The following is a 57,239-nucleotide window of genomic DNA, read 5'->3' on the forward strand; positions in this document are numbered from 1 at the left end:
CGCTCGGCCACTCAGCACGCTCGGCCACTCAGCACGCTCGGCCACTCAGCACGCTCGGCCACTCAGCACGCTCGGCCACTCAGCACGCTCGGCCACTCAGCACGCTCGGCCACTCAGCACGCTCGGCTGCGCCGGCGCGAAGCCGGCGCAGCCGAGCAGTGGAGTCACCGTCGGTCGGTCGAACTCTGCGCGCACGGCTGCGGCGTGCGGGATGCCGGAAGGCGGCTATGCGATGTAACCACCGGTCGGCGGGTTTCCACCCGGTTGGACCCGGCCGTCGGGCTCCGGCCCGGACCGCCGGCAACTCGGCCACGCTCTATCTCGCCGCTGTCGGCTTCTGCCCCGGCAATGTCGAGGGCAGGCGTACGCGGACTCTCGACCGCCGGGCTCGGCCTAGAGTTCGGCGAAGCAGACCACGAAACGGCGCTGGTCGTAGACGAACCCGCTATCGGCGGACGGGCAGGCGTTCACGCTGTTGGTGTCCGGCAGGATGCTGATCACCTGGACTCCGCCGGGCCCGCAGTCGGCGGGCTGCGGGTGATCGCCCGATACGTCCATACAGCTGCCGACGACCCAGTCGATATCGAGGCACAGGGTGGTGTCGGCGATTGTATGGCTGGTGTCGCCGTCGGCGGGGCAGGCCGTTCCCACCGGGCCCACCGCGGAGACTTTGTACCGGGATTCCGGGCTGCCGCAGGGCGCTTCGGTGACTTCCTTCTCGCCGAATCCGCTGAGGCATTCCCCGGCGGCCACCTCGATCTTCGGTGGCGCCTGTTTCGCTTCCTTGTTGACCTGTCCCGCGGTGCCCAGGGCGGGTGGCGTGGTGGTCGGGGGCGCACTCGGCGATGCGGACGCGGGAGGCGATACCACCGGCGGCACAGGGGTCGTGAGCGGCGTGGTCGCCCCGGCGGTAGCCGACGAATCCCCGGCGGTCGGTGCGGCGCGTTCCTCGGTCGTTGCCTCGCCGCCGCCGGCCGTGGCCAGCAGGGCGGCGATTCCGATGCCCAGCACGATCGAGGTCACCACGGCCGCGATGGCGATGGCTGCCGCGGTGGCTCCGACCCGTGCACGTTTGTCCTGCGGCGAGAGCGGCGGCTGCCCGCCGTTCTCGTCCGATGCCGGTTCGGTCACGGCTCGCCGCGCAGGACCGCCGCCACGGCGTCACCGAACGACTGCCCACCCATCACGTAACCGCCGGCCACACCGCCCACGAGCATGCCGATCGGGCCGGTGATGATGCTCAGGAAGCCGAGCCCGACGAGCGCGCCGAGCAGCCCGCCCAGCACCGCACCGGCCGCGACACCGGCGACGTTCTTCTCCAGTTCGGAGGTGAGCCGGGCCATCGAGCTCACCGGCCGCATTTCACCGATGTCCTCGGCGGTCACGGTCGGGGTGAGTTCGAGCCTGGTGCCGTCGCCGCTGATCTCGTGTGCTACAGCCATTTCGCTGCCGGAGATCTCGTAGGTGAGCGGCACCTCGGCCACGACGGCGCCGCTGACGGCTTTCAGCACGGCCGCGGCGCCGTCGGGGGTGAGCTCGAATCGGCCGTTCTCGACCTCGGTGATGATCGCCTGGGTTTCCTGGTCGACGCTGGTCTCGTAGGCGATTCCCTGGTCGACGCCCTCGCTCTTCAGCTGCGGAGCCGGCGCCGCCGGTTCGGCGTGCACGGTCGCAGCGGAAATACCGACGGCGGCGACGGACAGAAGTGCGGTTGCGGCGAAAGTGCCGAACTTCATTACGTTCAATTCCTTCTCACGTAGACCGTCCGGGAACCGGGCGGCTGCGATTTCAGTTCGCGCACAGGACCATACCGATATTCGGACATGAGGTGCATACCCATAATTCAAAGGAAATTTCATCCTTTAAATTGCCGGGGAATAACGGGGATTCGGGGTGGAATTCCCCGGAACTCGCCCGGTGCAACGGTTATACCGCTCTGCAATATCCGCTATGGGCAACGGTACGGGCTGTCAGCATTCACCCGGCAATCCCGCCGCGCCGATAACGTTTACGCACCGTTAGTCACTCGAAGACCCCCGGCTGTTACATATCCGCCGGAATCCGGCGAGCGGCTCCGTGCGCTTTACTCGATTTGTGACCCCCGCGCATACTTCGTGATCATCCGGAACTGTGCGCTGTGATCCACCGGTGTTCCACTTGTTTACAGGATGTCCGATACCCGCCGATACCACCGGAGCCGGCCATGAACTCATCGGGAAATCTGCGTGCCGGGATCGCCGCCTGCACGCTCGCCGCGGCGGCCGTTCTCGTCCAGCCCGTCACCGCCTCGGCCTACATCACCGATATCGGCGTATCCGGCGGGTTCGGCCTGGGTTTCATCCAATACGGCGTCGGCTGCACGTACACCGTGACCGCTGTCGGCGCCCCCGGAGATCGGGTGTTCTTCCAAGACTCGGTGAACGGGCAGCCGGGCGGCGGCACTTTCGGGCCGGTCGCAGAGGAGGAACCCGGGGTTTTCACCGCAGACTGGAGCCCGACCGTGATCGGGCAGCACACCGTCTCGGCGGGCGGCGCGACCACGGAGGTCGATGTCCACGTCGGCTACGATTTCGGCATCATCTGCTTCACCCTGCCCGATTGGGTTCATCTGCCGTTCTGAGCCCGCCGGCCGGTGAACCGCGCTCGCACTGCTGTTTCCAGAGCACTTGACAGGCTCCGCAATTTTGACAGACTCCGACGAAATCGCCCGGCGTGCACACGCCGGGTCGTACGGAAGGATTTCGGATGGGTGTCTATGCGGTCACCGGAGCAGCCTCGGGTATGGGCCGGGCTGTCGCCGAGAAGCTGGAAGCCGAGGGTCATCGGGTGATCGGCGTGGATATCCAGGAAACCGATATCGTCGCCGACCTCGCCACCGCGGCGGGGCGCCGACAGGCGATCGACAGTGTGCTCGAAGCGGCGGACGGACGGCTCGACGGCGCGGTCCTGGCGGCCGGGCTGGGCCCGGTACGCGATCGGTCGCGACTGCCGGTGATCGCCGCGGTGAACTATCTCGGCGTGGTCGATCTGCTCGAAGGTTGGCGACCGGCTCTGGCCGCGACCGGGGAGGCGCGTGTGGTGGCCTTCGGCAGCAATTCGTCCACCACGGTCCCCGTGGTGCAGAACCGGACGGTCAGGGCGTTCCTGGCCGGCGATATCGAACGCGCGGTCCGCAGCGTGCGGATCTTCGGCACCCAGGCCGCGCCTTTCGTCTATGCCGCGTCCAAGATCGCGGTGAGCCGTTGGGTCCGCCGGCATGCCGTGCGGCCCGAGTGGGCGGGTGCCGGTATCCGGGTCAATGTCATCGCACCGGGCGCCATCCTGACCCCGCTGCTGGAGCAACAGCTCGCCACTCCCACCGAGGCCAAGGCGATCGAGGCTTTCCCGGTCCCCACGGGCGGTTTCGGTAAACCGGAGCACATCGCCGACTGGGTGTCCATGATGTTGTCACCATCTGCTGAATTCCTCTGCGGCAGTGTGTTGTTCGTGGACGGCGGCACCGACGCCTATTTTCGCCCGGACGACTGGCCGCGGGCCGTGCCGCTGCGCGGTGTGGTGGGCTATCTCCGTAAGTTCCTCCGGTTTCGCCGCGACTCGGCCCGCGCAACGACACCGAATGGCACCTGATCTGCGCACGCCGGGTAGTGCCATCGAGGCGGCCGCGGCAGCCCGGCCTCGCGGTGAGCCGAGTGGCTCCGCCCACGGTCGCCGATCGCCCACTGTGTGACGGTTGCCCACCACCGCGCAATCGCACCGTACCCGTGCGCGCGGTAGCCGGTTGTCGTTCAGGGCAGCTCGGGCAGTTGCAAGGCGTTGAACCAGATCCAGTTCAGGGTGTCGAGCAGGGTTTCGAAATCGACCTCCTCGCCCTCGACGAACACCAGCGAGGCCATCCGGCTCACCATGCTCGACAGCGCCAGCGCCGCCACCCGCGCATCCAGCCGCGGCGTCACCAGACCGCGCTGTTGCAGATCACCGATCAACGCCGCATTGCGATCGATGAACGCCGACGCCCGCTCCGCACGCAGGGCGGCGAACTGCTGGTCGACCCGCGAAACCTGTTCCAGCGCCGCCATCAGCCGGGCATTGCGCCGGTAGGAGCGCAGGTACTCCCGGTTGGCAGCGGCGATCCAGTCCCGCGGATCGGAACTACCGCCCCGGGCCCGGACGTGCGGGTGCAACATCTCGTCGCGGACCTGCGCGACGACTTCGGAGAAGATCTCTTCCTTGCTGTCGAAATGGGTGTAGAACGAACCCGATGCCACGCCCGCAGTGCGGGTTATATCGCTGATCCGGGCATCGACGAATCCGTCGGTTTCGAAAACCCGGCGCGCCGCGTCGACCAGGGCTGCCCGGGTCCGGATACCGCGCCGGCTCTTCGGCGCCGGGCGGCCGGTGGCCGGTGCCTGCGCGGGGCCGGGATCGATCGCGGTATCCACCGGTGCGCCGCCCTCCGGTGCTGTCACCGGCCACTCGCCGGGAACAGGCGACCCGTCGCCAAGGTGGTGATCCGGTCTTCGTTACCGGCGTCGCGCAGCGTCGCCCGGCCCACCTCGGCCCGCAGCGTCGCCTCGGCGACCACCGGGCCCACCCGCGCGGCCTGCAGATAGCGCAGCCCCAGCGTGCTCAGGGTCGCCCCCGGGGCGAGCGAGAGCATCGCCTCCTCGGCGGCGAGGGCGATCAGGCCCCCGTTCACGGTGCGCGAAGCATTCAGGCCGTCGTCGGTTCGCGGCAGTACCGCGATCCCCGGCGCACGCCGCACACAGCCCGCCCGCTCGGCCAGCGGCACCGCCAGCAATTGCCCGGTGACCGGCATATCGATACTCATCCGCGCTGGTAACCGCAACTCCTCGTTCGGCGAAACCACGAACGAACCGCCGCCGAACGCGAACGGCTCGCCGTCGACGGTCCACTCGACCTCCGCGACGAAGACCGAACGCCCCGCCTTGATCGTGCGGCCCACCGCCCGCACCTCGCCGGAACTCGGCGCGGGCCGGTAGAGGTGCACATCGAGTTCGAGGGTCACCGGAACCCGGGGCCCGAGTGTGCGCGCCGCGAGCAGACCGGTCACCGTATCGGTCCAGGTGGCGAGCACCGAGGTACGCAGCAGGCCGGTACCCGGCGTATGCATCTGCGGGGTGATCGTCGCCGATCCGTGCAATTCCTCCCCCACCGTCGTGGTCGCGAACCCCAGTTCCAGCAGAATATGCCGCCGCCGCTGCGGTTGCGTCCCGGTCTCCACGGTCATGTGTAGCCTCCTCGTGCTCGCCCACGACAGCGCCCGATGATCGCCGGACACCGGCCGGACCTGTCCAACGTATCCGGCGCCGGGCCGTTACACAGCTACCGCATCGGCGGATTACCAGGGCGGCAGCGAAGGCAGGTATTCCCGGCGAACGGCCGCCGCCCACGGAACAGCGGCAGCTACTTGCACGCTCGGCTCCTCCTGCCCGGGCAGCGGCATCGTAAATACCTCCGCGGGCCACCGAAGCCCTGGCGCGACGGGAGTAGTCCGCCGGAATTCAGCCGGCGGCTTCGGCAGCGGCGCGGGCTTTGCCGAGTTCGGCGCGGGCGATGGTCAGTTTGTGCACCTCGTCGGGACCGTCGGCGATACGCAAGGTCCGCAGGTGGGCGTACATACTGGCCAGCGGGAAATCCTCGGTTACGCCGGCCGCCCCGTACACCTGGATCGCGCGGTCCACGATGCGCAGCGCCATCACCGGCGCGGCGATCTTGATAGCGGCGATTTCCGTGCGCGCTTCCTTGTTGCCGACCGTATCCATCATCCAGGCCGTTTTCAGGGTGAGCAGCCGTGCCTGTTCGATATCGATACGGGCCTCGGCGATCCAGTCCCGGATATTCGCGCGTTCGCTGACCTTGCGCCCGAACGTGGTCCGCGATTCGGCCCGGGCGCACATGAGTTCCAGGGCGCGCTCGGCCATTCCGATGGCCCGCATCGCATGGTGGATCCGGCCGGGGCCGAGCCGCGCCTGGCTGATCGCGAATCCCTCGCCCTCGCCTTTGAGCACATCGGCGAGCGGCACCCGCACATCGGTGAAGTCGATTTCGGCGTGACCCTCACGGTCGACATACCCGAACACCGGCAGGTTGCGCACTACCCGGACACCGGGCGCGTCGATCGGCACCACCATCATCGACTGCTGCCGGTGCTTGGGCGCCTCGGGATCGGTTTTGCCCATGACGATCAGCACCTTGCAATTGCGGTGCATGGCGTTGGAGGCGAACCATTTCCGGCCGTTGAGCACGTAGTGGTCGCCGTCGCGTTCCATCCGCATCTCGACATTCGTCGCATCGGAGCTGGCGACCCCGGGCTCGGTCATCGCGAAGGCCGAGCGGATGGTGCCGTCGAGCAGTGGTTCGAGCCAGCGTTGCTTGTGTTCCTGGGTACCGAAGAGGGTGAACACCTCCATGTTCCCGGTATCGGGCGCCGAACAGTTGCACGCCTCCGGCGCGAGCGCCGGGCTACGGCCCATGATCTCGGCCAGCGGCGCGTACTCCAGGTTGGTCAGTCCCGGACCCCATTCCTCGTGCGGGTGGAAAAGATTCCACAGTCCGCGCTTCTTGGCCTCTGCCTTCAAATCCTCGAGGATCTGCGGATGATGATGCGGATCACCGGCGGCGGCCATCTGCTCGGCATAGACCGGTTCGGCCGGGTACACGCATTCGTCCATGAAACCGAGGAGTTTCTGCCGATACTCGCGGGCGCGGTCGGTCGAGGTGAACAGTTCCACGGGAGAACTCCGATCTTCGGGGCGCGGCTCGATCCGCCGCAGGCGGGCATTCGATGCTCTCCCGCACGGTAAACCAACTTGAATCCGGATTCAAGTGCATGGCGCCTCCGGGCGCGCGTGGTTTCAGGACCTCGCGGGCCAGGAGGCTACGGGTTGCGGATTTCGTCAGGTGTATGTGGCGGGACGGGCCGCCGGGCTTTCGACGCCCAGCAGGGGCGCGCCCGGTGGGAAGGTCACCGGGAGTTCCACCAGTGACCGGTGGAACGGGCCCGGCCGCCACGCGGGTTCGCCGTCGGGGAAATCGGCGCGCATCTCCGGTAGCGCGTCCAGCAACTGGTCGATCGCCCCTTCGGCGATGATGTAGGCCAGCGATTGCGCGGGGCAGGCGTGCGGCCCCAGGCCCCACGCGAGATGAGCACGATTACCGGTGAGGTCCGAGGTCCGGATCTTGGGGTCGTTGTTGCAGGCGGCCATGCTGATCACCACCGGCTGATGCGCCGGCAACCAGATATCGTCGAGCAGTATCGGCATGCGCGGGTATGTCACCAGCAGATTGGCCAGGGGTGGATCGTTGAACAGCACCTCGTCCAGGGCGTCGCGGGAGGTGAGGTTTCCACCGAGCACACTGCCGCCGAACCGGTCGTCGGTGAGGATCAGCAGCAAGGTGTTGACGATCAGATTGAGTTCGAACTCGATCCCGGTGCCGTACACCTGGGAAACATGGTGGGACACCTCCTCGTCGGATAGCTCGGCGGAATGCCGCAGTAGCACCGAGGTGATATCGGCGGCGGGGTCCTTCCGCTTCATCACCACCAGATTCGCGAGGGCCTCGCCCAGCATCCGGCTCCCGGCCTCGGCGTCGACCCCCTCCAGCATGGCGGCGATACCGGCCGCGACCTGCTGACCGACCTCCGGCGGACTGCCGAGCAGATAGTTGATCACCTGGAACGACAGCGGGAAAACATACTGCTGGATGAGTTCGGCGTGGCCGTCCGCGCAGAACGAGTTGATCAGCGGACCCGCGATGTTCTCCACCACGGCGTGGATGGCATACATATCCACTTCGTCGATACTGGCCGTGATCGCCTGCCGGTACCGTAGGAATTCCTGGCCGGCACAACGGCTGGCCATCGGCCGCCATTCGAGCATGGGCAATACCGGGCACCCCGCCGGAACATCCTTCTGCCATATCCGCGGATCGGCAGGGAAACGGTCCGGGTCGTTGAGTACCCGCAGCGCGGTCGAGTACCCGATAACCAAAGTGGCGGGCACCCCCGGGGCCAGTTCCACGGGCGCGAGCGAACCGTAGCGCCGGCGCATTTCGCTGTAGGCACGATGTGGGTCGGCGGCGAATTCCGGGAGATACAGCGCATACCGGGGATCGTCGTGCGAACCGGGGCCGACCGGGGCCGGAGCAAGGCTTCGATATTCCGAGCTGGTCAAGAAGGAACTCCATACGTCTGGTGGCGGGACCGATGGTTTTCCACCGGCCGGGCACCGGTTCGAGCCTCCTCCTGCACATACTGACTCGAGCCGGAACGACGCGATGTTACGACACTGCCGGACTATCTGTTTGTTTTCGAAATAGGTTGCCCAATCGGGTATTTGGGCAAATTCATTGGACTGGTCCGCATATCTGCACCCGGCCCCGGCAGGCAAAAATGCGGCTGACCGGGACCGAGCCGCCGGTCCCGGTCGCCGCCCGCCGTTCAGACCCCCAGCGCGTCGAGCGAACCGTTGTCGTGCACCGCCGTGGTGATCCGGCGCATAAGAGTCAGGCAGGTTTCCCGTGACTGCATCTCGGGCTGATAGGACGCGCGGCCGATGGTGAACGCCCACGCCGCATATGCGAACATCGACTGCTGCCGATAGATCGACCAGGCCTCGTCGAAAGCCGGCGCACGGCCACCGGCGCGGCCGAGTTCGTCGAGATAGGCCCTCAGCAGATCCTCGGCCCAGGCCCGCCGGTCGTCCGGTTCGCATCCCGAGTTCACCGTGTACGCGAAATCGTGGCCCCAGCCGCCGCGCATAACGACCTGCCAGTCGACATATCCCATCCGGCCGTCGGCGGTGCGGTAGGTCTGGCCGATATGGGGGTCCCCGTGCAGGAGGGTGTGCGGAAGCTCCCGGGTCGCCAGGTCCACCGCCCGCTCCACACCCGCCCACAGCCTGTCCGCCTGACCGTGCAACTCTTCGGGCACGACCTCCGCCGCCCGCTCCAGCCCCACGCTGCAGCGGGTTTTCATATCGATCGCGGCAAGGTAGGCGGCCAGCGCCTCGTTCGTCGTCTTCAACGGTTCGATCGCCGGGCTCTCCCAGAACGTGCCGTGCAACCGGGCGAGGTTACGGACCAGATCCTCCATCTCCGCGCGACCGATCGGCTCGGTCGGCTCGCTGAACACCGCGCCCCTGGTGACAGCGATATCCTCCATCAGCGCGATCGAACGCCAGGACGCCGGATCGGAGGCGCCCCAATAGCCGAGCGGTGCCTGGATATCGAGTTCCGGGCGGAAATCCCGGAAGAACCGGGTCTCACCGTCGATCATCTTGCCGCCGCCCAGCAGGATGCGCTGACTGAGCGAGGTGGTGGTCTTGGCGAACAACGCCCGCGGCAATTCCGCCGCTTGTCCGGCCTCGTTGTATTCCACCCGGATCGCGGCCCGGGTGGAGGTGCCGCTACTGCCCCCGTCGATTTCGAACGAGAGCACTTCCGCACCGGGAGTGTCCCGGCACAGCACGGCGGTGAGCCATTCGATGGTCAGCGCCGCCCCCGACGCGGGTACATCGTCGATTGTGCGCGCCCGGTGCCGGGTGATCTTCTCCCCGAGAATATGCCCGCCCACCGCGGCGAGCCGCCCGAGCAACCAGAGTTTGTGATTCATTTCCGCCTCGCTTTCCGGATGCGCGCGTGAACAGCCGCGCACCGCACCGAACCAACCGGTCCGGGTTTCCTATCGCATCGTCGAACCTGGATCTTGCTTCATATTTATAGTGCCGGAATAGGTTTCGGCCGATTATGTGGTTCGCGGCCGCATCCCGGCAGGCGACCCGATCGCGCGGCCGATACGGGAAAGAAACACCGGGGAGCCCGGTCCGGGGCGGGCTGCGGCGGGACGGGAAATATACTCGGGGCACCGACGACTGTCGACGAAAGACGGCTCCATGGTGACGCTATCTGTTCGGCATGTACCGGACGCGGTGTACCGCGCCCTGCGGATACGCGCGGTCGACAACGGCCGCAGCACCGAGGACGAGATCCTGGCAATCCTGCGGGAAGCGGTGATGCCGCCCAGAGCCCGGTTGGGCGCAATCCTCGCCGGGGATTGTCCCGATATAGCGCCCGGGGAAGACGAGGACGGCCGACCCGATCCGGACGATTCTCGCTGAGTCGTGCGCGCGATGGTTCGACCCGGTCAGTCCCCGAGTCCGCGCAGCACGATATCGAGACCGCGCCGGAACTCCTCGGCCGGCGGTAGCGTGCGCGCGTCGGTCGCGGTGCTCGCGAGATGCGGGTACCGCTCGGGAGCCAGTTCGGACATGGTGACGGTGCCCGCCCCGGACAGTGCCGCATAGTGCTCGTTCTGCAGGAACCCGAGCAGATGACCGATCAGCGTGCGCTGCGCGACGACCCGGTCGAGTCCGGTGTGCCCGCCGTCGGTGAGCGCGGCGAGCATGGTCTCGATCAGTTGCAGCGAGCCGGGCGCGGCCTGCCGGTGGCGCAGCACCAGCGGCACCACGGCCGGATGTGCGGCCACCGCGACCCGTAGACGTTCCATCAGGATCCGGATCCGGTCCGCCCAGCCCACCGCGGGTAGCGCGAGGTCGACGGTGTGGAAGATGTGGTCGACGACGAGCACCTCCAGCGCCTGCCGGTCGGCGACGTACCGGTAGAGCCCCATGGTGGCGATCCCCAGTTGCCCGGCGACCGCGCGCATTGTCAGGCCGGGCAGACCGTCCCGGTCGATCACCGACAACGCGGCCGCGACCAGTTGCTCATCGGTGAGGGAACGCGGTCTGGGCACGGGTTGACAGCGTACTGGATACGCGCATACTCGATTATGAGCGTACGTTGTACACCTAAGGAGCTTCGATGTCGCCACCCGACCGCGTATCCGCCCGGACCTTGACCGCACTCACCGGCGCATCGATACCACTGCCCGACCCCGCACAACTCACCCACCTGCAATTCCGCCGTTTCGCCGGCTGCCCGGTCTGCAACCTGCACCTGCGGTCAGTAGTCACCCGGCTCCCCGAAATACGGGCCGCCGGTATCCGGGAGGTGGTGATCTTCCACTCGAGCGCCACCGAACTCCGCAAATACACCGCCGATCTGCCACTGGACGTCATCGCCGATCCGGATCGCGCGCTGTATCGCGAATTCGGCGTCGAAACCGGCGCCCGTGCACTCCTGGACCCGCGCGGCTGGGCGGCCATCGCCCGCGCGATCGGAACCGAACTACCCGCCCGGCGCGGCGAACGCCCGGCTCCACCGGCCCGGCCCGAAGGAGGTCGCCTGGGATTACCCGCCGATTTCCTGATCCACCCCGACGGCACCGTCCTCGCCACGAAATACGGCGAATACGCCGACGACCAATGGTCGGTCGACGACCTGCTCGCCGTCGCCGGCCGCCACAGCGGCACCCCCACCCCGATTCCCACCACCGCACCGGAGGAATGAACCACCATGATGACCCTCGAAATATCGGTTACCGGCCGCGATCTCGACGCCCGCGCCGAACAGGAACTCGCCGACCGGGTGCTGGCGGCGCTCACCGGCTACGACGACGCCCCGGACGCCACCCTGGCCAAGGCCCGGGAATTCACCCATGTGCTGATCCAGCAGCCGCGAACCTGGGTCACCGGCGGACCGGCCACCGAGACCGCAGCCCGGTACCTGGTCCGGTTGACCGTGCCCGGATCCTGGAGCGGCGACCCGGATTTCGGCAAGAACATCATTCCGATGATCACCGCCGCGATCGCGGGTACCGAACCCGACCCGCAGCGCCTGGATCGCGAACCACACTGTGTCGTACAGATAGTGGGTCTGCGCGAACACTGCGCCGGCACGCTCGGCCGGTCCACCACCAGCACCGAACTGACCCGGCTGATGACCCAGGACTTCCGCGATTCCGGCCGGGTTCCCACCGCACCCGAGGGATTCACCATCGATCCGACCTGCGGAATGCAAGTCGAATGGGCGACCGCGCGGATCACCTACAACCATGACGGAGTCGATTACGCGTTCTGCGCGCCGTCGTGCCGCAAGGTATTCGTCGAGGACCACGTCCGGAGCTGAGCCACGGCAGGGGTACGCCGCGCCGGGCGAAACGGAAACGGGTGCGGCGGCGACATCCAGGTAGATATTCTCTGCACGCGCTACACCGACAGTCCCCTACCGGATCAGGGAGCCCAGATGCCTCGCGCACGTCAGCTCGTCACCGCAGCACTCGCCCCGGCCACCGCCGTCGCGGCGGCCACCGCCCTGCTCACGGCCGGTGCCGGCACCGCCGCCGCCCAGCCACCTTCGTCGACTGTTATGACCTGTGGCAGCGCGAATCCGCTGGCATGGGCACCACCGTTCACCTGGCATATCCAGGCCAGTTCGGGAGCCAGCCGCCCGCCCGGCGGGGAACTGGAACCGGCGCTGCTGCTCAGCGGCGGCAACGATCTGCCCAACCCGCCCGCGAGCCTGTTCCCGATTCCCACCACCACGCCGTACGGCACCCAGGTGCAGGTCGACTGGCACAACGAGACCACCGGCGCGTCCGGCACCAGCGTCAGCGATGAGGAAATGCTGAAGGGGAAACCGGGTATTCCGGTGAATCGGACCTGGACCGGTGTCGGCACCGTCGCTTTCACGGTGACCGCCCGGACGGGGGGCGGCTGGTGGTGGCTCAACACCCAGACAGCGGTCTGCCGGGGCACGATCTCGATCCTGCCCGACTGATCCGGCCGGGTACCGCTCGCCGGCCTCGTCGCGACCGGTACCTGCCCGGCCCGGGTGGCTATCGCTCTTGGCGGGCCAGCGCCCGGGCCACGACCCGCACGCCCTCGGGGAACGCTCCCGGGTTCGGGCCGGAGTAGTTGAGCCGCAGATATGCACCCGTCGGTTCGGCGGGAAACCACTCGTCCCCGGGTGCGATGACCACCCCGTCGTCCGCACAATCGCGCACGAGCCGGGCGATATCGGTGGGATCGGGTAGCCGCACCCACAGATGCAGCCCGCCGCGTGGCACCACCTCGAGGCGGGCTTCCGGCAGATGCTCACGCAGTGCGGAAACCAACAGGTCACGGCGGGTCGCCAGCCGGCGGCCCAGCCCGCGGGTATGCGTACGCCAGCCCGGCTGGGTCACCACATCGAGGGCGACGGTCTGCAACAGACCACTCACATACATCGACTCCGCCTGGGCGTCGGCCAGAATCCGCTCCCGGGCCGGGCCCCGGGCGACGACAGCGGCGATCCGGACCGACGGCGAAACGCTTTTGGTCAGCGACCGCAGATACACCACATGACCGGCGTCGTCACGGCCGGCCAGCGGAGCTGGGACAGTATCGATCCCGAAATCGTGCGCCCAGTCGTCCTCGATCAGGAACGCCCCGTGCGCACGCACCACATCCAGTACTCCCGCCGCCCGATCCGGCTGCCATTGCGCGCCGGTCGGATTGGCGAAATGCGGCTGGGCGTAGAACGCGCGCGCGCCGGTCCGCTCGAATGCCCGGGCCACATCCTCGGGCCGCGGGCCCTGCGAACTGCTCGGGACGGGAACCATCTGCACACCGGCCCGGTTCGCCGCGAGAATCGCACCCCAATAGGTGGGTGACTCCACCAGCAGCGGCCGGCCGGGACCGACCAGCGCGTGGAAGGCCGTACCGAGCCCGCTCTGGCTCCCCGGGAAGATCGCGACATCGCTCGGAGCAGGCGCCATCACACCAGCGGGCGTGACCGCGGCCAGTTCGGTCGCGAACCACGCCTGTAAGTCCGGTAGACCGCTGCTGGGCGGCCGGTTGACCGTGGCGTCACCGCGGGCCGCGCGGGCGAAGGCGGCGCGGACCAGCCGTTCGGGCAGCAGTTCCCGGTCGGGATAGCCGGAGTGCAGAGCGATCTGGTCGTTGGCGACCGTCTGCAGCGCGGTGAACCACCGGGCGGAGCGATTCCGCGGTGTCCCCAGCGCCGCGGTCTGCCACCCGTAGTCGTGCGGGCGGCTGTCCCGCACCGCACGTACGAAAGTCCCTACTCCGGGCCGGCTTTCGACCAATCCCTGCATGGTGAGGATACGCAGCGCCTTCTGCACCGTGACCGGACCTGCGGCATACCGGGTCACCAGCGCCCGGGTGGGCGGTAGTTGCGCACCGGGCGGCGCAGTGGCGATCCAGCGGCGAAGATCCGCCGCTATCCGAGAGCTGCTATCGTCAGACATGAGAGATCATAGTAGCGCTATCGCAGCGACCCCGGAACCGCTATCGACCCGGTATGCGGGCCCGGCCTGGGGTCTGCTCGGCATCCTGGCCTTCTCGTTCACCGTGCCGTTCACCAAGGTTGCGGTGGCCGACGACGGATTCACCGCCCTTTTCGTCGCTGCCGGGCGCGCAGTACTGGCCGGTTTGCTCGCGGCGGGCGCGCTGGTGCTCACCAAACAGCAGCGGCCACAGGGCCGGCAGTGGTTCCGGCTCGGTGTCGTCGCCGGCGGGGTCGTCGCCGGATTCCCGCTGCTGACATCATTCGCGCTCACCGAAGCGTCGGCCGGACACAGCGCTGTTGTGATAGCACTGCTACCGGCTGCGACCGCCGTCCTGGCCGTCCTGCGCGGCCATGAGCGGCCGCCTCGGGCCTTCTGGTGCACCGCGGCCGCCGGCGCGGTGGCGGCCGTGGTGTTCGCCGGGTTCCGCGGTGACGGCTTCGGCGGACCGCAGTGGTCGGATCTGCTTCTGCTGGCCGCGGTCGTCGCGGCCGCCTGCGGCTATGCCGAAGGCGGGCTGCTGGCTCGCGAACTGGGCGCGTGGCAGACGATTTCGTGGGCATTGGTGCTGTCCGCGCCGGTCATGGTCGTACTCACGGGCTTCTCGGTGTCCGAGCAGCCGCCGGCGGGTTCACCGGCCCAGTGGGCCGCCTTCGCCTACCTCGGCGTGGTGAGCATGTTCCTGGGCTTCCTGCCCTGGTATCGGGGCCTGGCGATCGGCCCGATGACCCACGTCAGCCAGGTTCAACTGGCCCAGCCCGTCTGCACACTCTGCTGGGCGGCGCTGCTGTTGAACGAGGAACTGACCTGGGCTACCGGACTCGGTGCTCTCGCGGTGATCGCCTGCGCCGGCGGGGCGGTACGGACCCGGCTGCGCCGTTCCCCGGAACCGAGCGCGCCGCACAGCGAGCCCGGCGCTCGACGCACTGAATTCACCGAACAACCATCGACCGTCCGGACGCCGGTCCGGTAACAGACGCGGCGCGAACCCCGGACAGCGGCCGCCGCCGGTAGCAGGGCGATCACGACGGTGCTTATTGTTCAACGCTTCGGTAACGCGAGGTCGGTGGCCGATGTTCAACGGCTACGCGACTTCCCGCGCGATCGGATCGGCGCGGTGCTGCACCTGCTCCGGTACCGCCACCGGCACGCGGCGATGGATCACGGGTAGACGAGTTCCCGATAGGTATCGAGGATCTTCTGGACCGAGGAGGTGACCTCCAGATCGCCACTGTTCAAGGGCGCCCAGACGTAGCTCTCGTGTGCGCTCAGCACCACCGGCCCCGGCGATTCGACCTCGACCGCGAAATGCAACCGGCGCACCGGTTTACCGGCGGGCGAGAGATAGTCGAAATCGCCGACGTGGTGGCGGATATCGGTGACGGTGAGCCCGGTCTCCTCCTGCACACCACGGATCAGGGCGCCGGTCACCGATTCGCCGGGCTCCACGGTGGCCCCGGGCAGTTTACGAGTGGGCCGGATCGGCCCGGTACTGGGTAGTTCCAGCAACAGGACCTCGCCACCCCGATCGATGATTGCGCCGACCCGCAGCCCGACCCCGTCTCGTTCACCGCGTGGCAGGGTTTCGTCGAACATCGATACGGACATGGGTGGTCTCACCAACCTTCGATCCGGCGGAACTCGCCTGATACACGCCTCGGCGAGTAATTCGATATTACCGTGTCGTGACCTCGGGATAACACGTGTTGACGGGATCCCAACGGGTCGGCGGGCCCGCCCGGAGGGCATACGCAGGACATTTACCGGAGAGTTCGCATGGATCCGCGCGGTGCCGAAAAACACCGCGAAGACCCTTGCCGGACAAGCACTTCGAAGCACTGTGGCGCGCGCGGGCGCGAGGTGCAGCGACCGCCCGGGGCCGGACGGTTCGGTGATCACTCCATACCGTTATGACACATGCCGCTTCGGCCTCACATTGCGGAAGATTGTGATGAAAACCACCGCACCGTCGACATTCAGCCCCCCGGCCATGGCTCCACCGGAGGCAATGAAAAACCCGATAGGCAACCTCTGGAACTCGTCGGCTGTTATGCGTGATCCCCGGACAAGGCGGGCCGCGATATCGGTGAACTGTGCGGGCTCGCCCCCTGGGAATCATGACGCTCGGGCACATCATGACCGCAATACCGGTGATCAACGCGATCCCGGCCGTCGTGGCGGCACCGCCGGGCATCGTGACCTACAACGATTTGCCACTGATCCAGCCGCGCGGCGTAGTACCCGGTGTCGGGTAACCGACATTGCTCTGCCGCATACCGAGCCGTTTCGACAGTTCGGTGACCGTGAAACCGGGGGCGGCCAGGATCTGTTCGATCACCGCGAGTTCGGTGGTGGGCAGCGGCGGCACGCCCGCGACTCCCCTTCATACCGGCACACGCCCGGCCCGGTGGGGATGCGCCCGCCGACCGGAGCGGTGCCGTACCGGCTATTATGCGCTCAGTGTTTTCGGCCGTAACCAGAACTCGGCCGGCGGACACCGGGCCGCCGCACGACGAGGCGGTTCGTAACGCAGCGCAGGGGTTTCCCGGATACGGCCGAGAGTGCGACGGCCGGGCGGGTATCGAGCGCAGAGGGGACGATATGGACAGGCCGGCCTGGGCACCCGAGGGCGTGGATATGATGCAGCCGAGCCCGGCGCGTATGTACGACGCGCTGCTGGGTGGTTCGCACAACTTCGAAGTCGATCGGCTCGCTGCCCGGCGCGGTAGCCGGCTGGTACCGGATCTCCCGAGGCTGGCGCTGAGCAACCGCGCGTTCCTGCGCCGGGCCGTACGTTTTCTGATCGATGCGGGAATCACTCAGTTCCTCGATATCGGTTCGGGCATCCCGACCGCCGGTAACGTGCACGAGATCGTCCGGGAGTGCGCTCCCGGCGCCCGGGTGCTCTACGTGGATATCGATCCGGTGGCCGTGGCCCATTCGCGGGCGATCCTGGTGGGCGAACAGAATTACGGCGCCATCGAAGCCGATCTGCGGGAACCGGCCGAATTGCTGTCACGGGTCCGCGAAACCGGGTTGATCGAACCGGAGCGGCCGGTCGGGATTCTGCTCATCGCGGTACTGCATCTGCTCACCGACGACGACCTACCCGCGGCGAAGGTGGCGGCGTTGCGGCAGGCGGTGCCCTCGGGAAGTCATGTCGCCATCTCGCATCTGACGTCCGCGCTGCGCCCGGACGATGCGGCGGCCCTGCACAAGTCCTCACAGCACGGTAATCAGGTGGGGATCCAGTTCCGCTCGCGCGCGGCGATCACCGGGATGTTCGACGGCTGGGAACTCGTGGAACCGGGTGTTGTCGAACTGCCGATGTGGCGGCCGGAGTCGGAACGCGATCGGCACGAGGCACCCGGCCGGTCGCTGGGCCTGGCCGGTGTGGGGTGCAAGCCCTGACCCGGCCGGTACGGCGCGGGAGATCCGGGTGACCGCACGGGAGCTCGCGATCGGCTGGGCCGACGCCCTCGACGGTGCGGTGGCGCCGACCCTGACCCGGGACCGTATCGAGGAAATGCTGACCGGGCAGGTCGAGCAGTTGCTCGCGGCCCTGCGCGGCACTACCGGCCCCGAGGCCGGGCAGTACGCGGCCGAGGCATTGGTCGCAGCGAACTACCGCGACCCCGCGGTGGCCGGCCGGACGATCCCGCTGATCTGCCGCGATATGGTCCGGCACATCCAGGCCGCAGATCCCGGCACCGGTGCCGCGGTACCCGGCCGCGCGCTGCTCGTGGCCGCCGAGTTCGCCACCGGTTTCACCGCGGCGCTGCGTTCGGTGGCACTGTCGGAGCAGGAGGCCACGCTCGCCGCGGCGCTGGCGGCCGCCCAGGAGGCCGAGCGGCGCCGCGAACTCTCCGAGGCCCGTTTCGAGGCCGTGTTCGCGGGCGCTTCGGTGGGCATCGGGACCGTCGACACCCAGGGCCGGGTCCTCGAGGCCAATGTGGCGTTCGCCGATATGCTCGGCATCGATGTCGGGGAGATGCCCGGCCGGCCGGTGGCCGATGTGGTGGGTCACGCCAATATCGGCGACGCCTACCAGCGGATGACCCAACTGCTGGCGGGCAGTATCGACCGGTTCCGGCTGGAACTGGACCATCCGCGCCCGGACGGGACGTCCACGGGTATCGACCTGTCGATGTCGGCGGTCCGCGATCACAGCGGTCAGGTCCGTTTCCTGATCGGCGTGGCGGTCGATGTGACCGAACGCCGCGAGCTCGCCGCGCGCCTCTGGTACGACGCCAATCACGATGAACTCACCGGGTTGCCGAATCGTGGGCATTTCTTCGATCGGCTGGCCGTGGCGACACCGCCGATCGGGATGGCGTATCTGGACCTGGACGGGTTCAAAGAGGTGAACGATCGGTGGGGGCATACCGTCGGTGACGAGGTGTTACGCATAGTCGGTGCCCGCTTGCGGCAAACCGTTACGGCGGCCGGCGGACTGGCGGCTCGGCTCGGCGGCGACGAATTCATCGCCGTGCTCGAACGGTGTACCGGAACGGCCGAACTGGCGATGCTCAGCACGGATGTGCACACCGCGCTCACCGTGCCGATGCAGATCCGCGATCGGACGATCAGTATCGGCGCGAGTATCGGCACGGTGTATCTCGAGGATGCGCCGACGGCGATCGACGAGGCGATGCAGGCCGCCGATACCGCCATGTATCGCAACAAGATCCCTCGCTCACGCTACTGAACACCAGCCGTCCGCCCAATGGACGGGCCCGGCGAATTCATCGGCCGTCTCCCGGTGAGCTTCTGCGGCGAGCTGGAGCGTTGACTTTTTATGAAGACCGGTCTACTTTTCGACCATGGGCACAAAAGGAGCCGAAACCAGGCAGCGGATGATCGAGGCGACACGCTCGTCGATCGAACGCCGCGGCTACTTCGGCACCGGCCTCAACCAGATCCTGGCGGACAGCGATACTCCGCGCGGTTCCCTGTACTTCCATTTCCCGGGCGGTAAGGACGAACTCGTCGCCGCCGCCGTCAACCAGACCTCCGGCGTCATCGACACCGCACTGGCGGAGGCAGACCTCACCGACCCGGCCGGCGCGGTCACCGAGCTGATCACCCTGCTCGGCGATCGCCTCGAGGCATCCGGCTGGGAATGCGGCTGCCCCGTGGCGACGGTTGCGCTGGAGGTCTCCGGCGCGAACGGTACCGTCCAGCAGGCCTGCGCCGAGGTGTACGAGCGATGGACGGAGGCCTTGCGCATCAGCCTCCGGGCGGCCGGTTACGGAAATGCCGACGATCTGGCGGTTTCCCTGCTCGCCCTGGTCGAGGGCGCGCTACTACTCGCGCAGACACATCGCGACCGCGAACCACTGGAGCGTGCCGCGCGGGTCGCGCGCAGCCTGCTCTGACCCGCGTCGACTCGCAAGCCACATTTGCATATCCACAAAATATGTAGACCAGTCTAGTTAGGACTTCTGTTATGGACACTCCCGATTCCGTCGTCTTCGGCGCTGCCGGTTTCATCGGACGCGCCCTCGTCGCCCGGCTGCTGAACCGCGGGCATACGGTTGCGGCCGCATTACGCCCCGGCAGCGCGGACCGGCTCACCGCCTGGCTCGACGCACAGGAGGTCTCGCGCGAGCGGCTGACCGTTGTCGACTGCGATATCACCGACCCCGAGCTGGGCGCGATCGCCGGGCTGGACACCGCCGCGATACGCGATGTGTACAACTGCGCGGCCCGATTCACCTTCGGGATCGACGCCGCCGATGCCCGAGCGGTGAACATCGACGGCGCCCTGCACATCCTGGACTGGTGCACACGCCTACCCGCACTGCGCCGACTGATCCATATCACCGGATATCGGGTCACCGTCCCGGAATCGGCCGAACACGACTACGCGGTCGGCGCATACGGCGCGTCGAAATTCGAGGCCGACGCGATACTGCGCGAACGCGCCGCGGCAGCGGAAGTCGCGCTCACCGTCGCGAACCCGAGCTCGGTTCTCGGCCCCGGGCAGTACATCGGCCTCGCCGAACTCACCCGTGACCTCTGGAACGGCAGGCTCCCCGCGCTCCCCGGCAACGCCCGGACCCTGCTGCCGATCCTCGAACTCGGCTATTTCGCCGACTTCCTCCTCGCCCTCCCGCCCGACCCGGACACCGCGGGCCGCTCCTACACCGTGCTCGACCCCGCAACCCCGCCGCTACCGGAGCTGATGCGCATCCTCGCCGCGCACCTGCACGTCGGCGCACCCCGTTTCACGATTCCGGCCGGTCTGGTGGCCCGCCTGCCGCGCCGGCTCACCGGGGTCGACCGGGAACGGCTCGCGTTCCTCGCCGAAGACCACTACGACACCTCCGCCGCCGAAAAGGTCGCGGACGCGGCCGGGCTCACCATGCCACCCGCCGGGGAAGTGCTGCGAAACTGGGCAGACCACCTGGTGAGCAGCCGATTCGGCAGCACCGAAGCCGATCCCTGCGCCGGTTTCACCGACGGCCTCTGGGTGAGCGGCGATCGCCGGACACCGGATTTCCTGCTCCTGCACGGACTTCCGACCGACAGCGAAGCATGGCGCGCGGTCACCGCAGCGACCACCGCATCCACCTACACCGCCGACCTGCCCGGTCTCGGCCGCTCGGCCCCCGGCGGCTCCCCCGTCCACTTCGGGCTGGACCGGCTCATGGCTTCGGTGACCACCCGGCCCATCCTGGTCGGGCATTCCCTGGGCTGCCTCCCGGTCCTGCGCTACGCGGCCGCCCACCCGGACCGCATCTCCGGGCTAGTCCTGGTAGCACCGGCTTTCCTGCAGAACCGCGCGTCCTGGGTCACCCGGCTCCCCGTCACCGCCGCCGTGCTGCGCCTCCTCGGCCCGGAACGGCTGGCCGCCACTCTGGGCGTGCCGTCCGGTCCGGCGATCGACAGCGCGAGCGCGAACCTGAGCCGCCCCGGGGTAGCCCGGCGAACCGTCGCGGCGTTACGCGCGGCGAGCCGCCCCGACCAGCGGGCGGCCGCTCGCCGGTTGCTCGCGCAGATCACGGTGCCGGTGCATATCGTCAGCGGATCCCGCGATCCACTCGAGGTCGCGGTATCCGTGCCGGCCACCGTGATCGAGGGCGCGGGCCACTACCCGCACCTCACCCACCCCGAGCAGGTGGCCGCGATCCTGGATACCGTCCGCGGCCAGGGACGCGGAACGGTTCACCGGTCCGCCGGTCGTAGCGCGGGCACCACGGGCCCGGGTTCCACACCCGACAGCGCCAGGGCGATGAACAACCCGGTGGCCTCCTCCAACTGACGGGCCCGGGGCAGGCCGCCCACCACGACGGGGACCGCGCCGGTATCGCGCACCGGTCTCTCGTCTCCGCCCAGGGCCGCCGGATCGTCACCGCACGGTGGCACCGTGATCGATTCCGCTCCGGCGTAGCCCACGGCGTCGACGGACGCATATACGGCGATGCCCGCACGGTGCACAGCGGTGGCTCAGGCGGTCTGCCGGTAGTTCGGCCACCTGGAGAAGCTCCCAACCCGAGTGGCGTGGTGCACCGCCTGGTCCGGCGACGCTGAACAGCAGATTCGCGAGACGGCACGTGGAGTCGGGCTGCTCGTTCAGCCGGCGAAGGTGGGACGGCGGCTCTGGTCGTCCAGCAGTTCGCCCGCGATCTTGTCCAGCGCTCCGTCGAGCAGGGCCTTGTCGGCGGGGTCGTCGAATGTCCAGTCCTCCAGATGCTTGTCCAGCCAGCCTCGCCAGACCCGGCGGAAACGCTCGGCCTGCTGGGTTCCGCTGCCGGTCAGCCGCAGCGAATCACCGTCTGCGGTCACGTAGCCGGCTCGCGCGGTGTCGCGGTAGACCGGTTCCAGGACACCGACCGGGACCATATGGTCGTCCGCGATACCGGTGAGTGTCGCCCCGCCGCGCACCCGGGCCCGCAGATGCACCGCGCCGATCGCCCAGGTTATGGACTCGGGAAGTTCCCCACCGGTGAGGTCGTGCAGTGAAGGGCCCGGCAGTACGGGTTTTCGCGCACCCGGCGAACCGGATGTCCGTCGCCAGGACGAACCGGGATGCGGCTGCCCCGGCGAACCGTGGTCCCGCAACTCCCGCGAGCCGGGGTACCGACCTTGATCCCATCGCAACACCTGAGCGACAGCGCGTTCCAGCTGGGCCGCCCGGTCTGCGGAATCCGGCATGGAGAAGCCCTCCCCCAGCTCCGCGGCACGCGCCCGGGTGCTGTCGCGCAGCGGCACCTCCCGCAAGAACCACGCCACCACGAAACCGACCAGGGCCACCGGCACCACCCACCGGAACACGGTGTCGATAGCGGTCGTATATGCCTCGATGATCGGGGCCGCCAGGTCATCGGGTAACTCCCGCAGGGCCGCCGGGCTCTGCGCGATCTCCGGAGCGACACCCGATTCGGCCAGCGCCGCGGCCAGGGCCGGGTCGAGTTTCCCCGTGTAGAGGGTGCCGAACACCGCGGTACCGAACGCGCTTCCGACCGTGCGGAAGAACGTCACACCGGAGGTCGCGGTGCCCAACTGCGCGTAGGGCACGGTGTTCTGCACGACGATGGTGAGCACCTGCATGGACAACCCGATACCGAGCCCGAGGACCAGCATGTACAGCGATTCCAGCCAGATACCGGTATCGCGCCCCATCGTCGACATCAGGTAGAGGCCGAGCGCCATCACTGCCGTACCCGCGATCGGGAAGGGTTTGTAACGGCCCGTGGTCGACACGATATTTCCGGAGATGATCGAGGTGATCAGCAGGCCGACCACCATCGGCAGGGTCCGCAACCCGGACTCGGTGGCCGAGACACCGTCCACATACTGCAGGTACGTGGGCAGATAGGTCATGGCCCCGAGCATCGCGAATCCGACGATGAAACTGAGGATCGAGCACACCGTGAACACCCGGTTGCGGAAGAGATCCATCGGCAGCATCGGCTCGGGCACCCGGGTCTCCACCACGACGAACGCCGCCAGCAGCACGACCGATCCGGCGAACAGGCCGATGATCGTCGGCGAACCCCAGGGGTATTCGGAGCCACCCCATTCGAGACCGAGGATCAGTCCGGCCACGCCGAGCGCGACCAGCGCGATTCCGAGGTAGTCGATCACCGGGCGCACCGCCGGGCGCACCGTGGGAATCACCCGGGCGGCCAGCACGATCATCACCACCGCCACCGGAACATTGATGTAGAAGCACCACCGCCAGCTGGCGTGATCGGTGAACAGGCCGCCCAGGGTCGGCCCGAGTACGGTGGTCACCCCGAACACCGCACCCATCGCGCCCTGATACTTACCGCGCTGGCGCAGCGGAATGACATCGGCGATCAATGCCATCGCGGTCACCATCAGCCCGCCCGCACCGACACCCTGGATTCCCCGCGCAACGATCAGGGTCAGCATGTCCTGGGCGACGCCGGCCAGGATCGAGCCCAGGATGAAAACCACCGCGCTGATCTGGAAGACGAGTTTGCGGCCGAAGAGATCGCCGAATTTACCGGCCAGCACCGTCGTTATGGCCTCGGCGAGCATATACGCGGTGACCAGCCACGCCATATGCCCGGCGCTGCCCAGATCGGCGACGATGGTGGGCAGGGTGGTCGCGACGATCGTCTGGTCGAGCGCGGCCATCAGCATGCCGAGCACGATGGTGACGAACACGATGTTGCGGCGGCGGCGGTCGAGCGTCGGCGCCGTAGCGGGAACCTCGCGGGCGCCGGTCATCCGCCGAGTATCGGGGACGGCCGCTCGAAAAATCGGCGGGACACGCTCGACAGCCGCATCGCCGTGTGCCGGCCCGTGCTCCCGTCAGCGGGCCGGCTGCCGGGCGCCGTCGCGACCGGGCCGGACTGCCGACGATCGAGTTTCCGACGGTATGGGCGCATTACGCGATATCGTCGCGGCCTCCACCCGCGTCGGCAGCAGCGACACCGTCGGCGGGCTCTCGGCCGTGCCGGGCGCTACCCGTCGGCGAACCGTGTGCGGATCAGCTCACCACGGCGAAAGCGAAACCGTCCCAGCCCTTCGCGCCCACCGTCTGCAGGACCGTGGCATCCAGCCGGGGTTCCCCGGCCAGGAGATCGACCAGTTCGCGGCTCGCCCGGACGGCCGGATCGTCGGAGGTCTCGTCGGCGAGGCGGCCCCCGCGGACCACATTGTCGACCACGACGACCGTGCCGGGCCGGCCCAATCGCAGTGCCCATTGCACGTAGTTCGCGTTGTTCACCTTGTCGGCGTCGATGAATACCAGGTCGAACGGTTCCGGCTCTTCCGCGGCCAGCACCGGCAGCGATTCCATTGCCGCGCCGATCCGGATATCGACCACGTCCCCGACGCCGGCCCGGTCCAGGTTCTCCCGCGCCACCTGGGCGTGCCGTGGCTCGTATTCGAGCGTCACCACCTGCCCGTCCGCGCCGACCCCGCGGGCCAGCCACAGCGTGCTGAATCCGCCCAGCGTGCCGATCTCCAGCACGCGCCGGGCTGCGGTCGACCGGGCCAGCAGATACAGGAATTTGCCCTGGGCCTCGGAGACATCGATCGACGGCAGCCCCGCCGCCGCGTTCGCCCGCAGCGTCGCGCTCGCCTCGTCGTCGCGTACCAACCGGTCCACCACGTACCGGTCCACATCCGCCCACTCGGGTGTACTCATATCCGCAGTCTGCCATCGGGCACCCCGGGCCACCGCCCACCGCGGACGAGAGTTGCCCTCGTCCTGACCGGCCCGGCGCTGCGCCCGGCTCGGCCCGGATCGGCTAGGACGCGACCTGCCGGCCTTCTCCGAGCGCCGCCGACAACGCGGTGAATCGCGCCTCCCGGTATGCCCGCCCGACACCGGTCCCGGCTTCGACGAGATCGAAACCGTGGTACGCGCCGTCGACCTCGTACAGTTCGCACGGCACACCTGCGGCGCGTAACCGCTCGGCGTAGGCCACGTCTTCGGCGTGGAACAGATCGTTGGTTCCGACGCCGATCCAGGCCGATGGCAGGTCCGCGAGATCGTCGCAACGTCCCGGGGCGGCCAGCGGCGGCACCGCACCGCCCGCGGCCGGGCCCAGGTAGGAAGACCAGCCGAACCGGTTGCTGCCCCGGCTCCACATGCGCATCCGGCTCGGGTGGAGCGGGGATTCCGCGCAGGTCCGGTCGTCCAGCATCGGATAGGACAGCAGCTGGAGCACCGGCCGTATCTCCCCGTGGTCCCGGGCCAGCAAGGCCAGCGCCGCGGCGAGTCCGCCGCCCGCGCTCTCCCCCGCGATGGCGATCCGGTCCGCGTCGACGTCGGGATGCGTGGCCAGCCAGCGCAGCGCCGCGTAACAGTCGTCGAGCGGCGCCGGAAAGGGGTGCTCCGGCGCCAGCCGGTATTCCACCGACGCCGCCACGACCCCGAGACGGCGGGCCACCGACCGGCAGAACCGATCCCCCATCGCGGCATTGCCGATCACATAGCCGCCGCCGTGGACGAACAGCAGGGCCGGGCCGGGCCGCGGAGACGTGGCGGGACGGAACACCCGGACCGTCACCGTCTCGTCGACCCGCTCGATCGCCCCGCCCGCCGGCCGGGCGCGGCCCGCGCGATCGGTGAGACGCCGGATGGTTCCGATTGTGCGCGGATGCACTACCGAACGGGGCAGCAATCGCGCCAGGCGCAGGTCGGGATGGAAGGTGGGCGAAGGCATCGACGAGCCGTCCTCTCGCTGTCGAACCGGGCCCGGATCGCCCGGCCACCGCAGCTTACGGGAGTCGCGGCGGCGGCCGGCGCGGTTCGGGTCCGGTAAATCCGGTTGTCGAAAACAGAACCGGACCGCAAGCTGAATCGATGACGCTCGACCTCCCGCCCGATGTGGTGGACACTATCCGCACCATTTTCGAGGAACGGGGCGAACGCTGGCTCGCCGCTCTGCCCGCCGTGGTGGCCCGGCAGTGCCGGGAATGGGAACTCGAGGTGATCGGGCGGCCGTTCGGCGGCGGTACGCATTCCTTCGTGGCGCCGGTGCGGCGCAGTGACGGTTCGGTGGCAGTACTCAAAATCGCGGTACCGGATGAGGAGAACGCCGGTGAGGCCACCGGGATGTTCTGCTATCAGGGCGACGGCGCGGCTCGCCTCTACGATTACGACCCCGGCAGCGGCGCCCTACTGCTCGAATGGGCCCGGCCCGGAACACCGCTGATCGCGCAGCCGCGGATACCGCTGGAGGGCAGGGCGGAGAACGCGGACAAGATCCAGACCGCCTGTGCGCTGTACCAGCGGCTGCGTCGTCCGCCCACCGGTGTTCCGGCCGGATATCCGGCACTTCCACTGGTGGCCGATATCGTTTCGCATTGGGAGCAGGAGCTTTTCACGCCCGACATGGTCCACTACCTCCCGGCCGCGGTCACCGCCCGCGCCCGTGACCTGCGAACGTGGCTGTCCGTACCGGACGGGCCCCTGCTGATCGTCAACCGCGATACCCATCTCGGCAATATCGTGGCCGCCGAACGAGAGCCGTGGCTGCTGATCGATCCGAAGGCATTCCTGGGCGAGGCGGCCTTCGATGCCGGATTCCTCATCATGAAACAGGTCGAAACGGCCCCCGATCCCGTTCTCGCCCGCCGCGCTGTCGCGGCCACCGCCGACGGGCTCGACGTGGATCGGGAACGAGCCCGCGCCTGGGCGTATCTGCGCGCCATGGAAGAGATCGCCTGGTCGCTCGAGGACGAGCGCCCGGATGATGCCGCCCGATACCACCAGGTGGTCGCAGCACTGTCGTGAACCCGCCACGACGAGCGGGGAACGTCCCCGCCCAGTAGGGTGATTGCGCTGATCGCATCGGCGGGTAGTGGACGGCAGCCGATCCTGATCGAGGGGAGGCCACTCGTGCGCTGGAGCAGCGTGCCGGCTTGCGGTCCGGAATCGTTCGCCGGGCTGGCCGACGGTTTCGTACCCATGGCCCACCAATTCGGGGACGAACCCGAATGGCGGGCCGGGCTCACCACCCAGGAATCGGCGACCTATACGCTGCTGCGCTGGGATCAGCGCGGCCGGCGCCGCTGCCACCGGACCGCCGCCCATATCCGGGCCGAACCCGGCGACGATTTCTACTGGGTGGTGATCCCCGACCGCGGCCCGTTCGGGATCCGTTTCCGCGATGACATCACCCGTGTCACGCCGGGCCACGCGACGGTGACCGGTCTCGAACTCCCCTGCCATCTCGACATTCCCGATTCCGCCGCCTACGCGCTACAGGTTCCCCGCACCGAATTCGACCACAACCTGCGCCCGCGCACCCATATGAACCTCGCCCTCGACCTGACCCGCGGGCTGGGCCGGGTCGCCGACACCATGATCCGCAGCACCCACGCCGAGCAGTCGCGGCTGTCGGCACACGAATTCACCGCGGTCTGCGACCGGATCACCGAGCTGCTGTGCCTGCTGGCCGCCGGGGACACCGGACCGCAGCACACCCACCGCGCCGAGATCGCCGCGAGCATACGGCGATACCTGCGTGCGAATATCGGCCGCGGCGATGTGCGTCTACCGGCCGTGGCGCACGCGCTCGGCTGGTCGGAACGTCAGGTGCGGACGGTGCTGCGCGAATCCGGTACCACCTTCCGCGATCTGCGCCGGGAGGAAGCGCTGCGGGTCGCGCGGGAAGCCTTGGCGGACCCGCACACCACCATGAGCATCGCCGAACTCGCGACCCGCTGCGGTTTCACGCCCGCCTGGTTCTCCGCCGCGTTCAAGGAACGCTTCGGCCGGACGCCCCGCGAGTTCCGGCAGCGCTGCCGCGGCGAGGCCATCCAACAGGCGTGAACCACCCGCCCTATGCCGCGGGCCCCGGCCGCACCGGCAGTGCGACCGGTCCGACGGTGCTGATCTGCACCGTGTACTCGATCTTTTTCGGGTCCACCGCCAAGGTCAGCTCGGGGTAGCGGGTGAACAAGGTGGCCAGCGCGATCCGGCTTTCCAGCCGGGCCAGCGGTGCGCCCAGGCAGAAATGCGGTCCGCGGCCGAAGGCGAGCTGGTCCTTGTGCTCGTGGTCGATATCGAATACTTCGGCGTCCGGGTAGCGCAGCGGGTCACGGCCGACGCCACCGTGCCACAACGTCGGGGTGCCCGCCGCGATCGGCACACCGGCGACAGTCACATCGGTGCGCGGATACCGCATGAGCGCGCCGACCACCGAGGACCGGTACCGCAGCGCCTCCTCCACCACATCGGCCCAGCGGTTCTCCACCTGCGCGCGAGCGAGCTGTTCGGGAAACTCCCGCAACGCCACGACCGCGTTACCGAGCAGATGCACCGTGGTCTCGTGCCCGGCCACGATCACCAGCCACAGCATGCTGACGAGTTCTTCCTCGGTGAGCTCGTTCGCCGCATCGGCCGCCAGCAGCGCCGAGGTGAGATCGTCGCCCGGTTCGGCGCGTTTGCGCTGCAACAGCTCGGCGAAATACCCGCCCATCGCCGCCATGGCCGCCTGCGCTTCGTCACCGCTGCTGGTGGCCGAAACGATGGTCAGCGTCCAGTTCTTCAGTTGCGGTTGCTCATCGGCCGGCACCCCGAACAGTTCGCAGATCACCCGGACCGGCAGCGGGGTGGTGTAGTTCGCGATCAGGTCGATCTCCTCGCCGGCCGGGAAGTTGTCGACCAGTTCGTCGGCGATCCGCTGAATCCGCGGTTCCATGGCGGCGACCCGCGCCGGGGTGAACGCCTTGTTGATCGTCTGCCGCAGCCGGCGGTGCTCGGCGCCGTCCTGGTTGAGCATATGTTCGGCATCGGTGAGCGCCCGCAACGGCCAGTCGGCGGGAATGGAGCCGTCCCGCAGGGCCGGACAGTGCGCCGGGTGCTTACCGAAAACCTTGTCGTCGAGTACTTCGCTCACCGCACGATGACTCACCGCGATGAACGCGGGCACCCCACCGGGCAGTTCGATCGGCACGATCTCCCCCGCGCGCAGGATGCGCTCATGGGTTTCGAGAATGGACTCACCGGGTGTCGGAAGCTGAATCGGTGACTCGGACATGTTGCCTCCCTGGGCGTTTCGGTCTACCGCCGGCAAGTGTGCGTCGCCGGCCGAGCCCGCACAATCGCTGCCGGACTTTCTGCCGCCTACCGATATTTCCGCGCACCGAACCGTAAGTCCCACCGCGGGAGCGCCTTCGAGGTCCACCAGGGTCGCCACATCGCCGACTCGCCCCGCCACCGGGTCACCGGGCCGCCACGCCACCGGATCACCCAGTCTCCGAGCCACCAGGCCACCACGCCACTGGACGACCGGGCTGCCACAACGCCTTGCCACCGAGCCGCCGAGCCGCCGGGCCACCAGGCCACCCGGGCCGCCGGACTGCCAGGCCACCTTGCCACCGAGCCGTCAGGTTGCCGAGCCACCGAGCCGTCAGGCTGCCGGGCCACCGGACTGCCACAACGCCTTGCCACCGAGCCGCCGGGCTGCCGGGCCACCAGGCTACGGGGCGGGCAGCAGATCACCGGCCCCGGCGGGCAATACGTGACCGTTGCGCATTCTGGCTCATTCGGCCTGTTTCCGGACCCGCATATCGGGTGCGATGCCCGACTTCTCGGGACGGGCGTTGTCGATGGTGAAGGTGACGCGATCCGGCCGGTAGCGGTCGTCACCGTATTCGACCGCTTCGCCGGCCACGGTCGATGTCCGACGCCGTTCCCGCAGCAGTGGCGCTCCCGGGTCGATACCCAGCAGCGTCGCGTCGTGCGGGTCGGCAGCCAGGGCGTCGATGGTGTGCCGCGCCGAATGCAGGTCGACGCCCTGCTCGGCCAGGTGGGCGTAGATCGACGAGGTGTCGGGGTCGAAGCCGAAAAGCAGCCGGCCCACCGGTTCCACGAAGGTGGCCCGTTCCAGCATGACGGGTTCGCCGTCGAGCGACCGCACTCGCAGGACCTCGACGACCGGCGTTCCTTCCGCGATTTCCAGCGCGGCGGCCGCGGTGGCACCGGCCCCGCGCCGCGCGATCTCGATCGTGCGCTGCCCCGGCGTTCTGCCGATCCGCTCGGCCCAGGCCGTGAATGAGAGCAGGCTTTCGAACGGCTGCCCGAGCGTGGTATCGCGCACCACGGGTGGCCGGCCCTGCCCGCCGGCGATGAGCCCTTCGTGCCGGAGGGTCGTCAGCGCGGTACGCACGGTCCCCCGGGACGCACCGAACTCCGAACACAACCGTTCCTCCGACGGCAACGACGCCCCGGGTGGGAGCGCACCGCGGTGTATCCGGTCCCGGAGTTCGGCGCTGACCCTGGCATGCAGCGGTACAGCCACATCGTCCCTTCCGGTCACTGTTTCCTACTTGACCGGACAAGCATAATGCGGCATGCGGGACAAGATTGGAATCACCGCTCTGTCCTGGTGAAATTTCGGATTAACTTATATATACAAGTTGTTCGGAGGGCTTGAGTAGCGATATCCGCCTTGCGAATATTCGTGGCATGACAACTGCTCGACCGCCCGCATCCCCACCTCTGCCGACCCGACCGGTCGATTTGGCCGTCGTCGGCGCCGGCATCGTCGGTCTCGCCCATGCCGTCGACGCGGTCGAGCGCGGGCTGCGGGTCGCGGTCGTCGAACGCGACGCCCGCGCGGTCGGGGCATCGATCCGTAACTTCGGCCACCTCTGCGCCACCCCGCAGACCGGGACCGTCCTCGAGTACGCCATGGCGGCCCGCGAGAAATGGCTGCGGCTCTCGGAGAAGGCCGGTTTCGATATCGTCCGCGCAGGCACCCTGGTCGTCGCCCGCAGCACCGCCGAAATGGGCGTCCTCGAGGAATTCGCCGCCGAACGCGGCCGCGAACAGGTGCGCCTGCTCGACCGCGCCGGTGTGGCGAATACGTTCCCCGCCGCCCACAACAGCAACGAAATCGTCGGCGGCGCCCACCTACCGCTGGACCTGCGGGTCGACCCCCGCGCCGCGATCCCCGCGCTCGCGGACTGGCTCACCGCGAACGGTGTCGATTTCCGCTGGCACACCCATGCCGGTGCGATCTCCCCCGGCATCGTCCACACCGCCCGCGGCGACCTGCCCGCGACGGCGATCGTGCACGCCTCGGGCCACGACGTCGATCGCCTGTTCCCCGTCCTCGCCGAAGAAAACGAGGTCCGCCGCTGCAAACTGCACATGCTGGAAGTCGACCCACCCGGCGATATCCGGATCGACCCCGCCGTCCTCACCGGCTACTCGATGCTCCGCTACGGCGGCCTCGCCGCCACCGGGCCGGCTACCGAGGTCCGCCGCGAAATCACCGAACGCGCCCCCGAAACCCTGGACGTGGTGATGAACCTGATGTTCACCCAGCGCCCCGACGGCGCCATCGTCCTCGGTGACACCCACCACTACAACCGCACCCACTTCCCCTTCGACGAGGAATCGGTCACCGACCTCGTTCTCCGCGAAGGCGCCCGCCTCTTCGGCGTGGACCGGCTCACCGTCCGCCGCCGCTGGCGCGGAATCTACGCCGACTCCCCGAAAACCGACTTCCTCGTCGCCACCCCCGCCCCCGGCGTCCGCGTCGTCTCCGTAACCTCCGGTATCGGCATGACAACCGCCCTCGGCCTCGCCCCCACCGTCCTCGACGACCTGCTCTGATCCTCGGGCCCCGGAAGAACGAACCGGCAACTTCTGGCACGGCGGGCGGACTGTTCCGCTGGATTGAATTCCTGTGGTACACACCACACGGCACTACCTAACCTCGGGATATCCGAGGAAGGGATCCGGAAATTGCAGTCGCTCGCCTGCCACACCTGTGCTGCTCGCGTATCCGTTGCGAAATACAGCCCCGCTCATACGAGCATCCAATGGACTACTGACGCACGCCGGACCTGTCGCGAGATCGCCGCTGCGGCGGCCCGCGGTGGTGACGGTTATCTGCTGCGGTGCGCGGCACTGGACCACACGGCACCAACTCGATTCTCGACGACGCCGATATCGCAAGTGCGCGGGCGGCGCCGGATCATGCCGGCGCTATTCGACGTGCGAAGCTCGCCACAGCGCATGCTCGCGGTTGATCACTTCCTCCGCGCCGGACACCGCCGCTCCCCAGTCCGTTTCGCCGGAATTGCGGATGGTTTCGGCGATCAGCGCCAACTCGTTCGACGTGGTGGCATAGGCCGCGGAGACCCGATCATCCTGCCGAGCAGAAGTCCATGCGGCGATACCGGCGATGGACGCGGCAACCACACCGGCCAAATCGAAATCGATGGCATTGAACGCCTTGGCCAGCGCAGCGGCGATACCGGCGATTTCGAGCACCAGGGCAACGGCCCGGAGGCGGCGCCCGCGACGCCGGTGTTGTTTCGATTTCGCGGCATACCACCGTTGCTGGTCTTGGATGCGGTGCTCCAGATACGCCTGCCTGCGCTCGACGAACGTGCATCCACGTAGTTCACGCATACGGTCGGTGATGGTGGCGACCGTGGTGGGTTCGAGTTGTACCTCCGGAAAGCTGTGCTGCAACTGCCAAGTCCGGTCGATCAGCTGAGAATCGGCCAGCGGCTCTGTCAATGCGTGGTCGAACGGGGCACCACCGACCGCGTATTTCCAGGCCAGGGTTTTCGCCGATTCGGCCAGCGCGCGGCCTTCGTGCCAGGTCCGGTTGGGGCGTGAGCTGAGCAGCCCGATATCCAGGGTGAGGATGCAGACGAAGGCCAGCGCTGTTCCGAGCGCAGCGAGATCGGTGGCGTGTGTACCGACCCGCAGGCTGAGTGCGGCGCATACGGCAGCCACGACGGCGAGTACCAGCCGAAGACCGTAGTTGCGCAGGTAAGTGCGCTGTCCCCCTACTGCCGCTTCGTCGGCGGCTTGGAACAGACCGGGCAGGTCTTCATTCCGGAGCATCGCATCGACCGGATTCGACGGCGATCATGGTGTCACCGTAGCAGGAGTCACTTCCGCAGCCGACGATTTTCGGACGACCAATTATGTTGCCATTGCGTCGGTTTCACGCCCGCCTGGCCCCTGCAGGCCACACGATCTCCACTGGTATTCCGCGATCCCGGGCAGATCTCACGGTCTCGGCTGTACTTCCCGGCCCACCACTGCCGCCATCCCACACGGCGAAGAGCCGCTCGATATCGCTCAGGACGGCTTTGTTCGCAGCCTGGTATGCCTCCGCCGCAGGTTCTTCATACGGCATCACTCGAACTTTCTCAGCGCGCGCGAGCAGCGCGTCGAAGACTTGGACCGCCGCGGCCGGGACACCGTGATCTCGGTATTTGCGAGCCGGTAGGACCACCTCGACCCGGCCACCGGCGGCCAGAACCGCAGCGGCGAATATCGTATCGGCGCCGGGCGCGAGGCAGCTGACCCCGACCAGGCCAGTTCGGTATCCCTGCAGCCGAGTGACGAGCTCTCGGCGGATCAGGTCGACCGTATCCGGCGTGAGGTGGATATGTCCGGTGACGCCGAGTCGCGCCATGATCAGCTCGCGTCGGTCCGCGGCAGGACCCTCGCCGGGAGATGGTTCCGGATCTCCGCACCGTGCACGCTGTCCACAGCGACCAGTGGTTGCCGTATATCCGTTCCGACGACCATCGGCGACACTCCTCCAATCGACGCTGCGGTCGACCAGCCGGGCGAACTCGTCCCGGATCCGCACTACCTGCGAAGTGCCTGGGCGAGGCGGCATCCGAGTACCCGCCGCGGTGAGGTCAGGACCCGGTGGCCGACCATCGCGCTCAACACTACCCCCGTATATCGACCGTCGGTATCGCCCTCTTCCAGAGATGAATAGAGCCTCGTGCCGAGGAGCCCGAAGAACAAGTACGGCCTCAGTCGATCCAGTTGACAACGAACACCGGCGGCGCCCAAACTTGCAGAGGGCGTTGACCTCTGCCGGTCGCCGCTGCGCATAGGCCGGGCTGTATTCATACATACACCAGGGGAGGTCCATGGCCGTCTTCATCAGCTACCACAGCAGCAAGCGGCCGGTCGTCGAGCATATCGCCAGGTACTTCCAGCGCCGCGGGATCACTACATGGTGGGCACCGCGGGATATTCCACCGGGATCGAAATGGGACGAGGCGATTTCGGCGGCAATCAACGAGGCTTCGGCGCTCGTACTGCTGTTCTGCGCATCAGCCGATTCGAGCATCCATGTCAAACGTGAGGTGACGCTGGCGGACAGGGCAAAGATTCCGATCTATTGGGTCCGGCTGGAGCAGGTCGAGCCGGAGGGGCTCGGCTACTTCCTATCCCCCACCCAGTGGGTGGACTGGCTGGACCGGCGCGACAGCACACTCGACAGTCTGGTCGGCGATCTGAAGAACCCGGCGGTCGGTGGCCGCAGCCTGGATCGCAGAACCGGTGTACAGCCATCCCGGCCCGCTGGGGTCTCCGGCTGGCCGGCCGGAGTCGTGGCCTTCGAGAACGAGGCGCTGGCGGCCGAGGCGGCGGCACACACGTACTTCCGGCTCGCGAACGAGGCCCCACACCGCAGCGTCGTTCTTCCGACCGGTCGCGCGGCAACGCAGCTGTTCAGCGCCATGCTGCGCATTGGGCAGGATTACGCGCCTCGACCGTTCGGCTCCGCCCCGATCGTGTCGGATACCGAGACATTCGGCGTCTACAACCGGCATCACTCGTCGCGGACCCGGCATGTTCTGGAAGCTCTGATCGAGCCGCTCACCGAACGCGGCCTCGGACCGGAACCTCAGCAGCTGTCACTGCTGTCGGGCCAGATCACCGAAAACGCCGATCCGTTGCAGACGGCTCAACGGATCCTCCGGCTCTACCCGCCCGGTGTATACGGCATTTCGATATCACCCGACGGCGAAGTCCTGGGCTATGAAATCGGCGCCTACACCGATCCCGACGACATCGCCGGTGACGGCTGCCGCGTGGTGGAGTTGAGCGAACACGGACGCCGCTATATCGACCCGAACCAGCCGTCACGATCGGTGCTCACCATCGGGTTATCGGCCGCGATCGAATCCGCCGGGCTGATGGTGCTGGCGTTCGACCGTAGTAAAGCGCGCATCATCCACCAGATGTCGCATTTTCCGGAAACAGCGGGTGTACCGGCCACACTCCTGCGCCGCAACACCGGGACGGTAATCGTCACCACACGCCGGATCGCGGAGGAAGCCGAACTCGATGACGTCCATTATCCGATCTCGGCGAAGGCAGGAAGCGAATGGATAGCAGCCAAGTTTTCGTGAACCCCTCCCCCACTGTGGTCGTCGTCGGCATGGCGACCATCGATTACCTGTATGTGCTCGACGGTCATCCGGCCGAAGACAGCGAAAACCCGGTCCGACAGCACGCGGCCGTCGTCGGCGGTCCGGCGGGTCGCGGCTCCATCGCCGCTGCGCGACTCGGCGAGGGCGGAGTGAACCTGTACGCGATGTGCGGCACCGGCGTGCACGCCGAGGTTCTGCGGCACGAACTGGAAAACGAACCGATCGCTGCGCATCTGTTCGAACACGCGCAGACCAGCCAGCATTCGGCGGTGATCGTCGCCGCGGACACCGGTAGCCGTTCGACGATATGGATGCCGCAGCCCGCAGCCGCACCGGAACTGCTGGCGACACTGCACTCCGCGGTGGACGGCGCGGATGCTGCTTTGCTCGACTGCACCGATGCCGTGCTGAGCCGGGCCGCAGTTGCCGCGTGTCGTGAACGGGGGGTGCCGGTCGTCATAGATACCGGTGGTTACAAGGAGGCCAGCGAGGAGTACCTGCACGGTATCGAGTACATCGCCGCGCCGGAGAAGTTCTTCGCCAAACGGCATCCCGGTGAATCGCTGGAGCGCGGTATGCAGCTCGTTTTCGCGGATTTCCAGCCGAAGGTTCTGGTCGCAACTCAGGGTGTGCGTGGCGGGGTTTACCTCGACGACACCGGCACGCATCGGTACCGGGGTTTCCCTGTGGAAACCAAGGATTCGTGCGGAGCAGGTGACACTTTCCACGGTGCGCTGGCCTGGGCCGTCGCCGCCGGAGCGGATACGGCCGCGGCACTGGAAATCGCCTCTTGGTCGGCGGCGCAGAAATGCGCGGTGTTCGGCAACGACGGCATCCCCGACCGAACTCGGCTGAAACAATTCCTCGACGAATCCGCATAGACCAGGCCGCGGCCTCCGCTTCGATGCCCACATCGCGGATTGCGTAAGACTGTGGAAATCCCAGGCCGACGTCGCCGCCGCGCCCGGAGTCTCGTAGTCTCGGGTGTCGCAGATCGAGAACGGTGACCTGTCGGCGATGGAGCTGGACACACTCCGCGGGTATGCGCGGGCACTGGGCGGCCAGCCGATATCACGGTCAGCGTAGGGCCGCACAGCGTCAAAGTCGCGTAGTCACCCGCACGCCGAAACGACGTGGGCGCGGCCGTCCCCTGCCACCGCATGCGAAGGCGCTCACGTGGCAGGCGATGGCGATATTCGAACAGAAGCTGGCGGACCAGAAGGCCTGGACACATGAGACGGTGTGCCGCGAAGCGGTGCGGATCCTGGAGAGCTCGGCTCCGTCGTTCAGGCATGTCGTAGTCGACGAGGCGCAGGACCTCAGCCCGGATCAGTGGCGGCTCATCCGGGCCGCGGTCGCGCCCGGCGCGGACGATATCTTCCTCGCCGGTGACACCCACCAGCGCATTTACGACAACGTGGTGAGCCTGCGCGAGGTCGGGGTCAACGTGACCGGTCGTTCTCGCAAGCTGGCGGTGAACTACCGGACCACCGCCGAAATCCTGCGATGGAGCATGGAGCTGCTGCACGGCGAACCGATCGACGATATGGACGGCGGGTTCGACTCGATCGCGGGATGCCGGTCGGATCTACGCGGTCCCGCACCGGACGTGCGCGGCTTCGCCACCGAGGACGACGAGCTGCGGCACCTGGCCGATACAGTGCGCGGCTGGCTCGAGCGCGGGGTCGAAGCGGGTGAGATCGGGATCGCCGCCAGGTCACGTGAGCTGGTCAACCAGGTGCGCACCGCGCTCGGTAACAGCGGCATCCCGACAGACGATCTCGCTAAGGCAGCCGATGGCAAGGTGAACGTCGGCACCATGCATCGAATGAAAGGGCTCGAATTCCGGTGTCTCGGTGTGGTAGGAGTCGGCGCGCAGCAGGTGCCGCCGGCGGCGGCGATCACACCGCCGGAGGAAGACAGGCAGGCCCATGCGCGTGATCTGCAGCGTGAGCGATGCCTGCTGTTCGTCGCCTGTACCCGTGCTCGTGAAGAGCTGCTCGTGACCTGGCACAGCGCGCCCAGCCCGCTGCTGCCGACGTCGGCGACCGGCTCAGAAAGGTTATCGTGACGCGTCTTTCCATTCTGCTCGACGAGATCGATTCGGGCACTGTGCTGCTGCCGGAATTCCAGCGCGGATATGTCTGGAACCGTGACCAGGTACGCGGGCTGCTGCGCTCGCTGTACCTGGAGCATCCGGTCGGCGGCCTGCTGTTCTGGGAAACGGCCTCCGGGGAGGTCGCGGTACGGGGCGAGGCACATGGATCGGCCGGGCCTCGGCGGCTGCTGCTGGACGGACAGCAGCGTGTCACGACTATGTACGGCGTCATTCGCGGGACTCCCCCGCCGTTTTTCGAGGGTGACCCGAAAGCATTCAGCGGGCTGTACTTCGACGTCGAGAACGAGCTGTTCGAGTTCTACTCTCCGACCAAAATGCGTAAGACTCCGACCTGGGTCGATGTCACGGAGCTCTTCCAGCGCGGCCCGATGGGATACATGCGCCGGTTCTCCGGCCACGACGAATTCGACGACGAGCGACTCGATCTTTATCTGGAACGACTCAACAAGCTGAAACAGGTGGTCGACCGGGAGTTCAACGAGGAGAAGATCACCGGAACCGGCCGGTCCGTGGACGAGGTCGTCGATATCTTCAACCGCGTCAACTCGGGTGGTACGAAACTGTCGAAGGGTGATCTCGCGCTGGCGAGCCTGTGTGCTCGCTGGCCCGAAGCACGTCAGGAGCTGCGCGACAATCTCGAACGGTGGCGCGGGATCGGATTCGATTTCAGCTTGGACTGGCTGCTGCGGAACGTGACCGCGGTGGCCACGGGCCGCTCGGTTTTCGACGCGCTGGGCAAGATCTCCCCCGAGGAATTCCAGCGGGCGCTCCGCTCGGCTGTCGGCCATATCGACCTGTTCTTGGACACCGTCTCGAACCGGCTCGGTCTGGACCACGCGCAGGTGCTCATGGGCTCGGCACCGATCCACGTCGTGTCCCGGCTGCTGGAACTCAACGATGGCCGGTTCGATGATGACGCGCACCGGGACAAGGTCCTGTATTGGTATGTGCACGCATCGCTTTGGGGCCGGCACACCTCGTCCGCCGAAACCTTCCTGCAACGCGACTACGACGCCGCCCAGCGCGGCGGAATCACCGCACTGATCACCAGTCTCCGGCAATCCCGCGGCGGCAAGCTGGTCATCCGGCCCGACGATTTCACCGGCCAGAGCCGCGGCGCCCGGTTCTATCCGTTGCTGTACATGATGAGCCGGCTCGCCGGGGCCCGTGACCTCGACTCCGGCCTCGAACTCACGGCCGAGAACCTCGGCGAGGATCTGTCGCTGGAAGTGCACAACATCTTCCCGAACGATGTCCTGCGCAAGCACGGATACGACCGCTCGACGGTCTACACGCTGGCAAACTTCTGCATTCTTCCGCAGCACACAGCGGAATCGCTGAAGAAGCTCACCCCGGCGGAGTACCTGTCGAACGTTCAGCGCAACCGGCCCGGCGCGCTGGAATCGCAATGGATCCCCACCGACCCGAACCTGTGGCGGCTCGACCGCTACCCCCAGTTCATCGAGGCGCGCCGGAAACTTTTCACTGCTGCGGCGCAGATGTTCCTGGAGAAGCTGCGGGATGGAATCCTGCCGGCGCCCCTCCTGCGGCCCGTACAGATTGCCGCGGAAGAACCCAATCCGACCACAGCCCGCGTGACGGCTCTGGTCGACGAACTGCTCGCCCTCGGATACGCCCGGCCGGTCCGCGAGGCCGAAATCGCCGATCCCGCCACCGGCCGTGAACTCGTTGTCGCGGACGCGTGCTGGCCCGACGGACTACAGCACGGAATCGGAGACCCGGTCGCGATGATCCTCGAACCGGGAGACGCCGATCTATCCCGGCTCACCGAGATCGGTTTCCGAGTGTTCACGTCGGTAGAGGCATTACACGGCCATGCCGAACACCGGGCGGGATCGTTCGGTGAAGAAACAGGAATCTCGGTCGGCGAACCGGCTCCGCTTTCCGAAGAAACGCGTCCGAATCACATCGCTTCGGGTGCAGCGCCCGCGTCCGAGAATCAAGCTGCCGAATTCGGCCACCATATCTCCCGGACCATCGTGCGATGCCACAAGGAGGCGGGTTACCGTGCCAACCACTTCCTCCGGATGGTTGCCGAACTCGGTGCGGTAGAAGCTGTCCGAAAACTCCTTGCAGCTCCGGCCGTTTCGGAAGGGTTCTCTACGCTGTGGGAGGTCGGTCGCCTCGACCTCACAGCCGAGGCAGCGGTCCTCGACGGACGCTTCAGCACGCTGTTCGACGAGCACGAACGGGAGATCGCGCGGCGACGACTGGAACAATTCGGCTTCGTTCCCGACCGAGTGGCCCTCTGAGCTCTTCATCCGCGAGAGGGCGGATCGTCGAAACGAGCCCCAGGCGTATCGAGTCCCAACCCGACCACCGATGGAGTCTGATAAGCGAGACCGGTCGCCGGATGCCCCGCGACCGCCACCTTCACCGAATCCATCGATGTGGGTCAGGCTGAACCTGCGCAAATCAGGCAATCGTGCAGCCCCTCAGTCTGTGCTCCGCCGTTGGCGACGAAGCCAGATCAAATACGGGATTCCGCCTGCCACGGCGCAAACCGCGGCAATGGGTAAGCCGAACAGCAGTACCGCGAGAATCGGATAGACGGTGGATGGAATCACGACCGCCGATGAGGCCAGGATCAGTGCGACCCCCATCTGCCGGGTGATCCCACGAAACGCGGCCAGCAGTGCGCCGAAGACCAGTGCGGCGAACGCGGACCACCACCACACCGAGGCTTCGAAACGGTCGTTGACCGAAATCAGAACGAACAACAGCGAGAACACCAGGACCACGGTCGCGAACCCGGCCGGCCCGAACCAGCCGTGCAAGGCCCTCCGTTCCGGGTCGGCCGTCCCACCGCGACCGGAAGATTTCATGCGATCACGCCGGCCACGATAACCAGTAGACCTGCAGCCATGAGACCGCAGGCTGCGCCGCGAACCGCGAGCGATCCCGATCGGGCCAGCAATATCGCCATCAGCAGCAAGGCAGCGAGAAGCGTCGCAGCCGCCGCCGGCGCCTCGGCATCCTCAGGGACATTCAGACTGGACATAACCGCGGCAACCGGAAGGATCAGCGCGTGGGCGAGCGCGAACGCGCACGGAAATGTCAATGTCGCAGTAACCCAGTACCGCTCCTCGGACTCGAGCGACAGCCTTTTCATGCCAGCGGCCGGTCCTCGGGCGTGATCGGCACGACGATGGGCGGGTCGTCGACTCCTCCCATGGCAGTGCCAGGGAACTCGAATATCGGTGGGAAGCCCGGAGGTTGGTCACCCGGATATTCGTGAATGTATTTGAATTTGTCCAGTATTTCCGGATCGGAGCCGGGTATCGGGTGATGGAATGGAAGGTTTTGGAGTGCGCCGGTTTCCGCCGCAGTTACGGCCGGGTCGATAGCGACCTCGTTGACGTGTCCGTTCTCGTAGGTCTGGTAGACCTCGAGTGACGGGTAGTCGGTTCGTGTCCCGTGGACAGTAACCCCAGTTGATCCGGGCGCGCCAGGTTCGCCCTGCCCCGGCACAAATACCAGATCCCCATTGACTGTCCACACTCCGCTCGGATCAGGCGAGTGCGGATTGGCAGCGTCGTAGTTGATTCGTACCGATCCGTCGGCCGCCTGCCAGACTTGGGCCTCCGGCTCGGCCACATCGACTTCGCCGTCCTCGGATACCGATGGGTTTTGCCTCATTACCACCAGACCGTTCTCATAATCGATATACGTGGTGATTCGCGCCTGTTCGGGATCGAAATCCGGGTCGTTGGTCCGATTGTCCCCCAGGTCCTTCGGGATGTTGAACGCCTTCTCCTGCTCGATCCAGTGGGAGGTGCGGACAACTCCTTGACCTGGAACCGGCTGAATCCTGACGACGCGGATCTCCGGGGAGGCCCCTTGATACTTCGGATCAGTGCTTTTGGGATTGAGTACCTCTGCTGTCGCCCAATCGGTGACACTGGTCGGCGGACGCCCGAAAACTTCTTGGAACGCCGCGGCTGAAGTACGGAGCCGTTCCGGGTCCGAGCGGGGATCATCCGCAACCGTAGCCGAGATCGACGCGTTGATCGTTGCGAGGGCCGAAGGAGGCGCCGCGGCGGCAAGAGCGTCGTTGGCCGCCGCAATTTTGGCGCCCCATTGTGCATCGAGTGACTGGAGGGTACCGACCAATCCGGACAGTCGTGCAAGCTGGATTCCCGACTCAGAATTCCAGTCCTCGACCCCGTCGATACTCCAATCATCCCCGACTGTGACAGGTGGAGAAACATAGTATTGGAATATCGATCGTATCTCCGATACCGGATGCGATATATCGCGTGCGGCAGCAGAGCATATGGCTGCCAATTCGTCATAGGCCGTGGCGATGGCCCTGACCTGGGATTGCTCACGGTCTGCCCGGCCTTCTGCCGCAGTACGTGCCTCACCGGTCCAGGCAAGCCCGTATATGGCATTTTGCATCCCATTGCCCGTTGTCGTGATCACATCCGCGATCGCGGTGGCATTATCGGCAACCTTCTGGAGCCCGGCGACGTCCCAGTTCAATACTTCCCCAGGAGTAGGCATACTCGTCTCCCTATCTCGGACTTCCGGAGTTTATATCGGAAACCGAATTCAGCCGGTTCGCCGCGTCCATATCGCTGCCCTGAAAGTTGTCAGCGGAAAACGAGAGCAAAGCCGCCAACTGACTGAACCTTGCTTTCAAAACATCTTTGGCGGTTCTACTACACGAGTCACTTCCATTGAGTGACACACCGATCGATGAGCCTTTCAGCTTCTCGGCAGCCGCTGTTGCCGCCAGCATAGGCGCACCGCTGATCTGCTCCGGGAGCAGTGCCATTGTCCCGGCTGCAGCACGCAGGTCTTCAGGGTCGAGCTCTACCGACATGGTCCCCCCTTCAGCTGCACCCACCCGCAGCGATCTCCGAACAACGAATACTTACGCGCAACCGTACACCGCGAGAATACCGTCGACTCGAGCACATTCCAGGGCATTATCACGCGCTTCCCCATGAGCAGCGGCAAGGACCGATCGAGTCGCTGCGTGATATCCGGCACGCGCTCGAGCCGGCCAGCCGGCCCTCCCGCGATACGAGCCCGGCCACCGAAGCATCCGCGAGGACAGTTCTGGCCGGGTTGCTCGGCGACGTCCAGCAGTGATCAACCGGAGCCGAGTTGTTCACTCCGGCTGAACCGTGAACGGTGAGTTCATCTATCGGCCGACGGACGGCTCACACCCTGGTCGGCACCTTTTCCTTGCCGCCCTTCGGCTCGTAGGTCTCCCAGAACGTGGCGCCGGCGATCCCCAGCGCCTTCGGATCGAAGACCGGGTCCACCCCGGCCCGCTGCTGTTTCTCGTAGTCCCGCAACGCCTTGTACGCGGGTTGCTGCAGGATGAGAATGCCGATGATATTGAGCCAGGCCATCAAACCCACCCCGATATCGCCGAGCGCCCAGGCTTCGGCCGCGGTCGATACCGAACCGACCACCACCGACGCCAGGATCAGTGCCTGCAAGACGACCGTCGCGACCGAACCCGCTGTCCAGCGCAGGACCGGAATCACCGCGGTGCCGTACTTGTTCAGCAGGAACCGCAGATTGGTTTCCGCGATGTAGTAGTAGGCGATGATCGTGGTCAGGCAGAAGAACGCCAGTGAGAGGGCGGCGAAGGTGGAGCCGGCGCCGCTCCAGAGTGTGTCGAAGCCGTGCTGGACGAAGCTGGGGCCCACGACGATATCGGAGGGTAGGACGCCGCCGTCGGCGATGACGGCTCCGTCGGCGGTCTCGCCTTCGAAGACCCGGTAGGCGCCGGTGGACAGGATCAGGAAACCGGTGGCGCTGCAGACGAACAGCGTGTCGAAGTAGACGGCGAACGCCTGGACGAATCCCTGTTTGGCCGGGTGGGAGACTTCGGCGGCAGCCGCGGCGTGCGGCCCGTTGCCCTGGCCTGCTTCGTTGGAGTAGATACCGCGTTTGACACCCCACATCACCGCCGCACCGATGATCGCGCCGAAGGCCGCGTCCGCGCCGAAGGCGCTCGCGAAGATCGTCGAGATCACCGAGGGGATTTCGGAGGCGTTCACCACGACGATGATCAGGGCGACGATCATGTAGCACACGGCCATGAACGGAACGACCACGGACGCGAAGTTCGCGATCCGTTTGACGCCGCCGATGATGACCACCCCCAGCACCACGGCCGTGCCGAGCGCGACCACCCACTCCGACAAGCCCCACGCCTGGTGCATCGCCGACGCCATGGAGTTGGACTGCACGCTCGGCAGCAGAACACCGGTGGACAGCACGGTGACCGCCGCGAAAACGAACCCGTAGACCTTGAACGTGGGGGCGGCCTTGGTGTGCGCCATCGCTTTGCTCAGGTAGTACGCGGGTCCACCGCGGTATTCGCCGGTGATCGGGTCGCGGGTCTTGTAGATCTGGCCGAGGGTGCATTCGACGAACGAGGTCGATGCGCCGAGGAAGGCCATTGCCCACATCCAGAACATGGCGCCGGGACCGCCGAACGCGATCGCGGTCGCGACACCGGCGATATTTCCGGTGCCGATCCGTCCGGACAGCGATATCGCCAATGCCTGGAACGACGAAACCCCCGCCGATGAACTCTCGCCCTTCATCATCAGGCGGATCATCTCGGGCACCTGGCGCAACTGCAGGAACCGGGACCGCACCGAGAAATAGATACCGGTCGCCAAGCACAGGTAGACGAGCGCGTCGCTCCAGACGTAACCGTTGACTACCTTCAGGAATTCGCCCAAAACGGAGGCTCCTAACGAGTTTGCGTTGGTTCGCATGCTCGCACAGGTGGCCGCCACTCATGTGTCTGTTTCATAACACTCGTGTAAGAAGCAGCTGGCAGGATAAGTGTTGTGCGACAACGGAACGGAAACGAGGCTGTGGAGTCGGCCGGTTGGTCACTGGTCGAAACTCGCAGGCTGTTCGATATGCTCGACAGCCCGCGGCCCGGGCACGGACTACTGGGGGTGAGCGACCCGGATATCCATCACCTCGACGGCAGATGGTGCATGTTCGTGGGCGCGATGAACAGCCGTTTCCGGGTGAGGCTGTACGAAGCGCGGCTCCCCGAGGGGGCCGATATCACCGATGACCGTTGGCGGTTTGTGACCGACAGCCGCGATCGTGCGGTCGCGCTGGGCGCACCGGAACGCGACGCCTGGGACAGCCCGGGGATGCATTCCCCCACCTACGTGCGCGGCACGGCGAACGACCGCACCGTGGAGCGGATCTACTACGCCGGGCAGCTCAGCCGCGCCATGAGTGGAAAGCGCAGCCGGTACGCGATCGGCTACCTGGAGCGCAGCGCCGGCGGGCAGTGGGTGCGGCACCCGGAGCCGGTTCTGTACGGGGACGATACGCGACCCAGCGCGATGGAACCGTACGTGCTGTGGGCCGGCGGGCAGTGGCGGATGTGGTATCTGGCGTGCGTCGGTGAGGTCGGCCGCGGGGAACTGCCGGACTACGAGATGCGGTACACCACGAGCAAGGACGGGCAGACCTGGGCGACACCGGAAAGGTTCGCCACTACGGTCGAGGGATTTTTCAACAATACGGTCGCCGTCGGCGACGCCGGATCCCGGATGATCGCGGCCCGCGGAACCAACCTCCACGGCACGGACCCGTTCCCAAGCCAGGGCCTCTGGCTGGCCGACACCACCGGGGCCCCCGGCGACCGCGCTTCCTGGCAACCCTTCGAACGACTCCTCGACACCGACACCGCCGCGGAACCCTGGTACGGCGGCGGAATCTGCGGCCCCGCCTGCGTGCTCGACGGCGAGGACACCATGCACATCTTCGCCACCGGCACCCACTCCCCCATTTCCTGGTACCGCGCGATCTACCAGCAGCTCCGCCGCCGGCACCCGATCGTGCCCGCCCCGTTCTACCTCGCCACCGCCCGCTTCACCTTCCGTCGCTCCCGGTGAGATCCACTGGGTTCCCGCCCCCATCGGCTGTCTCGATAGCCGGCGCGCAACCGCTGATTTCCCGCCGTCGATGACGCAGCACTGCGGCCGGACCTTCGGAAAGGCCCGGCCGCAGTGGCTTTCAAGCGACTATCTTACTTGCCGCTTCGTCTGTAGTACTCCTTCTCGATGCTCTCCCCGACCTCCTGGTCGATGTTCTTCCAGTACTGGAAAACGCGCGAGAGAACCGGCTCGACGACCCCGCCGAGGAGCCCGCCTGCCACAGTCTGGACCAGACGCTGCCGTTCCTCTTCGGAGTACACGTCGCGCACGAGCGTGTGGGCCTGGCCGAAGTCGTCGTCCTCGGCGTGCAGCGAGTAGGCCGACCGCACGAGTTGGCCATCGGCCTCCCAGCCGTTGTCCACCGGGCCCTGCTCGTCCTGGTAGGCGCGACCGTAGGAGTTCGGCGCGTACACCGGTGCGTCACCGGAGTGGTGGTACTGCATCGCGCCCTCCTTGTCGTAGGAGTTGGTGGGCGTGACCGGGCGGTTCACCGGGAGCTGGTTGAAGTTGGTGCCCAGCCGGTGCCGCTGCGCGTCGGGGTAGGAGAAGATGCGGCCCAGCAGCATCTTGTCCGGGGAGACGCCGGTGCCCGGGACCGTGTTGGAGGGGCTGAACGCGGCCTGTTCGATCTGCGCGAAGTGGTTGACCGCGTTCTGGTTCAGGGTGAAGCGGCCGACCGGGATACGCGGGTAGTCCTTCTTCGACCAGGTCTTGGTGAGGTCGAAGGGGTTGAAGCGGTAGGTTTTCGCGTCCTCGTAGGGCATGACCTGAACTTCGACCCGCCACGACGGGTAGTCGCCGTTCTTGATCGCCTCGAACAGGTCGCGCCGGTGGAAATCGCCGTCCTTGCCGGCCAGTTCGTCGGCTTCCTCGTTGGTGAGGAATTCCATGCCCTGCTCGGTGAGGAAGTGGTACTTGACCCAGAACTTCTCACCGGCCTCGTTGACCCACATGTAGGTGTGCGAGGAGTAACCGTTCATATGGCGCCAGGTCCGCGGTAGACCGCGATCGCCCATGAGGTAGCTGACCTGGTGGGCGCTCTCCGGTGAGAGAGTCCAGAAGTCCCACTGCATATTGGCGTCACGCAGGCCCGAATCGGGGGTGCGCTTCTGGGAGTGGATGAAATCCGGGAACTTCATCGGGTCGCGGAGGAAGAAAACCGGGGTGTTGTTGCCGACGATATCGAAGTTGCCGTCCTGGGTGTAGAACTTCAGCGCGAAACCGCGCACGTCGCGCCAGGTGTCGGGCGAACCGAGCTCGCCGGCGACAGTGGAGAAGCGGGCCAGCATCGGCGTCTTGGTGCCGGGCTGGAACAGCTTGGCCTTGGTGTAACGCGAGACGTCCGCGGTGATCTCGAGCTCACCGAACGCGCCGGACCCCTTCGCGTGCGGGCTGCGCTCCGGGATCCGCTCGCGGTCGAAGCGGGCGAGCTTCTCGACGAGCGCGACATCGTGCAGCAGCAGCGGGCCGTTCGAGCCCACGCTCAGCGAATGGGCGTCGCTTTCCCGCGGCGCGCCGGATTCGGTGGTCGACGGTTTCGAGGAGGTGTGGTCGGTAGTCATGAAATGTTCTCCTGGGTGAACTGTTCGAAATGGTGTCCATGAACCGGCCGCTCCGGGCGGAGCGACGGTATCGCCCGTCCGGTGGCGGGGCCCGTGCGGCACGTCGAGCACACGCCGCGGAACATCACCTCTGCCTCTTCGACGTCGAATCCGTGATCCTCCGAAGGGTCGAGGCAGGGCGCGTCACCGACCGCGCAGGCGACGTCTTCGAGCCGCCCGCAGATCCGGCACACCATGTGGTGGTGGTTGTCGTGCCGGTGGATCTCGTACCGGGCCGCACTGCGCGCGTCGATATCGACACGCCGTAGCAGGCCCGCGCCGGTCAAGGTGTTCAAACCGTCGTAGACGGCTTGTTTCGATACGGCGCCGAGACGTTCCCGCACCGCGGTGGTGATCTCGTCCGCTTCGGCGTGCGGGTGCGCGGCGACGACCGCGAGGGTCGCCACTCGCGGGGCGGTGACGCGCAGACCCGCTCGGTGCAGATCGGCACGCCACCGCTGTCCGAGGTCGTCCTGGTGCGTCGGTGACATGACCCCACCATACCGACAATCTGGAATCATTCAAGTTTTGGAGTGGATATGACGTCTGAGATGGCCAGGCTATGGGTCTCGATCGTCTGCCTTTGGTGGACTCCACATTCCCATGACGTAATACCAACCGGCCCTATGAAGAAGCCGTGGTTATCGTCCGCGTTCGGTGAGCGCGCAGTCGCAATCGCGGGATCGGCGCCGGCCGCTTCCAGGTATTCGGCGGTGAGTTCGCCGCCGAAGCCGCCGCCGGCTCGGCCCGAACCGGAACTACCCGGCGCTCCCCGCGGTGAGGCCGATGCCGGCGGCGAGATCGGTGAGAACGGCGTCGAACAGCACGTCCGGATCGCTCACCGGCATCGGGTAATTACCGAACACCTCGAGCGTCACGTGCCCGTACAGCCGGACCCATACCGTCATCATCAGATACGCGATTCCGAGGTCGAACTTCTCGGCCGGGAATTTCTGTTCCGACCCCGCCAGCAGCGCGAGGAGTTCGGTCTGGAACGCGATGAGGTCGGTGCGCAGCGCTTCCGGGATCGATTCGACCGGAGGTGGCGCCAGATCGTAGGCCGCCAGGATCTTACCGGCGGCTTCCAGGAAGACCAGGCCGAACGATTCGTCGAATCGGCGTATCGTGCCCGAAGCGTCTTCGGTGGGAGAGGCGAAGACCAGCGTGAATTCGTTGCGGTGGGCCAGGGCCCAGTGCCGGAACGCGCGGCAGATGGCGAACAACCGGACCACGCCGTCGTCGGGCAGTTCGGCTACCTGCGCGGCGAGGTCGTCGGCGAGTTGTTTGCAGATATCGCGACGCAGGGCCGCGAGGAGTTCTTCCCGGGACCGGTAGTAGCGGTAGAGGGCGGGGGCGGTGATGCCGAGTTCACGCGCGATGGCGCGCAGGGTCAATGCCTCCGCGCCCCGCGAGACCAGGAGCTCCGCGGCCACGCGCCGGATGTCCGCGTCGCTGACCGCGGGCATCCGGCCCCGCCGGGCGGGTGGTGTCATTCGTAGGCGACCTGCCAATTCTTGATGCCGTTCAACCAACCCGACCGTAGCCGAACGGGTTCGGAGACCTGACGCAGGTTCGGCATCACATCGGCGATGGCGTTGAAGATGAGGTCGAGCTGCAGGCGGGCCAGGTTCGCGCCCACGCAGTAGTGGGTGCCGGTGCCACCGAAGCCGACGTGCGGGTTCGGGTTACGGGTGACGTCGAACTCGAACGGCTTCTCGAAGTGGTCTTCGTCGAAGTTGGCCGAGGAGTAGAACAGGCCCACCCGCTGCCCCTTGGTGATGGCCTGCCCGCCGATTTCGGTGTCTGCCAGGGCGGTCCGCTGGAAGGCGATGACCGGGGTGGCCCAGCGGACGATCTCGTCGGGGGCGGTGCGCGGGCGCTCGGCGCGGTACAGCTCCCACTGATCGGGGTTGTCGACGAACGCCTTCATACCGTGGGTGGTGGCATTACGGGTGGTCTCGTTACCGGCCACGGCCAGCAGGATGACGAACCAGGCGAACTCTTCCGAGCTCAGCGCCTCGCCGTCGATATCGGCGCTGAGCAGCTGGGTGATGATGTCGTCGGCGGGGCAGCCGCGGCGTTCCTCGGCGAGGTTCCAGGCGTAGCCCATGACCTGCGCGTTGGCCATCTTGTAGCTGTCGGCGTACTGCGGGTCGTCGTAGCCCATCATCTGGTTGGACCACTCGAAGAGTTTGCCGCGATCCTCCTGCGGCACCCCGAGCAGTTCGGCGATGGCCTGCAGCGGCAGTTCGCACGCGACCTGTTCGACGAAATCGCCGCCGCCGGTCTTCTTGGCCTCGTGCACGATCCGCTCGGCACGTTCCCGCAGCGCATCGCGCAGGCTCTGCACGGCGCGCGGGGTGAAACCGCGGGCGATGATGCGGCGCAGTTTGTCGTGTTCCGGCGGGTCGGTATTGACCAGCATGGCGCGCTGGATCTCGATCTCGTCGCGGGTGATCTCGCCGTTGAAGCGGATCACCGCGGTGTTCTCGTGGGTGGAGAAGACCTCGGAGTTCTTGGAGATCTCCTTGATGTGGTCGAGCTTGCTGACCACCCAGTAGCCGCCGTCGTCGAAACCGCTGACGCCTTTGGGCTGGTCGACCCACCAGACGGGCGCGGCGCGGCGCAGTTCGGCCCATTCCTCGATCGGCAGCCGAGCGGCGAGCAGGTCGGGATCGGTGAAATCGAAGTCGTGGGACAGGGACGGTGCGGTCACTATGCCTCCTTGCAAGAACACTGTCCTCGTGAGTGAACCACACCACACCCCCATTTGTGAACACCCTTTAGTAAATGGCGTTCACATATCTTTGCGCCCCGCCGGTCGATCACCGGTTCGGCGCCGCACCGCCGCCGAACCGGACCGTCACCGCCGGGCCGTTCGGGCCATCAGGCCGCTCGACCAACCGCTGTGCGCGGTCCACCGCCCAGGCATAGCGCGGATCCGGACTCAGGGCGTTCTCGCGCAGACCCGCCTCGGTGAATTTGATGACGTGTTCGTCCCCGTGGTCGACCGCGCGGGAGATCAGCTCGTCCCACGGCGGGACATCGGCCTGCTGGGCATGCCTCGCAGCCTCGGCCTCACCGGACGAGTCGGTGGTCGCGGCCATCAGCAGCGTCACCTGCGCCTGCCATACCGCGGCCAGCGTGGGCTCGTACAACTCTTCGGGCAAATGCGGCAGCACCAGGCGTGCCGCGGCGGGAGCGGTCACACCGTGGATGAGCGGAATCGGGAACTGCGTCACCGCGTGCGCACCGCAGACACCGGCGAAGTGGGCGGTCATCCGGGAAAGCAGCCCTTCGGCGCGCTCGGGAGCGAGCGCGGTGAGGGATTGCTGGTAGCCGGGCATGGTGTTCGGTGTGCGCAGGCGCGCCATCGGCTGCGGTGGGCTCTCCGGCTCCGGCAGCCTGGGCACTCCAGCGATCGCGGCGGCTACGCCGGACCTTCCCATCAGACGGCCCGGGCCGGGCGCATCGATGAACCGTGCGGCCCAATACCCCAGCGCCCGGGCCAGTTCTCCCAGTTGCAGCACGGTGGGTTGATCGGTGGACGACAGCCCCCGGACGGCGTGCGCCGTCCGGATCAATCCGTGCGTGAGGCCGGTCATCGGCCCGGGCAGCAAGCGGGGCCACCAGCGCACCAGCACCGCACGCCAGCCATCGTCGGCCATCTGGCGCCGGAACAGTTCCTCGAAATCGCCGGCCCGCCCGATATCGCCGAGCGCGGCGCGCCAGTCGGATTCCGCGTCGGTGAGCCGCTGGTACGGCACCGGCGGTTCGTGATGCGGCGCGGCAGCCCGGTAGACCGCGACCCAGTCCGGGATCGCGGCGGCGTGACCGAGTACCGCCAGCGCTTCGGCGGCCATCGGGCCGTGATTGGCCAGATCACCGCCGCCCAGATTGCGCTCGTATCCGAGATCGTCCAGCCGTTCGAGTGCGTCGTTGACCGCATCGCTGTACGCAGACATCCCTGCCCCTATTCACTTCGTAAATACGAACTGTTTGTAAATCCGAACATATAGGATGTCGTCATGCCGGACAAGACCCGCACGCCGAGGCAGCCGACCGCACAGGAGATCACCGAACTGATCGGATTCCTCCCGCTGGTTGCGAACTTCTTCGACAAGGCACGCACGGATATGCCGGCCGAATACCTCGAATCCTTCACCGCGCACCGGCTCACCCCCCGCCACGGCGCGGTCTGCGTACAACTGGTGGCCGAGGACGCGATCAGCGTGGGCGAACTGGCCGGCCGGATGGGGCTGGCGCTGTCCACGGTCAGCGAATTGGTGGGCGACCTCGACCGCGCCGAATGGGTACAACGGCGACCCGACCCCGCCAACCGGCGGCGCACGCTGATATCCCTGCTGCCGGCCAGGCGCGCGCATGTCGAAGAATTCGTCGCCCGGCGCGCCGAGCCACTGCTGGCGGCCATGGCCACGCTCACCACGGAGCAGCAGGCAGGTTTCCGGGCCGGGCTGCGAGCCTGGGCCCACGAGATCCGGAACTGGCGAACGGAACCGGCGCCGGGCAGCGCTTCATCGCGCTGACGTCCTCGGGCCCTGCACCCCCGCTTCTGGCGCCGGGCAGCGAATCGCCCGAATCATTCGCTGACCCGACGACTCGACCGCCGTTGCGAGTCTTCATCGACGACGCCGTCGCGGCAATGCCGGACGAGTCCGGTCGGCGCGCCCCGGGTACACGACCCGTGCGATCGGCGAGCACCAGCAGCATGCTGTGGTCCACGCACCGGCACCACTGCGACCTGCCGACGCGGAAACCGCTCGCGTAATCACCGCCGACCCAACAGCTAACCAACGGCAATATCGCGCGCCCCACCCGGAGGCCGGCGAATGGTCGCGCCGGAATCGGATTCTCCGGGTATTCAGCGCGGTTACGGCGGTCTACTCTGGTATCCGCATGAGCATGACTCCCACAGCCCAGGAGGACGCAGCGCATGACAACCATGGAAATGCCGCACGTCAGCGAATGCACAGTGAACGACTGCTCCTACAACAACCACGACGGCTGCCACGCCTACGCCATCAACGTCTCCGGGCAGAACGGCAGCGCCGATTGCGCGACGTTCATCCCGTTGGCGGTCAAGGGCGGACTGGACACGGTCACCAGCATGGTCGGGGCCTGCCAGCGCGCCGACTGCGCGCACAACGCCGATCTCGAATGCACCGCCGGTGAGATCCGGGTCGGCCCGGGCAGCGGGGATCACGCCGCACGCTGCATGACCTACACACCCGGCTGACCACGCGACCACCGGCACCCGGCACCCGGCACCCGGCACCCGGCACCCGGCACCCGGCACCCGGCACCCGGCACCCGGCACCCGGCACCCGGCACCCGGCACCCGGCACCCGGCACCCGGCAAGGAGGTTCACGGTCGGTCCGGCGCTCGGCAACTTGCCGGTATCCGGCCGACCGCGAATCGCCGCGTCGGTATCAGCGCTGGAACATTGCCTGCCACGTTTCCTGGTACCGGGTGACCGCCGCCGGGGTGAGTGCGGCGGTATCGGGAAACGGCACATCCTGCGCCCGCGCCACGGCACCCTCGATATCGGGTAGTGCGGCGGCATAGCCGCTCGACAGCGCCGCCTGCCCTTCTCTGGTCACCAGGAAATCGGCGAGCACCTGTGCGGCGTTCGGATGCGGCGCGGCGGCCAGGACATGGCTGTACCACGGTGTGCCCCAGGCGGGATCGGGCAACTTCCAGTCGACCGGCGCCCCGGCCGCCTGCTCCCGGACCAGCGGTTGAACCATGGGCGTGGCCACGATCTCTCCGGAGTTCAGCGCCTGCGCCACGCCCAGCGCGCTCGGGTAGATCCGTGGCTGCTGCGCCGCCAGTTTCTCGGTGAAGGCGGGATCCCAGTTCCGGTCGAAGAATTGGTACTGATCGACCACCGCGGCGAAGCCGCTCGGGTTGGTCACCCCGATCCGCCCGCGCAGGGCGGGATCCAGCAGGTCCGCCGGCGTCTCGAGTCCGCCGGGCAATGCCGCGGTGTTCCAGCCGAGCCCGAATACCGCGGCGCTGGTCAGGAAGAACTTGCCGCCACGGATACTGCGGCCACGGCCGTAGGCCGGATCATCCAATGACGGACCCATGGGGTCGACGGAGTACGCGCCGGATTCGGCCGCGGTGGCGGTCCAGACGGGGTCGGAAGTCATATGCACATCGGCTGTACCTCGGCCGGTGCGGTGTTCGGCCTCGATCCGGGGGTTGATCTCCACATCGGTGCCGCGGGTGAACTCCAGGGTGATCCGCGGGTATTTCCGCTCGAATGCCACCTTCAGCTTCGCGAGGTTGTCCGGGTGCTGGGTCGAGTAGAGGTGCACACTGCCTTCGTTTTCGGCCGCTGCCACCACCGCGGACCAGCCACCGGACACCGGCAGATTCGCCGACGGAGTGGAACCACCGCAGCCCGTGCCCGCAACCGCGACTGCTGCGGCGCAGGCCGCGATGAGAGCACGTCTAGAGAATGAGGACACCGAGACCTCCAGAACTGAATTGATATTAGTTCAGTAACGTAAGAGGCTGGGGTCCCGGTGTCAATGCCTCGCCCCGCGATTCCATCCACGCCGGGCGAACGCTCCCGGATCACGACGGAACCGGGTCATCCGCTATTCCGCTACAGGCCCTGCGGCCCTTCCGATCGCAGATCGTCGACTTTGCGCATCGCGGCACGCAACTCCGCCAGCCACGGCTCGGTGTGCTCACCCACCAGCTTCACCGCCCACGCCAGAGCGTCTGCCCTCGACCGTGCCACCCCGGCGTCGACCAGCGTGTCGAGGACCTTGCGCTCGGGTTGCCGCAGCCGCGTCATCACCGGAACAGCCAGATGGGTGAACATGGTTCGCTGTCCGTCGATCGAGACGCCCCACGCGACACTGCGCCGGTAACGGTGCTGCGCCTCGTCCGCGATCTGCATCCGCGCCGGCCGGGTCGATTCCCGGAACCGGGCGATCGCGCCCTCTTTGGTCGCCTCCGGAACCGGACGGGCCGCCTTGCCGCCGGGTTCCGCGTCCGCCGTCTCGTCCGGCTTCGGCAGCGGTAGTTCGCCGATCACAACGATCTCGTCCCGGTCGATCTCGATCGCCGGCGCTCCGGTGAACCATTCGGCGGGCAAGCGACCCGCGAACCAATCGGCGATATCGCCGGTTTCCGGTAGGTCCGCCTGCTGCCACCCGCCCGGCCGGCCGAATCCACGCCCCCGGTGTCCATTCCTCATGGGATCACCTTCTCACTAGCAACGATTACTTGATTACAAGATTACGCCGTAATCGGTACGGCCGGTTCCGCCCAGCGCGAACATCGATCTCGAGAGTTCCGCGGGCCGTTCCGATCCGCACATTGCGGAACGTTCTCTCCTCCGCGTGTCTGTTCCGACTGCGCCGGGCCGCTCCGTATTCTGCGGCTGACCAGGCAGTACCCGCCTCACAAAGCGAGGACTCATGGCATCCGGAGCCGGCGTCGAAACCACCGAAGCGACACTGCACGGGAGCGGAACGCCCGGTATCAGATGGGCAGGCGAGGTGAGAGGCGGCTCCTGATCGCGCCGGCGGTTCCGGCACCGATGCTCGCCGTGGCGGGCGGGGCGCCGGACAGCCCCGAGTGGGCGGTGGAGATGAAATGGGACGGGGTCCGCGCGATCGCGGTCTGCCGCGACCGGGCCTGCCGGCTCTACAGCCGAAACCGACGCGAGATCACCGGCTCGTATCCGGAACTCGTGGCCGCCCTGACGGCCGGCGCCGGTGCGCGCGACCTCGTTCTCGACGGTGAGATCATCGCGCAGACACCGGCCGGCACACCGTCGTTCGCGCTGCTACAGCGCCGTATGCACGTCGCGCGGCCGGGCGGCGCGCTCGTGCGGGCCGTACCGGTTCAGCTGTTCCTGTTCGATGTGCTCGTCGACGACGGCGAGACCGTGACGGGCGAGCCGTATCTGCGGCGCCGGGAGCGGCTCCAGCAGCTCGGATTCACCACCGCACCGGTGCAGACACCGCCGTACTGGGTCGATGTCGGCGCGGAACAGATGATGGCCGCCGCCCGGGACAACCACCTCGAGGGCATCGTCTCCAAACGGACCGATTCGGTATACCGGCCCGGCCGGCGCTCCCCCGATTGGATCAAAACCCCGTTCCGCCGGACCACCGAAGCGATCGTCGCCGGCTGGACCTCCGGCAGCGGGTCGGTATCCGGGTCGTTCGGGTCGCTGATCCTCGGCGCACACGACCGGGCAGGCGATCTGGTCCACATCGGCAATGTCGGCACCGGGTTCACCTTCGCCGACCGGCGTTCGCTGCGCGCCCGGCTCGACGAACTGAGCCGCGCCGAACCCTTGTTTCCGTTGACATCCACACGCGGCCGGCCCGGAACTCCGCACTGGGTGGAGCCGGTACTCGTCGGCGATGTCGAATACCGCGAGTACACCGGAGACGGGCTGCGTCATCCGAGCTGGCGTGGTCTGCGCACCGACAAATCGTGCGAGGAGGTGCTCGTCCCGGAATGATGCGCGCTGGAAGCCGAACCGGAAACACCCATGGCCGAAGCTATTTCGTCAGCGTCGGATCGCCCCACACTCCGTTGCCCAACTGGGCGCAACTCGACGAATCGCCATCCAGGAGAGTGAAGCCGATCGTCAGATTCTCCACACCGGATACCGGGACCTCCACCTTCGGCGGTGTGCCCACACCGATATTTCCCGAGGTGAAAACGGTTTTGCCATCGGCGACCACCGAGAACTGCAGGGTGGAATCCGTGTCGCCGCCGTCGGCCACACCGATCACCGAGGAAAAGCGCGACCATTCCCGGTTGAGATCGTAGGTATGACTCACCTCGGTGCTGCAGCCGCTGAACTGCTGGTAGATCGCGTGCGAATACGGAACACCGTCGACCGTGAGGGATCCGGTATAGGCCGTGGTACCGACCGGGGGCAGTTCGGCGAGGAACTGCTGGGTGGCGCCGGCGGTCGTAGCGGGCGGGACCGGCGCGGGCGGCGGCGCGGTGGACGAGCTTTCCGTCGTGGTGGCAGGCAGCGCGGAATCGGACTCGGCCTCACCCGAACCCGGGCCTACCACGAGTGTCACGACCAGACCCGCGATCGCCAGTGTCACACCGAGCCCTGAGACAAGCATCACTCGTTGGACAGGATCACCCGTACGGGCAGCCGGCGCGGTTTGCGCCGGCGCGGAGGGGCTCTTTTTCTGCCCGCGGGTGGCATCGGTGGGATCGGACACGCGCACACTCTTCTTCGCTGAACTCGCCGGAACCCGGACGGGCGCCGCAGCAGAGATATACCACGCTCGCCGGGCATAGGGAATCGGAGCGTTCGAGTCGGTGGATATGACGCGGGTCAGCGTAATCCGCTCACCGGGACCGATGGACCCCGGATGCGAAAGATACGGCAGGCTTTGGCAATTCGCCTGTATAGGACCAGACCGTTTCACTTTGCCGGTGGACCGGAGAAACGGTCCGGAAATCGGCGTTCCGGGCGCGCCCGATTCATGAACTCCGAGCGGCCGAAACAGTGCGGTCCGCGGTATCGACCGCCGCGGCACCGAAGGCGGAATACGGCTATTTCGATCCGGCCCGGAACAAACGCCCTTACCACAGATGCAGAAATTATTCCGGCCGGAGAATCCGGCCGGCTGTGTGCCGATTCACGGATGCCGGATACAGCCCGGTTGTACTGTAGGGTGGCTGCTGTACCTGCGCCCATGAGTATGCAGGCACAGCCGTCGCGGGATACCTGCTTTTCGCGTCGGAACCCGCGACACCGCCACCTCGTGTAGGCGCGGACATCGGTCCGATCGGACGTCGCGGTATCACCCCCGATGCCGAAAGGCGCACTGTATTCATGCCTGCCCACACTGCTGTCCCGCAGACCTTCGCCGAGCTCGGCGTATCCCCCGGAATCGTCGAGGAACTCACGGCCGCGGGAATCACCGCACCGTTCCCCATCCAGGCCGCCACCCTCCCCGACAGCCTCGCCGGCCGTGACGTGCTGGGCCGCGGAAAAACCGGCAGCGGCAAAACTCTGGCTTTCGCGATCCCGGTGGTCGACCGGCTCGCCGGCGCGAAACGCGCACCGAGCCGCCCGACCGGGCTGATCCTGGCTCCCACGCGCGAACTCGCCACCCAGATCGCCGCCACCATCACCCCGCTCGCGGAGAACCGCGGCCTGCGG

53 protein-coding genes and 1 pseudogene (1 of these 54 running past the window's edge) are annotated in these 57,239 nt (G+C 67.1%); 24 read left to right on the forward strand and 30 right to left on the reverse strand.

Annotation, left to right across the window (positions count from 1 at the left end; all coding sequences use genetic code 11):
- Window positions 1-393: 393 nt before the first annotated feature.
- Together IU448_RS27715 and IU448_RS27720 are read right to left on the reverse strand one after the other, a co-directional pair.
- Window positions 394-1,131: an LppU/SCO3897 family protein gene (locus IU448_RS27715; RefSeq protein ID WP_195058676.1), complete on the reverse strand. Its 738-nt coding sequence runs from the start codon at window positions 1,129-1,131 to the stop codon at window positions 394-396.
- Window positions 1,128-1,736 carry a hypothetical protein gene (locus IU448_RS27720; protein WP_195058677.1) on the reverse strand — a complete coding sequence of 203 codons (609 nt, stop codon included), beginning with the start codon at window positions 1,734-1,736 and terminating at the stop codon, window positions 1,128-1,130. Before IU448_RS27720 ends, IU448_RS27715 begins: the two co-directional genes overlap by 4 nt.
- A gap of 467 nt (window positions 1,737-2,203) precedes the next feature.
- Between IU448_RS27720 and IU448_RS27725 the strand changes: the two genes are divergently transcribed.
- A complete protein-coding gene (locus IU448_RS27725; protein WP_195058678.1) occupies window positions 2,204-2,620 on the forward strand; it encodes a hypothetical protein in 417 nt (138 codons plus the stop codon).
- Between the two features lie 125 nt (window positions 2,621-2,745).
- Window positions 2,746-3,627, forward strand: coding sequence for an SDR family oxidoreductase (locus tag IU448_RS27730; protein ID WP_195058679.1), 882 nt, complete (start codon window positions 2,746-2,748; stop codon window positions 3,625-3,627).
- Between the two features lie 158 nt (window positions 3,628-3,785).
- On the opposite strand, the gene IU448_RS27735 is transcribed toward IU448_RS27730, so the two are convergent.
- The 5 genes from IU448_RS27735 to IU448_RS27755 all read right to left on the reverse strand — a co-directional run bounded on the left by IU448_RS27735 (window position 3,786) and on the right by IU448_RS27755 (window position 9,634).
- Complete coding sequence (locus IU448_RS27735; protein WP_280458078.1) at window positions 3,786-4,466, reverse strand: TetR/AcrR family transcriptional regulator; 681 nt, start codon at window positions 4,464-4,466, stop codon at window positions 3,786-3,788.
- Window positions 4,463-5,248 carry a hotdog domain-containing protein gene (locus tag IU448_RS27740; RefSeq protein ID WP_195058680.1) on the reverse strand — a complete coding sequence of 262 codons (786 nt, stop codon included), beginning with the start codon at window positions 5,246-5,248 and terminating at the stop codon, window positions 4,463-4,465. The genes IU448_RS27735 and IU448_RS27740 overlap by 4 nt, the downstream gene beginning before the upstream one ends.
- 274 nt (window positions 5,249-5,522) lie before the next feature.
- Window positions 5,523-6,746, reverse strand: a complete 1,224-nt coding sequence (locus tag IU448_RS27745; RefSeq protein ID WP_267467283.1) for an acyl-CoA dehydrogenase family protein — start codon at window positions 6,744-6,746, stop codon at window positions 5,523-5,525.
- Window positions 6,747-6,917: 171 nt separating this feature from the next.
- Window positions 6,918-8,195: a cytochrome P450 gene (locus tag IU448_RS27750; protein WP_195058682.1), complete on the reverse strand. Its 1,278-nt coding sequence runs from the start codon at window positions 8,193-8,195 to the stop codon at window positions 6,918-6,920.
- 266 nt (window positions 8,196-8,461) lie between these two features.
- The gene (locus IU448_RS27755) at window positions 8,462-9,634 is read right to left on the reverse strand and encodes an aminoglycoside phosphotransferase family protein (protein ID WP_195058683.1); all 1,173 of its coding nucleotides are present in this window, start codon (window positions 9,632-9,634) and stop codon (window positions 8,462-8,464) included.
- Window positions 9,635-9,914: 280 nt separating this feature from the next.
- On the opposite strand from IU448_RS27755, the gene IU448_RS27760 reads away from it, so the two are divergent.
- Window positions 9,915-10,139, forward strand: coding sequence for a FitA-like ribbon-helix-helix domain-containing protein (locus IU448_RS27760; protein WP_195058684.1), 225 nt, complete (start codon window positions 9,915-9,917; stop codon window positions 10,137-10,139).
- 26 nt (window positions 10,140-10,165) lie between these two features.
- Here IU448_RS27760 and IU448_RS27765 read toward each other — a convergent pair whose 3' ends face one another.
- A complete protein-coding gene (locus IU448_RS27765) occupies window positions 10,166-10,774 on the reverse strand; it encodes a TetR/AcrR family transcriptional regulator (protein WP_195058685.1) in 609 nt (202 codons plus the stop codon).
- A 68-nt stretch (window positions 10,775-10,842) separates the two neighbouring features.
- On the opposite strand from IU448_RS27765, the gene IU448_RS27770 reads away from it, so the two are divergent.
- The 3 genes from IU448_RS27770 (at window position 10,843) to IU448_RS27780 (ending at window position 12,699) form a co-directional block, all read left to right on the forward strand.
- Window positions 10,843-11,430, forward strand: coding sequence for a peroxiredoxin-like family protein (locus IU448_RS27770; RefSeq protein ID WP_195058686.1), 588 nt, complete (start codon window positions 10,843-10,845; stop codon window positions 11,428-11,430).
- Between the two features lie 6 nt (window positions 11,431-11,436).
- Entirely contained in the window at window positions 11,437-12,048 is a 612-nt protein-coding gene (locus IU448_RS27775) for a YHS domain-containing protein (protein ID WP_195058687.1), read from the forward strand.
- A 117-nt stretch (window positions 12,049-12,165) separates the two neighbouring features.
- Window positions 12,166-12,699 (forward strand): hypothetical protein, encoded by a 534-nt coding sequence (locus IU448_RS27780; protein WP_195058688.1) that lies wholly within the window; start codon window positions 12,166-12,168, stop codon window positions 12,697-12,699.
- A gap of 58 nt (window positions 12,700-12,757) precedes the next feature.
- On the opposite strand, the gene IU448_RS27785 is transcribed toward IU448_RS27780, so the two are convergent.
- Window positions 12,758-14,170, reverse strand: a complete 1,413-nt coding sequence (locus IU448_RS27785; protein WP_195058689.1) for a PLP-dependent aminotransferase family protein — start codon at window positions 14,168-14,170, stop codon at window positions 12,758-12,760.
- Here IU448_RS27785 and IU448_RS27790 point away from each other — a divergent pair.
- Window positions 14,169-15,182 (forward strand): DMT family transporter, encoded by a 1,014-nt coding sequence (locus IU448_RS27790; protein WP_195058690.1) that lies wholly within the window; start codon window positions 14,169-14,171, stop codon window positions 15,180-15,182. The two genes, IU448_RS27785 and IU448_RS27790, sit on opposite strands and share 2 nt — an antisense overlap.
- A gap of 188 nt (window positions 15,183-15,370) precedes the next feature.
- Here the strand turns inward: IU448_RS27790 and IU448_RS27795 are convergent, their stop codons facing one another.
- Complete coding sequence (locus IU448_RS27795; protein WP_195058691.1) at window positions 15,371-15,817, reverse strand: NUDIX hydrolase; 447 nt, start codon at window positions 15,815-15,817, stop codon at window positions 15,371-15,373.
- A 509-nt stretch (window positions 15,818-16,326) separates the two neighbouring features.
- On the opposite strand from IU448_RS27795, the pseudogene IU448_RS29260 reads away from it, so the two are divergent.
- A pseudogene (locus tag IU448_RS29260) lies at window positions 16,327-16,464 on the forward strand (dihydrodipicolinate reductase); the annotation flags it as partial.
- Here IU448_RS29260 and IU448_RS27800 read toward each other — a convergent pair.
- Entirely contained in the window at window positions 16,410-16,577 is a 168-nt protein-coding gene (locus IU448_RS27800; RefSeq protein ID WP_195058692.1) for a MarR family transcriptional regulator, read from the reverse strand. The pseudogene IU448_RS29260 and the gene IU448_RS27800 sit on opposite strands and share 55 nt — an antisense overlap.
- Window positions 16,578-16,810: 233 nt before the next feature.
- Here IU448_RS27800 and IU448_RS27805 point away from each other — a divergent pair, with 233 nt between their 5' ends.
- The 4 genes from IU448_RS27805 (at window position 16,811) to IU448_RS27820 (ending at window position 21,476) form a co-directional block, all read left to right on the forward strand.
- Window positions 16,811-17,620, forward strand: a complete 810-nt coding sequence (locus tag IU448_RS27805; RefSeq protein ID WP_195058693.1) for an SAM-dependent methyltransferase — start codon at window positions 16,811-16,813, stop codon at window positions 17,618-17,620.
- 28 nt (window positions 17,621-17,648) lie between these two features.
- Complete coding sequence (locus IU448_RS27810) at window positions 17,649-18,917, forward strand: diguanylate cyclase domain-containing protein (protein ID WP_195058694.1); 1,269 nt, start codon at window positions 17,649-17,651, stop codon at window positions 18,915-18,917.
- Window positions 18,918-19,032: 115 nt separating this feature from the next.
- Entirely contained in the window at window positions 19,033-19,587 is a 555-nt protein-coding gene (locus IU448_RS27815) for a TetR/AcrR family transcriptional regulator (RefSeq protein ID WP_195058695.1), read from the forward strand.
- Between the two features lie 71 nt (window positions 19,588-19,658).
- Window positions 19,659-21,476, forward strand: coding sequence for an alpha/beta fold hydrolase (locus IU448_RS27820; RefSeq protein WP_195058696.1), 1,818 nt, complete (start codon window positions 19,659-19,661; stop codon window positions 21,474-21,476).
- Between the two features lie 311 nt (window positions 21,477-21,787).
- On the opposite strand, the gene IU448_RS27825 is transcribed toward IU448_RS27820, so the two are convergent.
- The 3 genes from IU448_RS27825 to IU448_RS27835 form a co-directional block, all read right to left on the reverse strand.
- Window positions 21,788-23,914, reverse strand: coding sequence for an MDR family MFS transporter (locus IU448_RS27825; RefSeq protein ID WP_195058697.1), 2,127 nt, complete (start codon window positions 23,912-23,914; stop codon window positions 21,788-21,790).
- A gap of 262 nt (window positions 23,915-24,176) precedes the next feature.
- Entirely contained in the window at window positions 24,177-24,839 is a 663-nt protein-coding gene (locus IU448_RS27830) for an O-methyltransferase (RefSeq protein WP_195058698.1), read from the reverse strand.
- Window positions 24,840-24,942: 103 nt separating this feature from the next.
- Window positions 24,943-25,863 carry an alpha/beta hydrolase gene (locus IU448_RS27835; RefSeq protein WP_195058699.1) on the reverse strand — a complete coding sequence of 307 codons (921 nt, stop codon included), beginning with the start codon at window positions 25,861-25,863 and terminating at the stop codon, window positions 24,943-24,945.
- A 140-nt stretch (window positions 25,864-26,003) separates the two neighbouring features.
- Between IU448_RS27835 and IU448_RS27840 the strand changes: the two genes are divergently transcribed.
- Window positions 26,004-26,936 carry an aminoglycoside phosphotransferase family protein gene (locus IU448_RS27840; RefSeq protein WP_195058700.1) on the forward strand — a complete coding sequence of 311 codons (933 nt, stop codon included), beginning with the start codon at window positions 26,004-26,006 and terminating at the stop codon, window positions 26,934-26,936.
- Window positions 26,937-27,041: 105 nt separating this feature from the next.
- Complete coding sequence (locus tag IU448_RS27845) at window positions 27,042-27,977, forward strand: helix-turn-helix transcriptional regulator (RefSeq protein WP_195058701.1); 936 nt, start codon at window positions 27,042-27,044, stop codon at window positions 27,975-27,977.
- 10 nt (window positions 27,978-27,987) lie between these two features.
- On the opposite strand, the gene IU448_RS27850 is transcribed toward IU448_RS27845, so the two are convergent.
- Together IU448_RS27850 and IU448_RS27855 are read right to left on the reverse strand one after the other, a co-directional pair.
- Window positions 27,988-29,187 (reverse strand): cytochrome P450 family protein, encoded by a 1,200-nt coding sequence (locus IU448_RS27850; protein WP_195058702.1) that lies wholly within the window; start codon window positions 29,185-29,187, stop codon window positions 27,988-27,990.
- Window positions 29,188-29,691: 504 nt separating this feature from the next.
- Window positions 29,692-30,468, reverse strand: coding sequence for a GntR family transcriptional regulator (locus tag IU448_RS27855; RefSeq protein WP_324188738.1), 777 nt, complete (start codon window positions 30,466-30,468; stop codon window positions 29,692-29,694).
- 149 nt (window positions 30,469-30,617) lie between these two features.
- Between IU448_RS27855 and IU448_RS27860 the strand changes: the two genes are divergently transcribed.
- Window positions 30,618-31,772 (forward strand): TIGR03364 family FAD-dependent oxidoreductase, encoded by a 1,155-nt coding sequence (locus tag IU448_RS27860; protein WP_195058703.1) that lies wholly within the window; start codon window positions 30,618-30,620, stop codon window positions 31,770-31,772.
- Between the two features lie 375 nt (window positions 31,773-32,147).
- Here the strand turns inward: IU448_RS27860 and IU448_RS27865 are convergent, their stop codons facing one another.
- Complete coding sequence (locus IU448_RS27865) at window positions 32,148-33,020, reverse strand: DUF4231 domain-containing protein (protein ID WP_195058704.1); 873 nt, start codon at window positions 33,018-33,020, stop codon at window positions 32,148-32,150.
- Window positions 33,021-34,072: 1,052 nt separating this feature from the next.
- Between IU448_RS27865 and IU448_RS27870 the strand changes: the two genes are divergently transcribed.
- From IU448_RS27870 to IU448_RS27885, 4 genes are all read left to right on the forward strand, one after another.
- Window positions 34,073-35,341: a TIR domain-containing protein gene (locus IU448_RS27870; RefSeq protein ID WP_195058705.1), complete on the forward strand. Its 1,269-nt coding sequence runs from the start codon at window positions 34,073-34,075 to the stop codon at window positions 35,339-35,341.
- Window positions 35,317-36,243 carry a PfkB family carbohydrate kinase gene (locus tag IU448_RS27875; RefSeq protein ID WP_195058706.1) on the forward strand — a complete coding sequence of 309 codons (927 nt, stop codon included), beginning with the start codon at window positions 35,317-35,319 and terminating at the stop codon, window positions 36,241-36,243. Before IU448_RS27870 ends, IU448_RS27875 begins: the two co-directional genes overlap by 25 nt.
- 305 nt (window positions 36,244-36,548) lie before the next feature.
- Window positions 36,549-37,433: a 3'-5' exonuclease gene (locus tag IU448_RS27880; RefSeq protein ID WP_195058707.1), complete on the forward strand. Its 885-nt coding sequence runs from the start codon at window positions 36,549-36,551 to the stop codon at window positions 37,431-37,433.
- Window positions 37,430-39,754, forward strand: coding sequence for a GmrSD restriction endonuclease domain-containing protein (locus IU448_RS27885; protein WP_195058708.1), 2,325 nt, complete (start codon window positions 37,430-37,432; stop codon window positions 39,752-39,754). The genes IU448_RS27880 and IU448_RS27885 overlap by 4 nt, the downstream gene beginning before the upstream one ends.
- Before the next feature lie 183 nt (window positions 39,755-39,937).
- On the opposite strand, the gene IU448_RS27890 is transcribed toward IU448_RS27885, so the two are convergent.
- The 5 genes from IU448_RS27890 to IU448_RS27910 form a co-directional block, all read right to left on the reverse strand.
- Window positions 39,938-40,327: a hypothetical protein gene (locus IU448_RS27890; RefSeq protein ID WP_195058709.1), complete on the reverse strand. Its 390-nt coding sequence runs from the start codon at window positions 40,325-40,327 to the stop codon at window positions 39,938-39,940.
- Window positions 40,324-40,614: a hypothetical protein gene (locus IU448_RS27895; protein WP_195058710.1), complete on the reverse strand. Its 291-nt coding sequence runs from the start codon at window positions 40,612-40,614 to the stop codon at window positions 40,324-40,326. The genes IU448_RS27890 and IU448_RS27895 overlap by 4 nt, the downstream gene beginning before the upstream one ends.
- Window positions 40,611-42,008 carry a WXG100 family type VII secretion target gene (locus tag IU448_RS27900; RefSeq protein WP_195058711.1) on the reverse strand — a complete coding sequence of 466 codons (1,398 nt, stop codon included), beginning with the start codon at window positions 42,006-42,008 and terminating at the stop codon, window positions 40,611-40,613. Before IU448_RS27900 ends, IU448_RS27895 begins: the two co-directional genes overlap by 4 nt.
- A 10-nt stretch (window positions 42,009-42,018) precedes the next feature.
- Window positions 42,019-42,330, reverse strand: a complete 312-nt coding sequence (locus tag IU448_RS27905) for a hypothetical protein (protein ID WP_195058712.1) — start codon at window positions 42,328-42,330, stop codon at window positions 42,019-42,021.
- A 343-nt stretch (window positions 42,331-42,673) separates the two neighbouring features.
- Window positions 42,674-44,218 (reverse strand): alanine/glycine:cation symporter family protein, encoded by a 1,545-nt coding sequence (locus IU448_RS27910; protein WP_195058713.1) that lies wholly within the window; start codon window positions 44,216-44,218, stop codon window positions 42,674-42,676.
- 138 nt (window positions 44,219-44,356) lie between these two features.
- Between IU448_RS27910 and IU448_RS27915 the strand changes: the two genes are divergently transcribed.
- Entirely contained in the window at window positions 44,357-45,403 is a 1,047-nt protein-coding gene (locus IU448_RS27915; protein WP_195058714.1) for a hypothetical protein, read from the forward strand.
- Between the two features lie 134 nt (window positions 45,404-45,537).
- Here IU448_RS27915 and IU448_RS27920 read toward each other — a convergent pair whose 3' ends face one another.
- The 5 genes from IU448_RS27920 to IU448_RS27940 all read right to left on the reverse strand — a co-directional run bounded on the left by IU448_RS27920 (window position 45,538) and on the right by IU448_RS27940 (window position 51,011).
- A complete protein-coding gene (locus IU448_RS27920) occupies window positions 45,538-47,007 on the reverse strand; it encodes a catalase (RefSeq protein ID WP_195058715.1) in 1,470 nt (489 codons plus the stop codon).
- Window positions 47,004-47,537, reverse strand: coding sequence for a Fur family transcriptional regulator (locus tag IU448_RS27925; protein WP_195058716.1), 534 nt, complete (start codon window positions 47,535-47,537; stop codon window positions 47,004-47,006). The genes IU448_RS27920 and IU448_RS27925 overlap by 4 nt, the downstream gene beginning before the upstream one ends.
- Before the next feature lie 267 nt (window positions 47,538-47,804).
- Window positions 47,805-48,539, reverse strand: coding sequence for a TetR/AcrR family transcriptional regulator (locus IU448_RS27930; RefSeq protein ID WP_195058717.1), 735 nt, complete (start codon window positions 48,537-48,539; stop codon window positions 47,805-47,807).
- On the reverse strand, window positions 48,536-49,762 hold the full coding sequence (locus IU448_RS27935; protein ID WP_195058718.1) for a cytochrome P450: 1,227 nt from the start codon (window positions 49,760-49,762) through the stop codon (window positions 48,536-48,538). Before IU448_RS27935 ends, IU448_RS27930 begins: the two co-directional genes overlap by 4 nt.
- A gap of 109 nt (window positions 49,763-49,871) precedes the next feature.
- The gene (locus tag IU448_RS27940) at window positions 49,872-51,011 is read right to left on the reverse strand and encodes a questin oxidase family protein (RefSeq protein ID WP_195058719.1); all 1,140 of its coding nucleotides are present in this window, start codon (window positions 51,009-51,011) and stop codon (window positions 49,872-49,874) included.
- 63 nt (window positions 51,012-51,074) lie between these two features.
- Between IU448_RS27940 and IU448_RS27945 the strand changes: the two genes are divergently transcribed.
- Together IU448_RS27945 and IU448_RS27950 are read left to right on the forward strand one after the other, a co-directional pair.
- Window positions 51,075-51,593, forward strand: a complete 519-nt coding sequence (locus IU448_RS27945) for a MarR family winged helix-turn-helix transcriptional regulator (protein WP_195058720.1) — start codon at window positions 51,075-51,077, stop codon at window positions 51,591-51,593.
- 407 nt (window positions 51,594-52,000) lie between these two features.
- Window positions 52,001-52,303, forward strand: a complete 303-nt coding sequence (locus IU448_RS27950; RefSeq protein ID WP_195058721.1) for a DUF1540 domain-containing protein — start codon at window positions 52,001-52,003, stop codon at window positions 52,301-52,303.
- 194 nt (window positions 52,304-52,497) lie between these two features.
- Here IU448_RS27950 and IU448_RS27955 read toward each other — a convergent pair whose 3' ends face one another.
- On the reverse strand, window positions 52,498-53,541 hold the full coding sequence (locus IU448_RS27955; RefSeq protein WP_324188739.1) for an ABC transporter substrate-binding protein: 1,044 nt from the start codon (window positions 53,539-53,541) through the stop codon (window positions 52,498-52,500).
- Window positions 53,542-53,681: 140 nt separating this feature from the next.
- Window positions 53,682-54,281 carry a hypothetical protein gene (locus tag IU448_RS27960; protein ID WP_195058722.1) on the reverse strand — a complete coding sequence of 200 codons (600 nt, stop codon included), beginning with the start codon at window positions 54,279-54,281 and terminating at the stop codon, window positions 53,682-53,684.
- A 345-nt stretch (window positions 54,282-54,626) separates the two neighbouring features.
- Here IU448_RS27960 and ligD point away from each other — a divergent pair, with 345 nt between their 5' ends.
- Window positions 54,627-55,562 carry a non-homologous end-joining DNA ligase gene (gene ligD, locus IU448_RS27965; protein ID WP_195058723.1) on the forward strand — a complete coding sequence of 312 codons (936 nt, stop codon included), beginning with the start codon at window positions 54,627-54,629 and terminating at the stop codon, window positions 55,560-55,562.
- Between the two features lie 40 nt (window positions 55,563-55,602).
- Here ligD and IU448_RS27970 read toward each other — a convergent pair whose 3' ends face one another.
- Window positions 55,603-56,187, reverse strand: a complete 585-nt coding sequence (locus IU448_RS27970) for an NPCBM/NEW2 domain-containing protein (RefSeq protein WP_228814558.1) — start codon at window positions 56,185-56,187, stop codon at window positions 55,603-55,605.
- Window positions 56,188-56,909: 722 nt separating this feature from the next.
- Here IU448_RS27970 and IU448_RS27975 point away from each other — a divergent pair.
- A protein-coding gene (locus IU448_RS27975) for a DEAD/DEAH box helicase (RefSeq protein WP_195058725.1) crosses the window boundary here: on the forward strand, window positions 56,910-57,239 show its start. Its footprint extends 1,290 nt past the window's final position; 330 of the gene's 1,620 nt are visible here — the first part of the coding sequence; the start codon lies at window positions 56,910-56,912; the stop codon falls past the right edge of the window.

Origin of the sequence: Nocardia flavorosea (assembly GCF_015477805.1) — a bacterium.
GTDB lineage: Bacteria > Actinomycetota > Actinomycetes > Mycobacteriales > Mycobacteriaceae > Nocardia > Nocardia flavorosea_A.

Bases quoted from the DNA above. Each gene is read 5' to 3' on its own strand.
- IU448_RS27720 (WP_195058677.1), bottom strand. From the start codon at position 1,736: ATGAAGTTCGGCACTTTCGCCGCAACCGCACTTCTGTCCGTCGCCGCC.
- IU448_RS27725 (WP_195058678.1), top strand. From the start codon at position 2,204: ATGAACTCATCGGGAAATCTGCGTGCCGGGATCGCCGCCTGCACGCTC.
- IU448_RS27730 (WP_195058679.1), top strand. From the start codon at position 2,746: ATGGGTGTCTATGCGGTCACCGGAGCAGCCTCGGGTATGGGCCGGGCT.
- IU448_RS27740 (WP_195058680.1), bottom strand. From the start codon at position 5,248: ATGACCGTGGAGACCGGGACGCAACCGCAGCGGCGGCGGCATATTCTG.
- IU448_RS27755 (WP_195058683.1), bottom strand. From the start codon at position 9,634: ATGAATCACAAACTCTGGTTGCTCGGGCGGCTCGCCGCGGTGGGCGGG.
- IU448_RS27760 (WP_195058684.1), top strand. From the start codon at position 9,915: ATGGTGACGCTATCTGTTCGGCATGTACCGGACGCGGTGTACCGCGCC.
- IU448_RS27770 (WP_195058686.1), top strand. From the start codon at position 10,843: ATGTCGCCACCCGACCGCGTATCCGCCCGGACCTTGACCGCACTCACC.
- IU448_RS27775 (WP_195058687.1), top strand. From the start codon at position 11,437: ATGATGACCCTCGAAATATCGGTTACCGGCCGCGATCTCGACGCCCGC.
- IU448_RS27780 (WP_195058688.1), top strand. From the start codon at position 12,166: ATGCCTCGCGCACGTCAGCTCGTCACCGCAGCACTCGCCCCGGCCACC.
- IU448_RS27790 (WP_195058690.1), top strand. From the start codon at position 14,169: ATGAGAGATCATAGTAGCGCTATCGCAGCGACCCCGGAACCGCTATCG.
- IU448_RS27785 (WP_195058689.1), bottom strand. From the start codon at position 14,170: ATGTCTGACGATAGCAGCTCTCGGATAGCGGCGGATCTTCGCCGCTGG.
- IU448_RS27795 (WP_195058691.1), bottom strand. From the start codon at position 15,817: ATGTCCGTATCGATGTTCGACGAAACCCTGCCACGCGGTGAACGAGAC.
- IU448_RS27805 (WP_195058693.1), top strand. From the start codon at position 16,811: ATGGACAGGCCGGCCTGGGCACCCGAGGGCGTGGATATGATGCAGCCG.
- IU448_RS27815 (WP_195058695.1), top strand. From the start codon at position 19,033: ATGGGCACAAAAGGAGCCGAAACCAGGCAGCGGATGATCGAGGCGACA.
- IU448_RS27820 (WP_195058696.1), top strand. From the start codon at position 19,659: ATGGACACTCCCGATTCCGTCGTCTTCGGCGCTGCCGGTTTCATCGGA.
- IU448_RS27825 (WP_195058697.1), bottom strand. From the start codon at position 23,914: ATGACCGGCGCCCGCGAGGTTCCCGCTACGGCGCCGACGCTCGACCGC.
- IU448_RS27830 (WP_195058698.1), bottom strand. From the start codon at position 24,839: ATGAGTACACCCGAGTGGGCGGATGTGGACCGGTACGTGGTGGACCGG.
- IU448_RS27835 (WP_195058699.1), bottom strand. From the start codon at position 25,863: ATGCCTTCGCCCACCTTCCATCCCGACCTGCGCCTGGCGCGATTGCTG.
- IU448_RS27840 (WP_195058700.1), top strand. From the start codon at position 26,004: ATGACGCTCGACCTCCCGCCCGATGTGGTGGACACTATCCGCACCATT.
- IU448_RS27850 (WP_195058702.1), bottom strand. From the start codon at position 29,187: ATGTCCGAGTCACCGATTCAGCTTCCGACACCCGGTGAGTCCATTCTC.
- IU448_RS27860 (WP_195058703.1), top strand. From the start codon at position 30,618: ATGACAACTGCTCGACCGCCCGCATCCCCACCTCTGCCGACCCGACCG.
- IU448_RS27865 (WP_195058704.1), bottom strand. From the start codon at position 33,020: ATGCTCCGGAATGAAGACCTGCCCGGTCTGTTCCAAGCCGCCGACGAA.
- IU448_RS27870 (WP_195058705.1), top strand. From the start codon at position 34,073: ATGGCCGTCTTCATCAGCTACCACAGCAGCAAGCGGCCGGTCGTCGAG.
- IU448_RS27875 (WP_195058706.1), top strand. From the start codon at position 35,317: ATGGATAGCAGCCAAGTTTTCGTGAACCCCTCCCCCACTGTGGTCGTC.
- IU448_RS27880 (WP_195058707.1), top strand. From the start codon at position 36,549: ATGGCGATATTCGAACAGAAGCTGGCGGACCAGAAGGCCTGGACACAT.
- IU448_RS27890 (WP_195058709.1), bottom strand. From the start codon at position 40,327: ATGAAATCTTCCGGTCGCGGTGGGACGGCCGACCCGGAACGGAGGGCC.
- IU448_RS27895 (WP_195058710.1), bottom strand. From the start codon at position 40,614: ATGAAAAGGCTGTCGCTCGAGTCCGAGGAGCGGTACTGGGTTACTGCG.
- IU448_RS27900 (WP_195058711.1), bottom strand. From the start codon at position 42,008: ATGCCTACTCCTGGGGAAGTATTGAACTGGGACGTCGCCGGGCTCCAG.
- IU448_RS27905 (WP_195058712.1), bottom strand. From the start codon at position 42,330: ATGTCGGTAGAGCTCGACCCTGAAGACCTGCGTGCTGCAGCCGGGACA.
- IU448_RS27920 (WP_195058715.1), bottom strand. From the start codon at position 47,007: ATGACTACCGACCACACCTCCTCGAAACCGTCGACCACCGAATCCGGC.
- IU448_RS27925 (WP_195058716.1), bottom strand. From the start codon at position 47,537: ATGTCACCGACGCACCAGGACGACCTCGGACAGCGGTGGCGTGCCGAT.
- IU448_RS27930 (WP_195058717.1), bottom strand. From the start codon at position 48,539: ATGACACCACCCGCCCGGCGGGGCCGGATGCCCGCGGTCAGCGACGCG.
- IU448_RS27940 (WP_195058719.1), bottom strand. From the start codon at position 51,011: ATGTCTGCGTACAGCGATGCGGTCAACGACGCACTCGAACGGCTGGAC.
- IU448_RS27945 (WP_195058720.1), top strand. From the start codon at position 51,075: ATGCCGGACAAGACCCGCACGCCGAGGCAGCCGACCGCACAGGAGATC.
- IU448_RS27950 (WP_195058721.1), top strand. From the start codon at position 52,001: ATGACAACCATGGAAATGCCGCACGTCAGCGAATGCACAGTGAACGAC.
- IU448_RS27960 (WP_195058722.1), bottom strand. From the start codon at position 54,281: ATGAGGAATGGACACCGGGGGCGTGGATTCGGCCGGCCGGGCGGGTGG.
- ligD (WP_195058723.1), top strand. From the start codon at position 54,627: ATGCTCGCCGTGGCGGGCGGGGCGCCGGACAGCCCCGAGTGGGCGGTG.
- IU448_RS27970 (WP_228814558.1), bottom strand. From the start codon at position 56,187: ATGCTTGTCTCAGGGCTCGGTGTGACACTGGCGATCGCGGGTCTGGTC.